The sequence below is a fragment of the Microvirga pakistanensis genome, from assembly GCF_004458765.1.
In the GTDB taxonomy this organism is placed as follows: domain Bacteria; phylum Pseudomonadota; class Alphaproteobacteria; order Rhizobiales; family Beijerinckiaceae; genus Microvirga; species Microvirga pakistanensis.
Map to the genome: position 1 here is coordinate 1 of NZ_SPJX01000364.1, position 56845 is coordinate 56845.

Sequence of the window (56845 nt, forward strand, 5' to 3'; positions counted from 1 at the left end):
GGTGCCCACGCTCAGGGGCATGCGCACCGCCTCGGGCACCTCCAGAAGCCGGAACAGCTCGTAGAGGATCGGCACCGCCACGGCCCCGCCGCCAACCCCGAACACCCCCGCCAGAAGTCCCGTCACCGCCCCGGCCGCCAACAGCGCAGCCATAAGCCAAACAAGATCAATAACCGCGATACCGTACATGCAGAGGAGCCTCTGTGGAGGGTGTAGGTTTCTAAGGACTCGTCTTCCCCATGGGGCATGGATGGAAGGGGCGGCTCGCAGCCCTTCCTCCTTGGTGCCTTTCCCCGCCTTTGGGGGAGAGACTTTCGCATGATCAACCGATCGCGGCCTTCTTGAGGTTTTCGTCGATCGTGTCGAGGAAGCCTGCGGTAGTGATACGCCAGCGGTTGCCCGCCGTGGTCTTCGCGCCGCAGCGCAGAGGAACGCGCTGCGGCGGCGTCATGGATTCTTCGGACGCCTCGTGGCGTCCTACGGAGCAGAGTTGCGCAGCCTAGACGACCACGACTTCCAGCTTGCCGACGCCCTCGACATAGCCTTCGAGAACGTCACCACGCACGACCGCGCCAACTCCCGCAGGCGTGCCGGTCATGATGATGTCGCCCGGCTGCAGGGTGAAGAGACCGGACAGGTACGAGATCATCTCCGGCACCTTCCAAATGAGCTGGTTGAGATCGCCCTTTTGGCGGATTTCCCCATTCACCTTCAGTGTGACCGCGCCCGCGCTCGGGTGACCGATTTCGCTTGCGGGCACCAGCGGGCCGCAGGGAGCCGAGGCCTCGAACGCTTTGCCGACTTCCCACGGACGCCCCAGCTTCTTGGCCTCGCCCTGGAGATCGCGCCGTGTCATGTCGAGACCGACGCCATAGCCGAAGACGTGATCGAGCGCCGCTTCCACCGGAATGTTGTCGCCGCCTTTGCCGAGCGCCACGACCATCTCGATTTCATGATGCACATCCGAGGTCTGGCTCGGATAGGGAAACTTGCCGCCGGTGACGATGTTGTCGGGGTTCTTCTGGAAGAAGAACGGCGGCTCCTTGGACGGATCGTGTCCCATCTCGATCGCGTGCTCCGCATAATTGCGGCCCACGCAGTAGATGCGGTGAACGGGGAACAGCTTGTCGCTGCCCTGAACGGGCAGGCTGACAACCGGCGCTGGCGGAACGACGTAGCCGGTCATGGCGAGGGGTGCATTCATCATCTTACTCCTGCGTAATAGTCGACTTTTTTCTCAACGGCCTCGACGGCTGCCGACATCAGCATCGCCGCAGCGAAGAGGATGATCGTCAGCGCCCAGAAGTTCTCCATGTCGAAGCTGCGTGAATAGAGCTCAAACAGTTCGCCATAACCAATGATCGCCACCAGAAGCTGGCCGATCACAACACCCTTTACGCCGCGCACCAAGCCAAGGCGAATCCCCGCGAGAATCTCCGGCAGTGCGGCGAGGAGAACGATTTTTCCGTAAAGAGCGAAGGGAGAAGCGCCATAGCAGCGCCCCATCTCGATCAGCGAGTTCGGCACGTGCTGAATGCCGGCTCGCGTATCCAACACGATGATCCACACCGCGAACAGGAAGACCGTGACGATGACCGTGGTCTCGCCCATCCCGAACAGGATCATCAGCACCGGCACCAGCGCCGAGAGCGGCGCGCTGACGAAGATGTTGACCCAGATGCTGAAGAGTTCGTCCACGGCCTTGAAGCGGCCCATCAGCACGCCGAGGGTGATACCGACCGTGATGGCCAGCGCCATGCCCACGGCGAAGCTGTGCAGCGTGACCAGGGCAGCGGATTGCCATGTCTCGGTCTGCACCATGGTGACGCCTGCCATCAGCACGCTGGAGAGCGGCGGCACCAGGAACATCAGACCGGACTGGCCGACGATCTCCCAGATCAAACACCAGACCAGGAGAGATGCCATCATCGGCACGCGATAACCGTAGAGAGTCATGGCCCTACCCCTCAATCGACGTAATGCTTGAGGCCCTGCCAGATCTCCTCGACAGTATCGAGATAGCCCTGGTCACGGCGGATGGCGTCGGGTGATGCCGTCCGGTCGATCTTGGGCTCGATGATCTGCGCAACGCGGCTCGGCCGGCGGGAGAGAAGGACGATCCTGTCCGAAACGTAGACGGCCTCCTCGATGCTGTGGGTGACGAAGATGAAGGTCTTGCGCTCCTTCTCCACGAGCTGCAGCAGATCCTCCTGGAACTTGCGACGGTTCTGCTCGTCCACGGCCGAGAATGGCTCGTCGAGCAGGAGAACCTCCGCATTGACCGCGAAGGCGCGGGCAAGGCCCACGCGTTGGCGCATGCCGCCGGACAGTTCGTGGGGATATTTGTCCTCGAACCCGGTGAGGCCGACTTCCGCGATGTAATGGCGGGCGATGGACTGGCGTTCGGCCTTCCCCATGCCCTTCAATTCAAGCCCGAATGCGACGTTGCGCATCACGGTGGCCCATGGCATGAGCGCGAAGTCCTGGAACACGAAGGCGCGCTCCGGGCCAGGGCCGGTCACGGCCTTGCCGTTGACCCGCACGTCGCCGGAGGTCGGCTCGACGAGCCCCGCGATGATCTTGAGCAGGGTCGTCTTGCCGCAACCCGAAGGCCCGAGGAGCGTCGTCAGCTTGCCGCGCGGGAAGTCGAGGTCGATCAGGCGCAGCGCTTCGATGTCGCCGTAGTACTTGCAGATGCTTCGGACCTCGACGGCGCTGTCGCCCTCGGTGCGAGGCACGGCGTGAACGGGAGCGGTGGATTCAGTCATCTCAGCCTCTTTTCTTTTCCGGACGCAGGACTCGGACCTCGAAGGCCTCCAAGGCCGCGAGCGTCAGCGTCGATACCAGGATGATGGACACGACGGCGGCATACATTTCGGCGTAATTGGCGACCGAACGATGGTACGTGATGAGGTCCCCGATCCCAGTCGGCGTGATCAGGAGTTCCGCCAGGATGACGCCAATGAATCCGGCCGCGAGACCGAGACGAAGGCCCGCGAAGATAACCGGGCTCGCATCCGGGATGATGACCTTCGTGATCTGCTGAAGCCTTGTGCCCTGGAACGAGCGGCACATCGCGACCAGAGAGGGATTGGCATTCCGGATCGCCTTGTAGCCGTTCAGCACAATGACCGGCAGAGCCAGCATGATGACCGCAAGGGTCTTCGCCATCAGGCCGATGCCGTACACGAAGGTGATGAGCGGAATGAGGGCCGCCATGGGAGCCGACTGAAGGACGATGAACAATGGCGCGACGAGCCACTCGGCCTTGCGGGACAAGCCCATGACGATGCCCAGCCCCACCCCAACGATGCCGGAAATCGCCACTCCGATCACGAGAGGCTGGAGAGTGGATCCGTAGGCGGCAATGAGACTGCCGTCGAGAAGCAGAGAGGAGAAGGCGTAAAGCGTCTCGAGGAAGGTCGGGAAAGCGTAGCTGATCGGTATTCGCCCTGCGATTTCCCATATGAGGAAGAAGAGCCCCAGGGAGAGCACCCGCACGGCGATCGGGTGGCTTGTGAACAGGCGACCGAGGCCCAGGCCCCGGCCCGCCGGGGAATGGACGGCCCGCACGGGGCCGTTCACAGGCGACGTCAGTTGCGAGTTCACTCGGGAATTCGCCTGAGAGGAAGCCATCATGCCGGCACCTCACATGGTGCCGATCTTGGCCAGAACACGATCCAGCGGACGCGTATCCCAGAAGTCCTCCACTTTCAGGCTTGCGGGTTCACCCGTGATCTGGCCCGACAGCGTGTAGAAGGCGAAGTCGTCCTTCGCGGCTGCTGCGCCGCCGCCGTTGAGCGGGAACGCCTTGCCCTTCGCGAGCTCTTCGAAATAGGGTTTAATTTCGTTGACCTGCGAGGCCGGTAAGTCAGGGAGCAGCTTGTACTTGGCGCGCCACTCGGAAACGATACCCGGATTGGCCGTCACTTCGCGCCAGGTAGTGAGGATCGCCTCTACGATCTTGTCGACATCCGCTGCATTCTTCTCGAGGAAGTTCGTGTTGGCGAACAAGGCCTCATCCGTTGCGTTCACGCCCTCGAGCGGCAGAATGACGAACTTTCCGGGAGCCTGGGCTTCGAGCAGGCGGCGGCCGGATGCATCGACGATCGTGGCCTTCACGTTGCCCTGGAGCAGAGCGCCCGTGCGAACCTCCGCGCCCGGGATGTAGCTGATCTTGGAGAACTTGATCCCCTGACGCTGCTCCATGAGCTTCATGATGGCCTCGGTGCCGGAACCGCGCGAGTGAACCGCGACCTCCTGCCCGTCCAGATCCTTCCAGGTCTTGTAGAACTCGCCGTTGACGGCCGGGTAGAAACGCAGCGTCGACAGCTGCATGAACATCCGGATGGGAGCCTTGACTTTCTGAACCAGGGCATAAGGACCACCGACGCCGATATCGGCTTGACCGCCCACCACGGCCTGCGCGGCAATATCCTCAGACTTCAGATAGGTGACTTCGATATCGACGCCCTTCTCCTTCGCCCGCTCGAAAGCGGTCAGGAGATGGAGCGATTCGACGCTGGCGATATCGCCGAATGCGACACGAACCTTTGCGGCCTCCGCCGCACTCGACACCATCAGCGCCGCACCAATGGCGACCGCTGCGGCGCCTGCCTTTAAGCACACCAAGCCCTTGAACATGTTTCTCTCCCGATGTTTCAGGCGGTTGGCCCGCTCTTGTCTCCAGCCGCACCATTTGCGACCAATGCCATATTGGTTGCAATTGGCCGCAGGCCTGTCAAGAACTTTTGCAATTGACTGCGTTACAGTTTTAGATAATAGCTCCGACCAATCGGAAATTGGTTGAGCCGATATGATGCACATGATGAACGATGCCGGATCCAACCGGAGCATTGTGACGCAGTTGCGGGCGTTCCTTGCACAGGCGGAACTGCCCGAGGACGGGCGCCTGCCGCCGGAGCGGGACTTGGCCGCGGCGCTCGGCGTCACCCGGACGGAACTGAGGAAAGCGCTTGGAACGCTCGAATCCGAGGGCCAGATCTGGCGCCATGTCGGCAAAGGGACCTTCATGGGCAATCGTCCGACCGACACGCTCTCGGATATCGCCACTCTGGCCAGACGGACCAATCCGGCTGAATTGATGCGGGCACGACTGATCATCGAGCCCGAGATCGCAAGGGCGGCCGCCCTGACGGCGACACCCATGCATCTCACTGAGCTGAGGACGTGTCAGGCGCGCACGCGTGAAGCGGCGACATGGCGACAATACGAGAATTGGGATACCCGGCTGCACCGCACCATCGCGGAGGCCACGCAGAACACCCCCCTCCTCGGCATGTTCGACATGCTGAACGCTCTGCGCCGGGCCGTCACATGGGGCCGCCTTCGCTCCAACCCGGTCAAGCCCAACGCCGATCACCACAGCTTCGCCGAGCACGAAGCGATCATTGATGCCATCGAGAACCGTGACATGAACGGTGCTGCGGCGGCCATGCGCGCTCACCTGCAAAGCGTCGAGCGCAATCTTCTGGCCCGTCAGCTGGACATCGGCGATTGATCGCAGGAGATAGCGGACGGCTGTTTGAAGGAGAGGCGCAGCCGCTGGAACTTGGCGTCGGCGATGCAGGCGATTTCACGAACGGGAAATTCCCCTATCGGTCACGCTTCACCCTCGATCACCTGTCCTGAACACCGTTCTCGAAAAAGCGGCTCATGCCCACATCTGAGTCGATCCAAAGCCCCTTGCCAGCGCAGGAACGAGGTATTCTCGAAGCCGTTGACTTCCACGTTCACTGAGCGGACCGAGGTCATCCATGGCAAAACTCAGGCGCTTATCGACCGTCCTTGCAGGATGCATTCTGTCCAGCGGACTGGTGGGAGCTGTTTCCGCCCAGCCGCGGATGGAGCGCGATTGGGACGGCGGCCGAGAATGGCAGGAGCGGGATTGGAATCCAGACCGCGGGAGGGACTGGAGAGAGCGCGATCGCTGGGACCGCGACCGGCGCTGGCGCGACCGAGACCGTGATTGCTATTACGAGACCCGCCGCTACACGAACCGTTTCGGCGAAAGAGTCATAAGGCGCTATCGCATTTGCGAGGACTGAATCCGAGAGATCGGCGGTGCACGACGCACCACCGATCTTCTTGCGTTATTGCGGCGTCGCCGGTGCGGTGGGTGCCGGCGTCGGCGAACTCGTGGTGGCACGTGGCTGCGACTGCACGCGGTCGAATATCCGTAAAGCCGCGTCTACGCAGGCTTGCGTGGATTCCTCCTCGCCACAGACAATCCGAAGCTGCGTATCGCCGCTTCGGAGAAAGAAGCGCGCTCCGCGCCCGGACCGATCGTCGTCACCGTGCATCCCGCGACCGCGATGATAGCCTCTGCCATCATCGTCACGATCCCTGTCTCTGTCCCAGCGGCCGTGACTTTCGTGCCATCGTCCGCGCCTATCATCGTCATCGTCGTCATCCCGCGACGGACTCTGGCTCCACGCCGACGTTCCAATGAGAGCCAATCCAGCCGCCAGAATAAGTGCTTTCCGCATGGGAGCCTCCGTAAGAGCGACACTCCAGGAATGCGCGCAAACATTCCTATGCGCGTCAATGGTTCAAGGTAGGGGCGCTCGGGTGAACCGAAGGGCGGAGCGGAGGTTCCACAGGCGACCTGGATTCGCGCTCCACGGGCCGTCCGCCCCCTGGACCCCGGCCGAGCCGAAGCCACCCGGAGCTCCTTTGCGGACAAGGGAGATCCATCGAGTTCCTGCAAGGTTCCGCCGGCAATGCGCCGCGTCCTCTAAGACGCGAAAGAACCATCTCGAACCAATTCCGTTCCCCTTGAAGCGTCGCGTGACGCTCTCGTTCCAAGGAGGAACACATGCTCAAGTTGCAGTTTGCAGCGGGTCTTGCCGCTGCCGCCCTGATCTCTGGCTCCGCCCTCGCTCAGACGGCGGCTCCCACCCAGCCCGCCGGATCCGGGCAAGTGATGACCCAGATGCCGCGCGACCTTATGCGCGGCTCTCAACTGATGGGCATCGATGTCTATGGGACCGACAATCAGAAGATCGGAGACATCGACGAGGTTCTCGTGGACCACCAGGGCAAGATCCATGGCATCGTGGTCGGGGTCGGCGGGTTCCTGGGCATTGGCCAGAAGGACGTCGCGATCCCCTTCGAGCAGGTGCAATGGATGTCGAATCAGGAGGTCCAAGCCTCCGCCAACACCAACCAGGGCGGCTCAGGCACGAACACGGCAGGCGGCGTGACGGTGCCGAGTACGGCCACCGGCGGGGCAGGACAGCCGGCCACGACAGGCAGCACGGCTGCTGGCGGCACCGGATCGACGATGGGGGGGACTGCTCCGGCAGGCGGCACGGGAGCCACTGGGACAGCAAATGACCCCAACACTCCGGCCCGCGCCATGGTGAGGATGACCAAGGCCGACCTGCAGAACGCGCCCGAGTTCCGCTACAGCAACGATGCTAACCGAGCAGGCGCCGCTGGCAATACCAATCCTCCCCCGCAGAACGTCAACCCTCCCGGCAACACGCCGCCGAACTCACCGCAACAATAGGATGGGACCGGCTCCAGGCAGAACGATCCCTCACCGGGGCCGAGCCCGCCGATGGAAGCGGCGCTGATGGAGAGCACCCTCGAGTGCTCTCCCCTTCGCCGGAGCCGTGGCTGCCGGAACCGCAGCTTTACTCCGCGGGATCGTCGCGACGCTCCAGTTGCGCCTGGGCGAAGGCGGTCAGGGGCTTCGCGTCCGGGTTGAGAATGGCTGTGATCCAGCCGTCCGGGAAAGTGCGCAGTTCCTGATTGTGAGCCCGCACGGCCGCGATAAGATCGCTGCGGGCGACAACGATCCTGTCCTCGAGACGCTGGAACTCCGACAACTGCTCCGCAAAGCGCGTGTCGCCGGTCAGTTCAGGATAACGCTCGACTGTCCCGTACAGCTTGCCCAAAGCGGCCGAGAGGCGCCGCTGAGCCTTCACGTACTGACGGAAGCGTTGTGGATCGGCGATGAAGCCGTCCGCATTCAGGATTGTCGCCACATCGTCGCGGGCAGCCAGGATCTCATTGAGCACTTCGCGCTCGGCAGGGGCAGCCCGTCGCACGGCCTCGACCAGCTGCGGCACCTGGTCGGCGCGCTGTCGGTAATGGCTCTGCACCGCACTCCAGGCCTGCTGGGCCCGTTCTCTCAAGACAGGCACATCGTCATGGTCACAGGCCGTCAGCATCAACGTCAGACTGGCGGCAAGACTCCATCGTCCGAGGCATGTCAGCAACGTCGTCTCCTACCATGCCGGCGTCATCACTCATGAAGGCTTGGCACCTTCCGATTCCGGCCTTCGCTCTTCTCCAGGGAGATTAGCCGGTTCGGCGGTGCGTCGCTCGACTCGCGCCGCGCTCTGCACCGGTCGCCCTGCAACCCAGGGAGGCCCCTGCCCTGCGCATTCTCGTGTCAATGCCCGGTGCGGGAACATGTTTCCTCGGGAACATATTTCCTCTTGGGAAACGAAGAGCCCCGTAGCACGCGCGGCGCGGTGATGCTCTGACGGTCGGCGGCAGGGCTTAAGCTCGCCGGATTCTTCCGGGATTTCCGCTATTGCGCTTCCAGCACCTGAACCGCAGCTTCCGCCAGACGCCGGTGAGCCTGCGTGGTCGGATGAACGCTGTCCCAGAACAGATGCCCCTCGCACCGCCGATGCTGATGACAGGGCGTGGTGATGTCGGCAAAGCCTCCCGCCGCCGGATCGGCGCTCACCCGCTCCGCGAGCCTCCAGACGTCAAGCCGGTAGAGCCGCAGGCCCGTCTGTCCACCGAATTCCGAAAGAGCCTGATCGAGACCTCTGTTGAATTGCTCGGCTAGCCTGTTCGCTGCTTCAACGGCCGTTTGGCCTTGAGCTCGCAAGGCAGGCGTGATGCCGATTGCCGGCAGATTGGGCACGAGAATGTCGGTCGCGCCCCGACGAGCCAAGTCCGCCACGATGCTCCTCGCGGAAGCAATGGCGGCATCCACCTTCGAGACGGACTGTGGCTGACCGACCATGGCCAGCAGGTCGTTGCCTCCCCCGAAAACGATGTGAAGGATCCGGCCCCTCGGGCTGGACCGCCGAAGGTAAGCGTCCGCCTGCGCGCGCAGGCTCGTGCTGCCGGAACGGGGATCGAGACGGGCTCCGCCGACAGCATAGTTTGTCCCGCCTGCGCGGCTCGGCTCCAGCGTCAGCTGCATATCCGCCGCCAGATACTCGACCCAGACGGGCCCGTTCGAGGCGCGTCCTGCATTGCCGTTGTCCGACAAGCTGTCGCCCATGACCACGATGGCGTCGAAAAGCGGAGCAGATCGGGCGGATGAGTTCATGAAGGCACAGATTGCAATGACCGCAAGTGCATGGAGAGTGTTCAGCATGGGATCGCCCTGTTTGAGATCTTCGGCGTCACATGCGCCGCACGTCCCCGATCCGGAATCGGCTGTTGGGGATCGCGGGCGTTCTGGACAGGTCGATGCGGAGATCCTGCTGCGGCACCTGATAGCTCATCTTCCGTGTCAGCAGGCGCATCGCTGTTTTCATCAGCCCGATCGTAATCCATTCGCCTGCGCATCGATGATTGGCCATGTGACTGCCCCCGCCCTGTGGGATGAAACTATATGGACTCCCGTCCCAGTAGCGGAACCGCTCTGGCTGAAAACGCTGCGGCTCCTGCCAGATACGAGAGTCGTGATTGGTGCCATACAAATTCAGGATCACCCACTCATCCCGCTCAAAGCGACGGCCCCTCCATTCGAACTCCCGCAGAACCCGTCCCGCCACAACCGGAAAGAACGGATAATAGCGGCGCACCTCCTGCACGAAGAACTGTAGGTATTCACCGTCACCCGTCGGGATCCGCTCTCGACAATGGGGATGATCATGCAGGGCCAAAGCCCCGAACGTGATGTACCGGGCGATGGCAACGGTGGGCCGCAGCAGATTGATCAGCTCCACCGCTGCCGTCGGGGTATCCAACTGCTTCCCATCCGGTCCGCGGCGCCAAGCGATGGTGTGAACCGCTGATTGCTCTGATGCCCTGACCTCGCCCGAGCGAAGCCTCTCGACCGCACCGCGCGCCCACCGTTCAGTCCGCCGGCGCAGGGCCATGCCACGCCAGTTCCGCAGCCCCACCGCTCCCGCTCCTTCGATCATGGCCGCGAATTCCCGTGTCCGCATCGAAGCCTCGCCCTCGCCCAGCGGAACCCCGGCCCACGTACAGACGGCATGGCAAAGGATTCCCTCCACCTCCTGGTGAAGCACGATCTCCTTCATATCCTGCCATCGTGAAATGCGGGATCGCCACTCCTCCGCCACCAGATCCGACAAATGCCCGATGGAAGCTGGTGACATCAGGGACATGAGCATCTGCTTGCGGGACCGGTGCGCCTCTCCGTCCAGAACTTGAGCAGCGCCTTGATCCTGCAGCAGCCAGAGCGTTGGTTCGGGCAATGCCCGTTTGCGGGTGAAACGGCCCGGCGCGTAGAACTCCCTGGCGGCCTCCTCTCCCATCATGCAGATGGCTTTGGCGAGCATGATCCGTGTCTCAAAGATGTCGGACTGGTAGCACTCACACCGTGTCGATATGAAGGTATAACCCTCCCTCAGCAGCGCCCGCGTGCTATCCAGGTTCTTGTCGCGTGGGATTGCAGACATCAAAAATCCTTGGAGAGGCGTGTCATTGTCGCCCGGGCGTCATGAGCAAGGCGCTCCTCGGATCAGGAGGATGGCTTCGCCGAACCTGCGTGGCCCGCAGCCGGCTCGGCACCTCTCCTATCGAACGTCATGCCCTGGAAAACGATCGCTTGTGAGAACCAGCTCGTTGAGTTGAAGCGTCTCCATGCCGAGACGATGGGCCCACTCCTCCAAAGCGGACGCGTAGAGATGGGTGAGGAACCGCGTCGGACCTTCCGCCGCGCTTCTCAGTCTGGCGAGTTCTGAAACGGCCTCCTTCAACAGGTCGGAATTTCGGTCGGTGATCATGGCCACTCCCCTTCCTTCTCAGGAAACTGGGTCTGGCGGCGGTGTTGGCAAGAGGATTGGCGTCACCACCTCCCTGCTGGGATGTTTCACGCTGCGGGAGAGTCGAGCACATTCTCCCACGCCATGAGAATCGAATCTTATGACACCTCTATCGCAATCGAGGCGGCTTTGGCCTCGCACGGCATGCTCCTGTACCGCTCATGGACGCCAAGCCACCTGGACGAGCGGGATAATATTGATGGCAAGGAGGATTCGGGAACCAAGTTGCCGAGGATGAGATTTGAGATCACGGGTGGCCAAGCCCCTCCACCCGTCCCATCATTGGTACAGTGACCGAACGGAGACTACCGATGTCTGTTTTCAAGCGTGAGCTGGCCTTCGAGGCTGAACGTCCGACGGAGAACGCTGGAGATTGGTGGCATCTGGTCCTCGATACCGCAGCTCCGGGGTTATATGTGGAACACTCCTGGATACGCACCAGCGCGCACCTGAACAGCGAGATCGAGCGCGGTGCGGAGCGCTTCGGAATCAACGACTTTCTGACCCTTGCCGAGGGGCAAGCCGCCCAGCCGATGCTCATGAGCGCTCTCAAAGAGATGTTCAGGGACACGCAGCAGATCGGGGACAGGCGGCCTGAGGCCACCATCTCAGCGGGCTGAAGCCGTGCCGCCCATTCCGCATGTCGGATGGTGCTGGTCTTGCGCGCCGATGCTTCGACGCAGTTCGGCAAGATGACGAACATAGGGCTCTCGACGCTGCATATGGCGTCGTTGAACCGTGCTCAGAATCATAGGCCTGAGGTCGGGGTTCGCCGATGATTGGACGCGAGCCAATTCGAGTTCGAATTCCGCATCGATATTCTTGAGCGTGCCCGAAAGCACCCCGATGAGCGTCCTGATGCGATCTTCGGTCGGGTTATCATTTGGCAGCATGAATTTCGCCCCACTCAGTGACAGGCCTTCGCCTTGATTTTTCGAGGTTCCGGAATCTCTGGCAGTCAAAGGCTCTCGCCCGGAACATGTCTGCCGAGGGGTTCCGACGACCGTCAACTCAGCAACCCCGGCCTTGTTCCAGGGGGCGCACGAGTCGCACGGGGTCGGAGCCCCGCTTCGCTCAACGGGAGCTCGAATGGTCGGGGCGAGATCAAGAGAGATCGCGCATCCTGACAGATTGAGCTTCCCTCCCCTCACCCGGTGCTTCGGACCACTGGATGGGATTCCGATAGAGAAGCCTCGCCGTTGCGCTCACCATGCCTACGAAGGTGGTCAACATGACAAGTTCACCCATCCACGCCTCCTATGACCGGCATAGCCTGAGCCCGATGCAAGCGCTTCTCATTAACCTGTGGAAGACCGAGCCACGAGCGGCGGTGATCATAAGGAGTATTTCGGAACTTCGTGGGGTTTTCGAAGGTAACTCGCCTTGCCACTTCTGCGCCCGCATTGCTATGCCAGACTGGCAGCAAGCAATTGAGCCTTGGCCGCACCGACATCGAGCTTGGCTCTTCCGCACGCCGGAACTTCGTCATTCCCCCTTGGATCCGGAGTTGAAGATTGAGACGCGTGGCAGGAGACTGGATTTGGCGCCCGATACCGCTCCTCGTCAACTTCCTGGCGGCGGCGTTCGTACTGCGCCTGATCTCGTTCGTGTACTCCGTCTACAACTACGATGAGAGCCTTTACATTCTCATGGGTTCCGAACTGGGGAAGGGACACCTGCCCTATACGACGATCTGCGATCTCAAGCCGTTCGGACTTTTCGGCCTGTTCTCCCTTTTCACGGCCCTTCCTTTCGACGGCATCATCGTCTCAAGGATTGCCGCGTGTCTCGCTGTCGGGGCGACTGCCTACCTTTTGTCGGGTGTCGCCGGACTGCTGTTCGACGATGAATCCCGTTCCATCGGAGTCACGAGCGGCCTGACCTATATCGTCTTCACCCTGGCGACAGGTGGCGTGGCCGCTCAAGGGGAGCTCTTTCTCAACCTCTTCGCCGTTCTTGCGCTCTTCCTCCTGCTCCGAGCCCTGAGGGATCCCGTCGGTTTCAGAGCTTCAACGCTCATCGGCATAGGGCTTTGTGTCGGTATCGGGATTCAAATCAAGCAATCCATCCTTTTCGACATCCTTGCTCTTTTCGCCTGCTTCTTCATTCTGACCACGCCACGCGCCGCCGATCTCCCGACGCGTGTGCGAGCAAGTGCCCTCGGGCTCGTAGTCGTCGGTATTGTCGCCATCCTGCCGACGCTCGCGGTCATGCTGACCTACGGGCTTGCTGGCGAATGGGACGCCTGGGTTGCCGGCAACATCACGGCTCACCGGGTGTTCTACGGCCTTGAGCGTCGTTTCGAATTCGAGCCGGCTTTCCGCGCCATGTGGGAACAGGCTCCCCTTTGGATTGCAGCAGCCCTGGCCCTCGCGTTCTCGAGGCGCTTGGCCTGCGGCAACCATGAGGTTCGTGCATGTGTCTTCCTGGGCCTTTGGTTCGGCTCGATCATTGTTTGCCAGGTATTCCTTCGGATCGCCTCGGATCATTATTTCCTACAGTTTCTCCCCTCCGCGAGTCTGATGGCCGGCTTTGTGCTCGCACGCGGCGTTCTCGATCACGTGCAGAGGCAACGGGTCCGCTACGCACTTCTTTCCGTGCTCGTTGGAACCATGCTCTTCGCCATAGCCAAAGAACCCTTGCTGCATACGATCTATGTTCTCAAGGACCGGCTGATCACGGCCGAACGCTGGGCCGGTGATACACCGCGGCAGGTCGCGGCCGACCTTGCGTCCGTGCTGCAGCCTGGCGATACGATCTACGTGGTCGGATTTCAGCCGATCATCTACTACATGACCCAGACAAGACCGGCGACCCGCTTCGCCTTCACAGGCCTACCTCACAGAGACTACCCGGGCCGAGACGGTTGCCCCTGGGTGGAGCCACGTGTCGAGATGCAGCGCATTCTCGCGGCCCGCCCGAAGATGATCGTGGTCGAGGACGGCATCTTCTTCCGAGAATTGGCCCCGGAGGTGAAGTCCCTTCTCATGCATAGCCTTGCCACGGACTATCGCCTGCGCAAGCGCTATGAGCAGCATTACATGCACCATCTCTACCCGTTCGAGCGGTTCGTCATGAACGGCGGCGCTCCCGTCGAGGTCTATGAACTCGTCGCGGGTGACCCGGCCAAGTTGGCCGAGCCGAACATGCGGAACGCGCCATAGGTCGCCCGAAGCCTGCTATGCGGCATCCTCAACGACGGCATCGAGGGACATTCCCTCCGCCTGGAGCCGCCACATACGGTCAAAGAGACCGTTCTGCCGGCGAAGATCCGCAGCCGTTCCGTCCTCGACGACCCGCCCGTTCATCATGACGACGATTCTGTCGAACGCGGTAAGGGTGGAAAGCCGGTGCGCCACTGCAATGACGGTTCGATCGCGCATGAGCCTCACCAAGGCGCGCTGAATCTCCATCTCCGACTCCGTATCGAGCGCGGAAGTCGCTTCATCCAGGATGATGATGGGCGCATCCTTGAGGAAGGCGCGCGCGATGCCGATACGCTGCCTTTGGCCACCGGACAGCTTCGTTCCGCGCTCGCCCACGATCGTATCATATCCCTGAGGCAAGGCTCGAATGAAGCCATCGCAATAGGCCGCCTTGGCCGCCGCGAAAACCTCCTCGTCAGTGGCGTCCGGCTTTCCGAACCGGATGTTGTCCATCACGCTTCGATGAAACAAGGTGATTTCCTGCGGAACGACCGCGAGCGCCTCGCGTAAGCTGTCCTGCGTGATCGTCTGCAGGCCCTGACCATCGATCAGGATCTCGCCTTTCTGCACATCATAGAGGCGTTGCAGGAGATGAACCAACGTCGACTTACCGGCCCCCGAAGGACCAACGATACCGATTTTCTGCCCGGCGGGAATATGCAGGTCGATATCATGAACCGCGTCGCGGCTGCCGCCATAAGTGAAATTGACAGCTTTGAAATCCACCGCCCCGCCCTTCCGCTCCAGCTTCGCTGCTTCGCGTGTATCGCAAACCGATTGCGGTTGAGCGATCACCCGCAGAGTGTCGTCGATATAGCCGAACTGCTGCACCATATCGACCAACGACAGCGCAATCTCGCGTGACCCATGCAGGATCCGGAAGGTCAGCACGCTCACCACCACCACGTCTCCGGGTGTGATCTGGCCGATGCTCCATAGGTGCACGCACCAAGACAGCATGACCCCCGCCATCACCCACATGCATATGTCGTGAAGCACACGGGCCTTCTCCGTATACATCCAGCTTGCACGCTGCGCGGCGGCCTCGATACCGAAATCCCGAGCCAGCCGGTTCCGCTCCCGTTGCCGTGCCGAGAACGCCTTGACTGCCCACATGTTGGAGATCACATCGATGAGTTCGCCGCTCACGTTGTTGGAATGTCCCGCATAGGTTCTGTGATGATGCCGACCCCTTTCGCCAAAGAGGATCATTCCTCCGGTCACGAGCACCACGAATACGGCCAGAGCTGCCATCATCCGCACGTCCACGAGCGCGAAAACGACCAGTGCTCCGAGAAAATCGATGAGCGGAGGCATGACACGCCAGACCACTGTGTTTATCAGGGCGCCGAAGTTTCCCGCTGTGGCCGTAATGCGTTGGCCAAGAGAACCAGCGAGATTTTCAGCGAAGTAGCGCATCGGCTGACCATTGAGATAGTCAAACAGGTCGAGCCGCATGTCGACGCCGACTCCCACCGTCGTGCGGCAGCACAGCCAGCCGCTGATCCTCCAGAGGATGCTTTCCATGGCCGTGAGGGTGATGAAGAGAGTCAGCGCCATCCAAACGGCATCGTTTCCATGTCTCGGCCCTGCCATGGCATCGACGAGGAGCTTCATCACGTATTGCACACCAACCGCGCAGCCCGCCGCGCCGACGATCATGGCGGCGAGCACGGTGAATTGAAGCAGGTGAGCGCGGACATAGTGGAGTATGAATGCTCCCGGCCCTCGCAGAAATGGCGGCGGCTGGTTGTCTGCGGGAGCGGACCGGGCGACATTGGATGTGCGGCGCGGCAGTGCCGGAAAGCTGAGATCGTTCCACATTCTAGATCTATCCCGCGACCGCGAGCTTGCTCGCCTGGTGATCGGCCATGACCTCAAGGTCCCGGAAGAGCTCCTGCTGGCGGCTCAACTCGCGCGCCAGGGACACGCACACTGAGCGCTGGCCGTGCTCGTTGAGTGCGGACAAGAGCCCGACATGGCAGGTGCGTTCGTTGTCCCATCCCGGATAGTCGATGATCGGATAAAGGCAGATGCCCTGAATCGAAACGCCGATCTCCAGAGCCTCGCGAATCTCGCTGCAGACGTAGTGGAGCCACGATGCACGGCCAGATCCCTCGGCACCGGTCTCGGCGATCAGCATGGGACGGTTGTAGCGCCTGTCAACCTCGATGAGCATATCGTGCAGCGGACGGTAGGCATGATGTCCCAACGGGATCGTCGGACCGCCATGATACCACTGATTGTCCGGATAGTAGTTCACCCCGATGATATCGAGGCACTCGGGAGCGCCGCCGAGACCGGGCTCCAGTCTTCCGCAGAGCATGTCGAACACCTCGAACTGAGCGAGCCGATAGATCTCGGCGCCCCGGACATGCTGCTCATCCCCAAGACCGCCCTCAACATTGATCAAGGGCTCCGCCGTGATGAAACGGGCTTCGGGGTCGGCGGCTTTGATCCTGTCGATTGCGGCAATGAACGCCCGAACGAGCTGGCGCTTCAAGTCGGCTCCCCGGTGATGGCAGGTCGGATTGAATCGGCCCACCTCGCCACCGGCCCATGCCCAGAACGAGATCTCGTTGACCGGGCAATAGAAGGCATTGCCGTCGGTCTCGTCTCGGATCACCCGGGATGCGGCTCCAGCGAACTGGGCGAAGCGGTTGATGAACTCCGGCGACCAGATGTCCAGATCGTCTGGCCAGCCATAGTGGCAGAGATCCCAGATGATTTGCGTGCCGTTCTCTCTGGCTGCATGGAGCATGGGGAGAAGGCTCGACCAATCATACTGGCCCGGCGCTTTCTCGATCAGGTGCCACCGGAGCCCGTCTCGAGCCACGGCGATCTTGTGCTGGGAGAGCATCTTGTAATCCCCCGCGGCATTCCGATCGTGTCCCGTTGTGGCAAGAAGATCGAGACGCCTTCCGTCGGCCCTGCGGTGGCTTGAGCACTCGAAGCCGCCAAGAAAGAAACTTCGAAAGAGCAGCCGTGAGCTTTGAATGGTCATGCAGGAGTATCCTAGCTTCAGGAACCTGGAATTCAGCGCAACTCAGTATCGTACCAACGCCGTCCGGTCTGGTGGATGGACTTACGCGTGACAGGCACAATGCCCAGAGTGACGCAGGCCGAAATGGCCTCGCTCCAAAACCACAGGCGAGAAAGGATGTTCAAAATTATTCCGTGCGCATTAGTGGTAGAGAGATGATCGTAAGAGGAATGCCATGGCTATTCTTGCTGGGGGAACAGAGAATAGTGGCTAAAAGGCTCGATACTCATCCACTGTTCATTTTCGGCATTCGGGAGCAATACGCTGAATGACTTGCCCGTCCGGGAAGCAATGGGACGGCTCATCCAACGGCACCATGCAGGACGGCTCTCCATGGTCCTCGCCAGGACGCGGCCTCAGCGGGCACCTAAAGCGTCGGACGTGCATTCGAACTCACGTCCGAGGCTTTAAACTCTTGATCGTTGAGCATCTTTTCACGCAAAATCGGCTCCCACTTTCGCGTCCGATGCTCTACGCCGGGAAGGTGAACAGCTCCCGTTCACCCGGTACGCCGCGAAGCCTGTGATGGCCAAGGGAGCAGACCGGAACAGGGCTTACGGCAGCTACGGCGGACGACAGCACGACAGGGCAATCCAGCTCTGAGCAGAGGGCTTCCATCCGGCTGACTTCGTTCACCGCCGGGCCGATCACCGTGAAGTCCAGGCGGTTTGCCGCTCCAATGTTTCCGTAAAACACCTCACCGGTGTGGAGGGCGATGTCGAGGCCGAGCGGCGTCTCATCGTGGAAGGAGCGATTCACATGCTTGTTGCGAGCAAGTGCCTCACGGGCAGCGCGTATCGCCGCAGCGCAGGCTGCTTCTTTCGGCTGTTCTTCAGTGATCGGAAAGACGGCCAGGAGACCATCTCCCAGGAACTTCATGACCTCACCCCCCTGTTCGACCACCGGCTCCGCCATGGCTTCGAGGTGCCGGTTCAGCCTGGCCATGACGTGCGTGCCGGCTGCATCGGTGACGGCGGTGAAGCCTCGCAGATCGGCAAACAGCAGGGCTGCGGTCAACGTCGTGCCGGAGCCGCGTCGGATCTCGCCGCTCAGCACGCGTCTTCCGGTCGACAAGCCCACATAGGTGTCGAGCATAGCAACCGTCAGGTCGAGCAGCGTCATGCGATACGCCGCCAATGCCAGCAGCGGTAACACGGCATCGATGCGAGCGACCTCACTGGCCAGGAAGCCCTCGTCGCGGTAGGTTGAAAACGACGTGGCAATGCCGCGCAGATCCGGGGCGCTTGCATTCTCGAAACGAATGAGCCGGGCCAGATAATCCTTCCCTCCGGCTCGCCGCACTTCATCGAACACACCGAACCATTCCCCTCCCGGTTCGTTCAGATGCCAATGAAAATGTGTCCGGCCGCTGCGCAGCATGTGCCCGAAGGGGCTTTCTTCGAAGGCATGCACCTCGCGGTCATGAGAGACACCTTCGGCAACCGCGCCGATCTGTCGAGTCCAGGTGTGATTGACAACGCGGATCGTTGGATTGACGGTGGGCAGCGCGAGATAGGCCCTCGCCAGAGGGATACCCTCGGCAGTGATGTGCTCGGCAAACCCAGTGAACAGTGACGCGACGCTTCCGCCCCTGAGGCCCTGGTCCACAATCCAACGTTCCAGATCTGTCATGGCCGCATTCTAGCATTCGGCGGGGGAATGTCCGAATCGGGCCGAAGCGGACTTCAAGAGGAGACGTAGCGACGTCCGCTCTCCTAAGAGCGGACGGTCCCGACTGTCCTTCTTCATCCTTGGCGGAGAACCACCGCCGTTTCCGACCCTGTCCGCCACATGAATAGGGCCGCTGCACCCAGCGGCCCTTCGACAATCGGATTTCACCCGGTGCTGCTCACGCCGCCTTGACGCCCCTGAGGAAGTTGGCAACCTCGCGGCCGAGTTCGTTGGAGTGACGGGCCAGCTCCTGAGCCGCTCCCAGCACCTGGCTGGCTGCTGCCCCCGTCTCGCCGGCACCTTGCTGAACGTCCACGATGCTGCCGGTCACTTGTTCCGTGCCTCGTGCAGCCTCCTGCACATTGCGGGCGATCTCCGAAGTTGCCGCGCCCTGCTGCTCCATCGCGGCCGCGATGGAGGTCGAAATCTGCGACATCTCGGTGATCGTGCGGGCAATCTCCTGGATCGCCGCAACGGTCTGCTGGGTTGCGTGCTGGACCGAGCTGATCTGCTGCGAAATCTCGTCGGTCGCCTTTGCGGTCTGGGTCGCCAGATCCTTCACTTCCGATGCCACAACCGCGAAGCCCTTGCCGGCTTCGCCGGCCCGCGCGGCCTCGATGGTAGCGTTGAGGGCCAAGAGGTTCGTCTGGCCCGCGATCGTGTTGATGAGCTGCACCACGTCGCCGATGCGCTCCGCGCTGGCGGCGAGCTCCTGCACGGTGGCGCTGGTGCGTTGGGTTCCGGCGACGGCTTTCTCGGCCACCTGCGAGGATTGGCTCACCTGGGAGGCGATCTCACGGATCGAGATCGACAGCTCCTCGGTGGCGGCGGCCACCGTCTGCACGTTGGCGGAGGTCTGCTGGGCGGCCGACGAGACCGTCACGGATTGCCGGGTGGTTTGATCCGCCACATGCGCCATGGACTGGGCCGTGGCCTCCATTTCAGTGGCGGCGGAGGAGAGCCCCTGGGTCAGCGCCGACACATTGGCTTCGAAGCGTCGTGTCAGCTGATCCAACATCTCGGCACGGCGGGCTTTCTCATCGAGTTCCAAGGCAGCCTGTTCGTCGGCAGCCTTCTTGGCGACCATGGCGTCCTTGAAGACCTGAACCCTGCGCGCCATCGTGCCGATCTCGTCCTTGCGGTCGATGCCTTCGATGTTCGCGCCGAGGTTCCCCTCCGCGAGTGAACGCATGTTCTCGATGAGGCGGCCGATGGGACGGGAGATGCTGCGGCCGAGGCCGAAGGCGATGCCCAGCAGAACCAGAGCGGACACGCCGACGAAGGCGAGAAAGACGTTTCGGTAGGTCGCGTTGATAACGGCGAGGTCATCCACGTACATGCCTGCCGCCACGACCCATTGCCATTGAGGGAAGGAGACGGCGTACACCGTCTTCGGCGACGGCACGGTCTCGTTGAGCTTCGGCCAGAGGAAGTTCACGAAGCCACCGCCCTTCTTGCCCGCCTCGACCTGTTCCCGGGTCACATAGGTTCCGTTGACGTCCTTCACGTCGGAGAGGTTCTTGCCTTCCGTATTCTTGTTGGGATGCATGACAACGAAGTTGGTGTAATCGAGCACCACAAAATAGTCGTTACCATTGTAACGCATCGTGCGAAGGGTGTCGGCCGCGCGCCTCTTCGCCTCCTCCTCGGAAAACTCGCCCTTCCTGGCGCGCTCCTCGTAGCCCGCAATGAGAGTGGTGGCGGTCTGGGTCAAGCTCTTGAGCTCCGACTGCTTCCGCTCGAGCAGAAGGCTGGAGATGGTGAGCGAACCATAGATGGACAGTGCTATGAGTGCGACGATGCCTGCAGCGATGCCCGCATAAAATCGACCCGCAATGCTGGAGAAAGCCTCTGTGAGCTTTTTACGAGAGGTAGGAATTTCTTGAGACATGTCTTCTGGAATGGCCTGCCCACTTCGCCGTGGGAAGCGCACGCCCCGATAGCGTGCTGAAGTCAGGCATTTCCTGACTACTCTTTGTGGCTTGCCCGAGGCTGAAGGGCACCGCCGTGATGGCAGGGCTTCCATCGAGGGCGTCCTTTCCGGCGTTCTCACCATCCTGCCGTGCTCATGGCAGGCATGGACGGAACCGCTCTTGGAGGTGTCGCGCCGCCTCCCATGTGCGGCACCTCACAGGCATTATCTTTACGTTTGGTAAGATGTTGGGCATCAAAGGATGCTCCCCATGGCTCACCATATTACGCCCTTCATGCTTGGAGTGCTCGGGCCCCTCACCCTGATCGGCTGGCTGATTTTCCGCTGATCAGGGCTGCACCCTGTTGCCGCCAAGACGGAACAAGGATGGCCCCGCTGGCTTGCCCCTGACCAGGCAGAGTCGATGCTGCGGCGACAAGGACAGCCCCGTCACCCGCGCGCCGGTAGAACGATTCGACGGCCGGCCCCGGTTCCGCACCTGATGATATGGCGCCAGCACGGCTTTGAATGCGTCACAGCTCCTAACACGACGGTTCATACCGCCCGGCACCAAGCTCAGACACAGTAGCATTTTGCATTAATCAGATATGAAATGCAATACATCTTGCATTTGTATCCATGATTATGCAATGAGGGGGCATGCTCGATCAACTCCCGATCCAACCCAAGACGGCTGCTTCCTCCCTGCTTGGAGGGAAGCACCGTATTGTCGACCTCCGTACGGAAGCCGGAGATAGCCTTGAACGCCTGCCGCATATCCTGCGGATCATGCTGGAGAACGTCGTTCGGGCCGCGGGAGAGGATACCCAGCGCGCCAAGGCCGCCATTCTGGACTGGCTGAGGAGTGGACGCAGCGAGGAGGAGATCCCTTTCCTGCCTAGCCGCGTTCTGATGCATGACACCACCTGCGGCCCGGCCCTGGTTGACATTGCCGGGATGCGAGCCTCCCTCGCGGAAGCCGGATACGACCCGACCGGGCTCAATCCTGTCCTTCCCGTCGACGTCTCCACCGACCATTCCCTCGGCGTGGATGTGTTCGGCTCCCCCGATGNAAATGGGCCACCCGCGCCCTCACCGGATTCCGCGTCCACCCGCCCGGCACCGGGATCATGCACACACTCAACCTAGAGCGCCTGGCAACTGTCATCACCACCGCCGAGCGGGATGGCGTGTCATGGGTCATGCCCGACACCCTGATCGGCACCGACAGCCATACGCCGATGATCAACGGCATCGGCGTGCTCGGCTGGGGCGTCGGCGGACTGGAAGCCGAGAGCGTGATCTTCGGTATGCCGGTGATGATCCGCGTGCCGGACATCGTCGGTGTGCGTCTCACCGGACGTCTCAAACAGGGGGTGCTCGCGACCGATCTCGCATTGACGGTCACCGAGCGCCTCCGCCGGATCGATCTCGCGGATCGCTTCGTCGAATTCTACGGCGAAGGCGTCTCGACGCTCTCGGCAGGCGATCGCGCCGTGATCGCTAACATGACCCCAGAATTCGGCGCTAATTCCGGCTTCTTCCCCATCGACGATCAGACGCTGCGCTACTTGCGCGAAACGGGCCGCTCGGCCGAGCACGTGCGCCTGGTCGAGGACTACGCCAAGCAACAAGGGCTGTGGTTCGATCCGGAGGCCGCTCCGCGTTTCACGGACACGGTTGACATCAACCTCGATGAGGTCGAGGTCAGCCTCGCGGGTCCGCGCCGTCCGCAGGACCGTATCCCTGCAGGCCAAACGGTCGAGGCCTTGGCGCCGATGCTGGCGGGCCGTCCAGTGTCGGAGGGTCAACTCGGAAACGGCTCCGTTGCCATCGCGGCGATCACGAGCTGCACCAACACGTCCGATCCGAGGCTCCTGGTCGCCGCGGGCCTCGTCGCTCGCAAGGCGCGCCGCTTCGGCCTCAAGCCTCCTGCCTGGGTGAAGACCTCGCTGGCGCCAGGATCCCCGACCGCGGAGCGCTATCTGCGCCGCGCCGGATTGCTGGAGGATTTGGAGGCCGTCGGCTTCGGGATCGTCGGCTATGGCTGCACCACCTGCATCGGCAACTCGGGACCGCTGCCCGCGATCATCGAGCAGGCCATGGCGGAGCGCGGCATCCTGCCGGTCGCCGTGCTGTCGGGCAACCGCAACTTCCCGGGCCGCGTGCATCCGCAGCTCGAAGCAGGCTTCCTGGCCTCGCCTCCGCTCGTCGTGGCCTTCGCGCTCGCCGGCGACGTCAATCGCGATATCCTGGCCGATCCCATCGGGTACTCACCGTCCGGCGAGGAGATCAGGCTGGCCGATCTCTGGCCGACAGGCGACGAGATCGATGCGGCCCTCACCCGAGCCATCGATGCGGGCGATTACGACACCTCCTACGACGAGGCCGAGGCGAGCGAGACCTGGCAGGTGCTCGACGCTCCCGCCACGCCCCTTTTCCCCTGGAACGAGCGCTCGTCCTATATCCGCCGCCCGCCCTTCGCGGGCTTCGGCGAGGGCACGCTTCTCGGCCATTACGCAGCGCATCCGCTGCTTGTGCTGGGAGACGACATCACCACCGACCACATCTCGCCCGCCGGCCAGATTCCCCAGACGAGTGAAGCCGCCGAGTACCTTGTCGCGCGCGGCGAGAACCGTCACGACCTGAACGTCTTCGCGTCCCGCCGCGGGAACTGGGAGGCCATGGCGCGAGGCCTGTTCACCAACCAGTCGGTGCGCAACCTGCTCGACCCTCAGATCGCGCCTGGCTTCACGATCCATGCGGGATCTGGCGAGCACCTGCCGCTGTTCCGTGTCGCCGAGCGCTATGCCGCCGAGAGCGCCTCCGTGGTTGTGGTGGCAGGCGAACGCTACGGCATGGGATCGTCGCGCGATTGGGCCGCCAAGGGCGTCGCCCTCCTCGGCACCCGCGCGGTGCTCGCATCGAGCTTCGAGCGCATTCACCGTTCAAACCTGATCGGCATGGGTATCCTGCCCCTGCGGCTGCCCGCAGACCGGCACCCGAGCCGTCTGCATCTGCGCCCAGGGGATCGGATCGTCGTCGATGCCGATCCTGCCCGGATCAGCCCGCGCTGTGCCGTGCCCGTCAGGATCCTCCGCGCATCGGGGGAGAGCGAGACCTTTGCCGCCACCGCAGCCATAGAGACCGGCCTCGAGGTCGAGATCCTGCGCGGCGGCGGCATCATTCCCCTTATCCTGCGACGCGTCATCCAGGCGGAGACCACAAGCCGCCAGGCGCCCGCACCCGACTTCACCGGCGACGGTGAAACCCATCGGCGAGAGGCCTCGCCGACCATCAGACGCTGAGCGGCAACGTCCCCTTCGCGTTCAACATCTCACGCAACCCAAGGGAGGAACTCGTGAGCTCCATTACCAAGACTATCCGCGGCGTTGCCGTTGCCGCCATGACGCTCGTCGCGTCGTCGGCTTTCGCGCAGCAGGAACTCAAGATCATCGCCCCGGCGGGCCCAGGTGGCGGCTGGGATGCGGCCGCCCGCTCGGTCCAGCAGGTGCTCACGCAGACGGGGCTTGCCAAGAGCGTTCAGGTGGTCAACGTCACCGGTGCCGGCGGCACCGTGGGCCTCGCTCAGTTCGTCAACCAGGCAAAGGGCGATCCGAGCCAACTCATGGTCAACGGCATCACCATGGTGGGCGCGATCCTCACCAACAAATCTCCGGTCACGCTCGACCAGGTGACGCCGATCGCACGCCTCACCGGCGACCCGCTCGTGATCGTCGTGCCGGCCAACTCGCCCATCAAGTCGGTCAAGGAACTGGCGGATGCGGTCAAGGCCGATCCGGCCAAGGTCACCTGGGCCGGCGGTTCCGCCGGCGGCGCGGATCACATCCTCGCGGCCCTGTTCGCCAAGGCAGCCGGCTCCGATCCCGCGAGGGTCAACTACATCGCCTTCTCGGGCGGTGGCGAAGCCCTCGCGGCGATGCTCGGCGGCCGCGTGACGGCGGGCATTTCCGGCTACGGCGAGTTCGAGAGCCAGATCAAGGCCGGCAAGCTGCGGGCCCTCGCCCTTTCGTCCGGCAAGCGGCTGGCCAACGCTGATGTTGCCACGCTCAAGGAGCAGGGCATGGATGTCGAGGTCGTGAACTGGCGCGCCGTCATGGCAGGCCCCGGCATCACGGCCGAGCAGAAAAAGGCCCTGACGGACACCGTCGAGAAGGTGGTCAAGTCCAAGGAATGGGCCGAGATCCTGAAGCAAAGAGGCTGGGAGGACTTCTATCTCGCCGGCGAGCCCTTCGAGGCCTTCCTCAAGGAAGAGCAGGTCCGCGTCGGCGACGTGCTCAGGTCGGTCGGCCTGGCGAAGTCGTAATCTCAAGACCCGGGGAGCCCGTGCGGGCTCCCCGCCCATGCTCATAGGACAAGCTCTCGAACTCACGGCGAACCGAGCATGAGAGTACCGCGACCGCGACACTTCGGGTAAACGAGGATTGAGTTATCTTGAAGTTCGAGTCCGGGATCGTGGTCATGAGTTCAGCCGGTGAGCGTCCGGTCAATGGAAAGCGCGAGTTGACCGAGGGCCTCGCGGCGCAAATCCTCGAGCATATCCGGGGCGGCGGACTGCCCGCCGGCACACACCTGACAGCCCAGGAACTCGCCGAGCGGTTCAACGTTTCCCGCTTTCCCATCGGCCAGGCCTTGCAACTGCTCGCCGCCAAAGGTGTCCTCGTTCACGAACGCAACCGCGGCTACTTCGTGTCCACCGTCAAGAACGCGTCGCCGGAGAGCCTCGGCCTGACCACCAGGAACGACGTGTCCGATGTCTATTTCAGGATCGCCGAGGATCACCTCCAAAGCCGCCTGCCCGATCCTGCCTCCGAGACCTACCTCAAGGACACCTATAGGCTGACGAAAACCCAGCTGAATGCCGTCCTAGGCCGGATTGCCCAGGAGGGGTGGGCCGAGCGCCGCCCGGGCTACGGCTGGTCGTTCTCGCCGATGCTGACCACTCCTGAGAGCCTGGAGCAGACGTACCGGGTGCGCCTGGCCCTCGAACCCGCCGCACTCCTGGAGCCGACCTACCGTCTCGACCGTGACATCGCGGCCCGCTGCCGTGAGGCGGAGCTCCGGCTCCTCGGCGGCGCCATCGAGACGGACAGCGCCGATGCGCTCCACGAACGCGGCGTGCGGTTCCACGAGGCGATCATCGGCGCATCGGGCAACCCATTCTTCCTGGAAGCGGTCCGGCGCATCAACCGCGTTCGCCGCCTGCTGTCGTATCGCTCGATGGTCGACCGCAAGCGCTATCGCAAGCAATGCGAAGAGCACCTCCAGATCCTCGACCTGCTCGAGCGGGAAAGAAACGAGGACGCTTCGCAGGCGCTGCGTCGCCACCTGGAGCACACCATCGGAAACCTTCAGGAAATCAGACCGATCCTGGAGCATTGAGCGCTGCACGATGGTCAATGATTGCCGTGCGTTTCAGGAAGTGAAGATCAACGGTCCGGCGCCTGAAGCGAGACACCTGCCGGTACCTTCAATTCTCCCTCCCCGCCGTTGAGGTCCAGGAAGTGACCATCCCTGGGGATGACCAGTCCTTCTCCAATCCTCGGGAGCTTTGATAGGCCGGTGCAGGTGACGGCGCTCTTGGTGCCGTTGGCATCCTCGCGCCCGGTCAGCCGGGCTCCAATCCTGCCTGCGGAGCTGATCGTGCCGGAGATCGTCATGTGCTGGTCAGGAAAGCTCCAGGTGAAGGTCCGGCCCGTCTGCTCCCAACGCCCAGGCCACTCGCCCTCCTGGCGGTTCGTGGCGTCGAAGATGTACGGGCTGATCTCTCCCTCCTGAACCTCGCCGCCGCCGACACCTCCACCCGGATAGAAGGTGATTACGAACCGAGACCTGTCGGATGAGCGGGTGCATTGCCAGAGCGAGCCGGCGAGACTTGTACCGTCGGCTAGAGCTCCAGAGAATGCTGCCAGGAGTGCAAATCCGGTGCCGATAAGGACTCTCATGGTAACGAGCTCACGAACAGACGGGAAGAGGCTGCACAGATAACCCGCAACTCTTAAATATCTTGCGATCCTGTTCGACCCTGGGCTGTGATTGCGGCAAACGACAGCCTTTTCTGCGGCGCAGGAGGCCTGAACGATGTCGGCTCCGGGTTTCTCGAAGGATTGGAAACTCGCCCTCACCCATCTCCGGTCGGATGAACGAACTGCCCTGGGCCTTGATTGTGTCATCCAGCACAACCCACCTGCCGGCAAGGCCCAGCAAAGCCAGCACGTTTAATTCTGGATCAGGTGATTCGGCTCCAGGCCGAAACGACATTCGGATCATTTCCATGACGAACATCCAACTTCCCGACATCAGCGTCACAATGGCGTTGGTGGCCAACCTCAAGGCGAGCCTGCCGGATTTCGGCCGGATCGTCGATCAATGCGGGCATCCGGCCCACGCCCTGCGACAGCTCGGTCTCGTGCACTGGGAAAACGGACGTTTCGATACAGCCGCCCGGACGTTCGCGGCCGCTCTCTCTCTGACGCCCGACGACCCTGACCTCTGGCGCGACCTAGCGAGCGTCTCCAGCGCTTCGGATCGCGACGAGCAGGCGCTGACCGCGATCCGGATGTCCCTGGAACTCGATCCGCACAGCGCCCAGTCCTGGCAGACCCTTGCCGGTGTAGCGGACCGTCTCGACGACATCGAGACGGCCGAGGATGCCTACCGCCGCACGATCGCACTCAACCCGAAAGCCGCCGCCGCTCATCTCGGACTTGGCCTGCTGCTGTTCAGGAAGAAGCACTATGAAGAGGCCTTGGCCGCCGTGCGGGCCTCCGTTGAACTCGATCACGTCAACGGTCTGGCTCATTACGCCCTCGGCCATCTGTCCTTCATCGCGTCCGATTTCGCGGGCTGCGCGAGAGCGTTCGACGAAGCCGTCCGGCTGACATTGCCGCTCGATCCGCCAACCCGGCAGAAACGGGCCCGCGCCCTCACGTTCCAGGCCATGATCGAAGGCCGCGTTCAGGAAGCCCTTCGAGACTATCCCGAGATCGCAGGCGACGACCGGGAGGAACTCGACATCATCGCGCGTGACGCATTCTCCGTTCTCAGCGCTGCCGGTCACCTGGAAGCGGCCGCCGAGATCGGACGGATGCGGCTGGCCGAGAAGCCCGACGATCCGGTCCGGCGCTATCTGCTCGACGCCGTCCTCGGGCGGACGATGACAGCCGCTCCCACGGACTACATCGAGACCTATTTCGATCAGTTCGCACCTCAGTTCGACGGAAAGCTGCTCGAGACGCTTCAGTACAATGCCCCCCGCCAGATGGCGAAGCTCCTGGCCGAACACCGGGCCGGCTTCAGCCAGATGCTCGACTTGGGCTGCGGCACCGGGCTGGCCGCCGGAGAATTGCGGTCGTTCGGCCCGACTCTGATCGGGGTCGATCTCTCCTCGGGTATGCTGGCCGAGGCCGCGAAGCGAGGCGGGTACACCGAACTCGTCAAGTCGGAGGCTCTCGCCTATCTCGAGGTGACCCCGAACCGCTTCGATCTCATCTTCGCGGCGGATTCGCTGATCTATTTCGGCGATCTCGGACCGCTTCTGCGCGCCGCTGCCGGTGCCATGGTGCGAGGGGGGCTGTTCGCCTTGAGCATCGAGGTTGCAGCGGAGGAAGGCTTCACTCTGCAGCCCTCAGGCCGCTTCGCTCATTCGCTCGCGCATCTCAAGACCGCGGCCGCCGACTTCGACGTCCTGGAAGCGGTTGAATGCAAGATCCGGCTCGAGGCCGGGCGACCGGTGCGGGGTCTCTACATCATCCTGGAAAAACGCTGACGCGACACGGAGCCGGTGATCTGCGCGTGATGGGCAAGCATGGCGCAGATCAACCACCGAGCCCAGACGGCCGGGACAACAGGCCGGCTCGGCACCGCGAATTGCCCGAATATTGATGCATTGCGGCCCTATAGACGCATCCTGGAGCAGCACCAATCCTCGGCGAGGTTTGGGGTGAATCAACCCGACAAGGGTTGGCCAGGGAGGACCGTCATGAACGGCCACGCGCCGGGCGGAGCCATGCCGATGGCCGGAGCGGAGACGCTTCCGCTCGCGGTCAGCGCCTTCGGACTCGTCAAGTGCTTTGGCGATGTGCGTGCGGTAGACGGCGTCGATCTCGATGTTCAACGGGGCGCGATCTTTGCGATCCTGGGCCCGAACGGTGCCGGCAAGACGACTCTGATCCGCATGCTCGCGACACTCACCGTACCTGATGCGGGTCGCGCCAGCGTCATGGGCCACAATCTTATCGCCGCGCCGCATAAGGTGCGTGCAGCCATCGCGATGACAGGCCAGTTCGCCTCGCTGGACGAGGACCTGACCGGTCGCGAGAACCTTCTGCTCCTGGCACGCCTTTGGGGCTTTCGCGGCTCGAAGGCAAAGGCTCGCGCGGATGACCTCCTGGAAGCCTTTGACCTGTCCGAGGCAGCCCACAAGCAGGTGAACGCCTATTCCGGCGGCATGCGGCGAAGGCTCGACATCGCCGCGTCCCTGATCGTGACTCCGGGTCTGCTTTTTCTTGACGAACCGACCACCGGGCTCGATCCGGTCGCCCGCCAGGGCGTGTGGCGGATGATCCGCGATCTTGCGGGCGCGGGCGTCACGATCCTCCTGACGACGCAGTACCTGGACGAGGCCGACCAACTGGCCGACCGCATCGCCGTCATCGATCACGGCCGGAAGATCGCCGAGGGCACGAGCCGCGAGCTGAAGGCAGCCACCGGGTCCGGCACCCTCCATGTCGCGCTCACGGATGCCGCCAGGCTCGGGACGGCCGCACGCCTCTTGGAGGCCCGCCTCGGCGGCAAGGTTCAGTCCAGTGCGGAGGGAGCCCGTCTCTCGATCAGGGCTGCCACCCCGGAGCAGGCGAACGAGGCGCTCGCCAGCCTCCTCGCAGAAGGCATCGAACTGGCGGATTTCGCTATGGGCAGCCCCAGCCTCGACGAGGTGTTCTTCGCTCTCACAGGCGCCAGCTCCGCAACGGATGAAGGAACCAGCGGATGACCATGCCCCCCCGGCCGGAATTCCGGTTCGTCGCTTCGAACCCGTGGCGAGGCCGCCTGCCCCTTCGGCCGTGTCGAATGCCCTCGTGTTCGGCTGGCGTGCGGTTCTGAAGTTCCGCCATGTGCCTGAGCAGCTGTTCGACCTCGTCATGACGCCGATCATGTTCACGCTGCTCTTCACCTTCGTGTTCGGCGGCGCGCTCGCCGGCTCGCCGCGCGAATATCTCCAATTCTTCCTGCCAGGGATTCTGGTTCAAACAGTCACCTTCAACGCGGTCTATTCGGGCATGAACCTCTCGACCGATCTCGGCAAGGGGCTGTTCGACCGCTTCCGCTCGCTGCCGATCTGGCCACTCGCGCCCTTTGCGGGACTGATGATCGGTGACGTTCTTCGTCATCTCATCGCGGCGACGATCATCCTCGTCATCGGATTGATCCTCGGCTATCGCCCTGAGGCCGGCATCCTGGGCGTTCTCGCGGCCTTTGCGCTTCTTGTCACCATCGGTTTCGGATTCGGCTGGGTCTTCATCGTGCTGGGTCTTCTCATCCGCACGCCGACGACTGTCATGACGCTCGGGTTCTCGTTCCTGTTTCCGCTGGTGTTTGCCTCGAACATCATGGTCGATCCGGCGACGATGCCGGACTGGCTGCGGGCTTTCGTCGAGGCAAACCCGGTGTCGCTCATGACCACCGCGGTCCGAGGCCTGATGGGCGGCGGCATGTCTTTGGGCCAGATTGCGCTTGCGCTCCTCGCACCGGTGGCCCTGACGGCCCTGCTCGCTCCGGTGACGCTCCGGCTGTACCGGAGGCAGTGAGAGCCCTCCCGGCGCCAGTCAGACGCATTCCCTGGAGTTCAGCTCGCCTCGTCCCAGCTCGGCTGCGAGGCGCTCCACCTGGAGCCAGCCGCGCCAAGCCGGGAGAATGCTCCAGTCGGGGTCGCTGAGATGGGCATGCGGAAGCCGGTAGTGGAACACTGGCCGCGGACCGATCTTCTCCCTCGGGAGAGCCTGGCGCACCTGCCCCTCGTTCAGGTAGGCGAGCACCGGCAGCAGGTCGAGGGCGCGCTGGCGGGTCGGATTAGCGGCCAGATAATCGGCGGTGAAATCCTGCAGGCTCGGCCAGTAATCCGGAGCGAGCATGCGATCCTTGTAGCGTTGCGGATAATCCGGCGGGAGCGCCAGCGCGAGCCTCAGGCTGCCGTGCGCCACCTGCCGCCTGAGCTCGTCGCTCATGAGCAGGAAAGCCTTCAGGAAGGCCGCCAGTGTGCGGGCATCGAGATCCGGAGGGTCGATGTTGAAGTGCAGGCTGAGCGAGTTCAGGAGAATGGTGCCTCGGCCCCGGGCTCCCACGGACCGAAGGCTCGCAAGGGCCTCGTCCACGGCACCGATCCGGCCCGCAGGCAGAGGCGCGGTGATGAGTTCCCGCGGGACGAAGGGCGAGACGAGAGTTCCCAGGATCGCGGCGCCGCGAAGGCCGAGCCCGACATTCAGGTCCGGATGGCGAGCCGGATGAACATGGCGCAGATCCAGCTCGACCGACAGGTCGCCCAAGCGGGTGCCGCGAAGCCTGATTGCATGAGGATCCTCCGGCTCGGCGACCCCGCCCAGGTCCCGGACGAGGGCGGCAGCCGCCGCTTTGACACTGGGGCCGAGGAACTCCACCTCGACGCCCACGCGTCGCATGCCGCCATCCGGGGCGATCATTGCGGATTCGGGCAGGAGGCAGGATGGGATGATCGGCTTGTCCATTGATGGACAGATGGGAACGGCTGCGCCGTATGGCAACACGTCGCATAGCAAGCTTTACTCGCGAGGCATCGAGACGCGATCAGGCCTTGCTCCGTCGCTTCATCTCAGAAGCCCGTGACGAGACGGGAGCCGTCGTATCGCGCTCCAGCAGCGACAGAGGCAGACGGATGTGCCAGTCCTCGGGCTTCATGTCGTTCCGGATCATCTTCAGAAGAACCCCCGCCCCGGTTCTACCAAGTTCGTGCAGGGGCTGTCGAAACGTGGTCAGGGTCGGTTCGATGTAGTCGGCGAACTCGATCCCGTCGAAGCCGATCACCGACACGTCCTCGGGGACCCGGACGCCGGCAGCCCGTATGGCCTTGATGAAACCGATCGCGCTCTCGTCGCACGACGCGTAGATGGCCGTGGGTCTCCTCTTCAAACGAAGAAAGGCTTCCGCGGCAGCGACTCCGGCCTCGAACACGAAACGTCCTTCCCAACGCACGAGATCTCGCTCGCTCAAGCCCGCCGCAACGACCCCTTCGAGAAAACCCGTCAGGCGCTCCGCCGCGATGATGTTTCCGGCCGGGCCGGCGATATAGCCGAGGCTCCGGTGGCCGAGCCGCGTCAGGTAGGCGACGGCGGCCCGGGAGGCCTCCCGGTCCTGAACGACGACATTCGGAATCCCTTCTCCCTCGATGGCGGCGCACATGGCGACCATGGGAAGACCGGCCTCGGTCATGGTCCGTTTCCCGCTCGCAGGGACACGGCCATTCATGAGAATGACCCCGTCGACCTGCCGGGACAAGGCGAGGTCCACATAGCGGGCTTCACGCTCGGCGCAGTTGTCCAGATTGCCGATCACGAGCCCGTATCCCGACCGGGTCAATTCATCGTCGATTCCTCGCAGGATCTGGGCAAAGACCGGATTGGCCAGGTTCGGCACGATCACGAGAGCCGTCATGGTTCGGCGCTTGCGCAGGTTCCTGGCCACGCTGTTGGGCGTGTAGCCGCTTCGCTGCACGGCTTCCATCACGAGATCGTGCGTCTTTGTCCTGACCTTGTCTGGATTGGCCAGAACCCGGCTGACCGTGGCAGTCGAGACGCCTGCGAGATGTGCCACATCGGCGATGCGGATTCCTTTGCCAGAGCGCCAGCCCTTCCGGCTCATTGAGAATATTCCTTACAGTCAATCATGCTGCCACAGTATTCTTAACAGAAACGAGTGGCTCTTAAACTAGTGTCTTGACTTATTTAAAAAGGCCTTACAACCTACTCGTAAGATGTAATCGATTACAAAATGTCGATACAACGCTTCTGGGAGGAAGCCATGCGCCTGAAAACACGCGTTTCTGCGTATACCCTTTCTGCTGCCTTGATCTGGAGCTCCGGAGCACTCTCTCAGCAGATGAAAGCCGAGGTGCTCCATTGGTGGACGTCGGCTGGCGAGTCGGCGGCGGTCAAGGTGTTTGCCGATCAGTTCACGAAAGCCGGCGGCACCTGGGTCGACAATGCGATCGCCGGCGGAGCGAATGCCCGCACGGCGGGAATCAACCGCATGGTCGGAGGCAATCCTCCCACCATGATGCAGTTCAACACCGGCAAGCAGTTCGATGAACTGGTCAGCAATGACCTTGTGCGCGACGTGGACAAACTCGCGCAAGCCGGGAAGTGGCGCGAACTCATGCCGAAGCCGATCGTCGATGCATCGGTTCGTGAGGGCAAGTTCTTCGCCGTGCCGGTCAACATCCACGGCCAGAATTGGTTGTTCTACAACACCAAGATCTTTGCCGATGCAGGCCTTGAGCCTCCCAAGACGTTTCCCGAACTGGTCGCGAGCGGCGAAAAACTGAAAGCCCGCGGGATCATTCCCCTGGCGCTCGGCGGACAGCCCAACTGGGAGCACAACCTGTTCCGGGCCGTCCTCGTCGGCCATGGCGGCGCGGACATGTTCCGGAAACTCTACGGAGCCCGCGATCAGCAGGCGGTCAAGAGCCCCAAATTCAAAGAAACGGTTGAACTCTTCGGCAAGATGCGAGGGCTCGTCGATTCGGGCAGCCCCGGCCGCAACTGGAACGACGCCACGGCGCTCGTGATCACGAACAAGGCCGCCATGCACTTCAATGGCGACTGGGCCAAGGGCGAGTTCATCGCGGCAGGCCAGACCGCCGGCAAGGAATACGGCTGTGCCCTCGTTGGCGATGGTGGCGGCAAGCTCGTGATCGGCGGCGACGTTTTCGTGTTCCCGACCACGAAGGACAAGAACCAGCTCGCCACACAGGACAAGCTGATCGAGGTCCTGCTCGATCCCACCAGCCAGATCGAGTTCAACAAGAAGAAGGGATCGATCCCGGTACGCATGGATGTCGACGTGTCGTCCATGGATGTGTGCGCGCAGAAGTCGCACGCCGTGCTGAAGGATCCCGCCAACCAAGTCGAGGCGATGGAGCTCCTGAGCACGCCGAACTTCTCCGGCGCCATGCAGGATGCCGTCACACAGTACTGGAACAACGCGAACATGTCGGCTGACGCCTTCATCGAGAAGATTGTCGGCGCCATGCGCGACGCAAGCTGAGCGCCGCGGCTCGCCCCTAGCGCATCGTGCGGACCCGGTTTTCCGCGTCGAACGATGCGCTCTCCCAAGAGTGGAAAATCGGGTTGGAGCCCAAAAGGGCAACTCCACTTTTGGGTCCGATGCTCTAAGGGCTGGGCGAGCCGTCTCTTGCCTTGTCAGACACTCCGACAGGACGTCCCTGATGACCACCGTCTCGATCCGCGCTCCCGGTATCAGTCCCCCCGCCACGACCAAGGCTCGGCGCCGCATACGGACCCGATTGCCGGCGGCCTTCGCGCTCCTGCCGACGGCGCTTGTCGTGCTCGTCGTCTATATCGGCTGCATGCTCTGGACCGTGCGGCTGTCCTTCACGAGTTCGACATTGCTTCCCAAGCTCGATTGGGTCGGCCTCGCCCAATATAGCCGCCTGTTCGCCAATGATCGCTTCCTGACATCGGCCGAGAACATCGTCATCTTCGGAGCCCTCTTCATTTCGGGCTGCCTGATCCTTGGCTTCCTGCTCGCCGTGTTCATTGACCAGAACGTGCGTGGCGAAGGCATCTTCCGCACGTTGTTCCTCTATCCCTATGCCATGTCCTTCGTCGTGACCGGCGTCGCCTGGCAGTGGTTTCTCAATCCCGGCCTCGGCCTGCAGAAGCTCGTGCGCGACATGGGCTTCGAGAGCTTCACCTTCGACTGGCTCGTCAACCAGGACATGGCGATCTACACGATCGTCATCGCAGGCCTGTGGCATGGGTCCGGCCTTACGATGGCGATCCTGCTCGCAGGCTTGCGCGGCGTGGACGAGGATTTGTGGAAGGCCGCCAGGGTCGACGGCATTCCGACTTGGCGCGTCTATACCTCGATCGTCCTCCCCCTGCTCCGTCCGATGGTGGTCACCGCGACGGTGCTGCTGGCGACCGGCGTCGTGAAGCTCTACGAACTGGTCGTGGCCATGACCCTGGGCGGTCCCGGCATCGCGACGGAAGTGCCCGCGAAGTTCGTCATGGATCACCTGTTCGAGCGGAACAACATCGCCCTCGGAACCGCAGCCGCCACCATCATGCTGATCGCCGTCGTGTCCGTCCTCGCTCCGTGGGTCTATGCCCGCTACGTCCGTCCGCAAGGGAGGCACGCATGAGCGCCGTCGAACCGCATGGCCGCCGCCCCAGGCATCTCACGATCGGCCGCATCGGCATTTACGCCTTCCTCATCACGGCGGCTCTGTTCTTCCTGTTGCCGCTGTGGATCATGATCGTCACCTCGCTCAAGCCCATGGACGAAATCCGGCTGGGAAACATCGTCGCCCTCCCGACAGCGCCCACCTTCGAGGCCTGGACCAAGGCATGGTCGTCCGCCTGTACGGGGCTGGAATGCAACGGCATCAGCGTCGGTTTCTGGAACTCCGTGCGCATCCTCATACCGTCCGTGGTCCTGTCCATCGCGGCAGGAGCCATCAATGGCTACGCCCTCTCCTTCTGGCGCGTGAAGGGCGCCAATCTAATGTTCGGAATCCTGCTGCTCGGCGCCTTCATTCCCTATCAGGTCTTTCTCTATCCCCTCGTGCGCATCTTCTCGATGACGGGCGTCTACAACTCTCTGCTCTGCATCGTGCTGGTGCACGTGATCTTCGGGCTGCCGACAATGACGCTTCTATTCCGCAACTATTATGCGGGTTTGCCCCTCGAGCTGTTCAAGGCGGCGCGCATCGACGGCGGCGGCTTCTGGACGATCTTCTTACGGGTGATCCTGCCCATGTCGACGCCGATGATCGTGGTCGCCAGCATCCTCCAGGTCACAGGCATCTGGAACGACTTCATCTTCGGGCTCACCTTCGCGGGCCGGGAGAACCTGCCCATGACCGTGCAACTCAACAACATCGTTCACTCGACACAAGGGGAGCGCGCCTACAACGTCGACATGGCGGCCACGATGCTGGCGGCGCTGGTTCCCCTCGTCGTCTACTTCGTATCGGGACGCTGGTTCGTCCGCGGCATCGCCGCCGGCGCAGTGAAGGGATAGAACATGTCTGCAGTTTCCGTGCGTGATGTCACCGTCGCTTTCGAGGCGTTCCGCGTCTTCGACGGCCTGTCCCTTGACATCGAAGAAGGTGAGTTCATCGTTCTGCTGGGTCCCTCGGGATGCGGGAAGTCAACGCTCCTCAACGCCATCGCGGGCCTTCTCGACGTCTCTTCCGGCCAAATCTGGATCGGGGGAAGGAACGTGACATGGGAGGAGCCGAAGGATCGTGGAATCGCCATGGTGTTCCAATCCTACGCGCTCTATCCGCGGATGAGCGTGCGCCAGAACATGTCGTTCGGGCTGAAGATGGCCAAGACCCCAAAGGCCGAGATCGCACGGCGCGTCCATCAGGCGGCGGAACTTCTGCAGATCTCCCATCTCCTCGACCGCCGCCCGGATCAACTCTCGGGCGGCCAGCGCCAGCGCGTCGCCATCGGCCGGGCACTCGTGCGCGACGCCGCCGTTTTCCTCTTCGACGAGCCCCTGTCGAACCTGGATGCCAAGCTCAGGAACGAATTGCGCGTCGAGATCAAGCGGCTCCATGCGCGGCTCGGCAAGACCACGATGGTCTATGTAACCCATGATCAGATTGAGGCGATGACGCTGGCGGACCGGATCGTGGTGCTCAAGGAGCAGAAGGTCCAGCAGATCGGCAGTCCCGATGAGATCTATCGCCGGCCTGCGAACCTGTTCGTGGCGGGCTTCGTCGGCTCGCCGCAGATGAACTTCATCAAAGGCAGGATCGAAGGGAGCGGCACCGGCCCCGAATTCGTCTCGGGACAGCGTCGCCTGCCGCTCGCGGAATATCGGTTCGTGAGCAAGCCGCGTCCGGGGCAGCAGGTCGTCCTCGGCGTGCGGCCGGAGCACCTGGAGATCGCCGAAGCAGGCACGTGGCCGGGCTTCAAGATCGACATCGTCGAGCCCATGGGCGCTGACATGGTGATCTGGTGCAGCGACGGCGAAGGCTCGATCCAGGTCCGGACCCATGGAAGCAGAAGAGCGACCCCGGGTACGCCTCTCACGCTCGGCGTCGATGTCGGGCAGGTCTCCCTGTTTTCTGCCGAAACCGGCGAGCGCATCTGAACAGCAATCCATCCGCGACGACCGGAGCCCCGGTCCGCTCGCGCCGTTTTCTCGAAGCCCTGAGGACCCCATGAGCGTCACGGACACTCTCTCCATTCAACTCTATACCTTGAGGTCGCTGGAAGACATCGATCGCATTCTCGATACGGTCGCCGAAGCCGGTTATTGCTATGTCGAGACTGTCGGCTCTCATCTCGACGACGCTCGCGCCATTCGCTCGAAGCTCGACGCCAGGGGGTTGAAGGCATCGTCGAGCCATGTCAGCCTGGCGGCCCTTCGTGAAAAACCGGACGCCGTTGCCGATGCATGCCGGACGCTGGGTTTCACGCATCTCTTCATGCCGGCCGTCCCGCCGAACCAGCGCGACATGGATGCGGACGGCTGGCGCTCGCTCGGGCACGAACTCGGCCGGATGGCGCAGCGCTTTCAGGAACAGGGGATCCGGCTCGGGTACCACAACCACCATTGGGAGCTGAAGCCGACGGACGGCAACAGAACCGCCCTCGAATTGCTGTTCGAAGCCGCCGAGGGAAGCCCCCTCACCTGGCAGGTGGACGTGGCGTGGCTCGCCCGCGGCCATGCCGATCCGAAGGAATGGATCAGCCGCTACCGCAGCAGGATCACGGCGGCTCACGTGAAGGACATCGCGCCGTCCGGGCAGAACGAGGATCAGGATGGCTGGACCGATGTCGGCTCCGGCGTGCTGAACTGGCGCGACCTGTGGCGCGCCTGCCGAGACGCCGGAGCCCAATGGATGGTGGTCGAGCACGACAAGCCCGCAGACCCGGCCCGAACCGCCCGCGCCAGCTTCGCCTTCCTGCGCACCATCGAGGATTGATCACCATGGACACACTTAACGTCGGCATCGTCGGCTGCGGCAACATCTCAGGCATCTACCTGCAAAACATTCTGGCCTATCGGGGTCTCTCGCTGCGCGCCTGCGCGGATATGCGCCCCGAGGTCGCTCAAGCTCAAGCCGGCCGCCATGAGATCGAGGCCCTGTCAGTTGATGCGCTCTTAGGCCGCGACGACATCGACCTCGTCGTCAACCTCACGATTCCGAGCGCCCATTTCGGCGTGTCGCTCGCGGCGCTCAGCGCCGGCAAGCACGTCTTCTCGGAAAAGCCTCTCGCGGTCGATTTCGAACAGGGGCGCAGGCTGGTCGACGAGGCGGAGGCGCGTGGCCTTCATCTGGGCTGTGCGCCGGATACCTTCCTCGGCGCAGGCGGGCGTCTCGCGCGCCAGCTCATCGATGGCGGCGCCGTGGGACGCATTCTCTCGGGCACCGCCTTTCTGATGTCGCACGGCATGGAGCACTGGCACCCCGATCCGGAATTCTTCTTCAAGCCGGGCGGCGGACCCATCCTCGACATGGCGCCCTACTATCTCAGCACGCTCGTGAACCTGATCGGCCCCGTGAAACGTGTGGTCTCCATGTCGAGCATCGGTTTCCCCGAACGGATCGTCACGACGGAAACGTCTCCTCGGAAGGGGGAGCGGATCGCCGTGGAAACGCCTACGCATGTCATGGCGCTTCTTGAGTTCGCCTCGGGAGCCCAAGTTACCTTCTGCATGAGTTGGGACGTGTGGAAGCATGGGCATCCGGCCATCGAGCTCTATGGCACGGAAGGCTCCCTGCGCGTCCCGGATCCGAACTTCTTTGGTGGCGACGTGGAGATCACCGAGCGCGGGGGCGATTGGCAGGTCAGGAACTCGGGCGAGATGCCGCTGGGCGCTCCCAACTGGCGTTCGCCCAACTGGGCTCCCGAGGTTCCCTCCAAGGCCAATTACCGGGCCCTCGGATTGGCCGATCTCGCCAGCGCGGTTCTCCAAGGCACGCCGCACCGCTCCAGCGGCCGGCTCGGGTTGCATGTCCTCGAGATCATGCACTCCATTCTCGAAGGAGCCGCCACCGGGCAACCCAAGGCGATCACGACCACCCTGGAGCGGCCGGCTGCTCTCGCCGACGGCGACGCGGCGGGGCTCTGGAAAGGCCTTCCGCAAACGGCATCGGCCGCATGAGGAGCACACGGATGCGCGAGGCATTGATCGTCTGGGGCGGCTGGAGCGGGCATGAGCCGGAGCAATGCGCATCCATCATCGCCGGCATGCTGGAAGAGGACGGCTTCAGGGTCCATCTGGAAACCTCGACCCGGGCTTTCGCGAGGCCTGATCTCTCGCGCATGAGTCTCGTCGTCCCGATCTACACGATGTCGAAGATCGAGAAGGATGAGGTGGCCAATCTCTCCCAGGCCGTTCGCGATGGCGTCGGCCTTGCGGGATATCACGGCGGAATGGGAGACGCCTTCCGTGAGGCCGTCGAGTACCAGTTCATGTGCGGCGGCCAGTGGGTCGCCCATCCCGGCAACATCATCGACTACCGAGTCAACATCACCCGGCCCGACGACCCCATCATGAATGGGATCCAAGACTTCAATTATCGCTCCGAGCAATACTATATGCACGTCGACCCCTCCAACGAGGTGCTTGCGACGACGACGTTCTCGGGCGAGTACGCTCCATGGATCGAAGGCGTCGTGATGCCCGTCGCCTGGAAGCGCCGCCACGGCCAGGGCCGCGTGTTCTACAGCTCGCTCGGCCACGTTGCGAAGGAGTTCGATATTCCTGAGATGCGAATGATCTTGAAACGAGGCATGCTTTGGGCCGCGCGGTAGGTGCGGGGCCTGAACCGAGATGCGATTGACGGCTGCAAGTCCTGTCAGAGCCTGGAGCACATTGCTGGCGTGATGCCTCCCGCGCGAACGAGCAAATCGGCACGAACCGTGCCCTGGTCTTTCTCTTTTCAACTTCGGCGCTCTCAGCAGTGAGGTTTCCCTTGACGGCCTTGCGGCGGATCATGTCGGCCAAAAGGCAACAGCTTCGGCAACGGCCTCCGGACGAACGTCGGCCAGAAGAACGGTGATCCCTGCCTCGGCCGCCACCTGGGCGATGCCACGCCCCATGATGCCGGCCCCGACGATTCCGAGAGTGAGATCCGTCCGTGTCGCGTCGAGAGGCATGCTCAAAGACCCGTGAAATTTGGGGATCGTTTCTCCATGAAGGCCTGCATGCCTTCCTTCTGATCCGCTGTCGCGAACATGAGCTGGAAGGCATGCCGTTCCATGACGAGAGCAGCATCCAGGGGAAGATCGCCTCCTTGCAGAACCAGCTCCTTGATCTTGCGGGCCGCGAGTGGCGGTATAAAAGCAATCGAGCGGGCAAGCACCAAGGCACGATCGAGAGCTTCGTCGTCAGGCACAACCTCAGTGACCGGCCCCATGACCTCCGCATCCCGAGCCGAAACCATCTCCCCGTCAGCAGGATCTTCATCGCCTTGAACTTGCCGACCGCTCTCAGAAGACGCTGAGTTCCGCCCGCTCCCGGAATGATCCCGACCTTGATCTCAGGCTGCCCGAATTTGGCACTCGCACCGGCGATGATCATGTCGGCATGCATGGCAAGCTCGCATCCGCCTCCCAGCGCGTATCCATTCACCGCAGCGATCAGGGGCTTGGGAAAATCCTTGATGGGAGCCCAATTCCGCTCGCTCGCGAAGCATCATGCCGACGGGCTGAGAATCCGCCATGGCCTTGATGTCGGCTCCTGCGGCGAATTCCTTCTCGGTTCCGGTCAGGACAACGCAGAGGATCTCGTCATTGCCTGCAAGCTCCACGAAAATTTTGGCCAACTGCTCGCGCACCGCGCCGTTCAGCGCGTTGCGGGCCTCCGGACGATTGATGCGCACGAGGGCGACGCCTTCACCGCCGCTCTCCGGCAAGACCTCCATGATTCCCTCCGGTGACGTCCCGTTCAAGTTGTCGGCACCTTGTGCATCGCTGATCGGCCAAGGCGCGGCGCTCATTATCCCGGCGGCACGACAGCCGTCGCCTCGATTTCCAGAAGCGCCTTCTTTTCCACCAAACGCACCACCTGCACCAAGGCCATCGCCGGGTAGTGCGTTCCGAGGACGGATCGGTAGGCACGACCCAGCTCACGCAGATTGGCCAAGTAATCGTCGATATCGACGACGTACCATGTCAGCCGGACAATATGCTGTGGCTTGGCCCCCCCTTCCGCCAGAATGGCACAGATGTTCTCCAGTGTCTGGCGCGCCTGCGCGACGAAGCCATCGGGAAACTCGCCCGCCTCGCTCCAGCCCACGATCCCACCAGTGACGACGATCCGGCCTTCGGCCATCATACCGTTCGAATAGCCTTTGGGGATTGGCCAATTCTTCGGCTGCAGAACCTCGATGTCGTTACCGAGGATAGCCGTAGCCTGAGAGTTCCTAGAGACCGTCATTGGTCTTTCTCCTGGTCGTTTTCTCCAAGGCCAAATTCCCTGGCGAAACCTGCTTGCTCTGCTCACCACCCGAGCGAGATCCATCGAGCATTTTCAGAAGCTCACGCGCAATCACGACCTTCTGAACTTCCGTTGCACCCTCGTAAATGCGCAGCGCGCGGTTCTCACGGTAAAGTTCCTCGACCTTCACGCCTTTGGTGACTCCGAGACCGCCGAAGATCTGGACCGCTTTGTCGATGACAGTTTGCGCGACCTCTGTAGCGTACATTTTGGCCATTGCGGCCTCACGCGTCACGCGTGAGGCGCCCTGATCCTTCGTCCATGCGGCGCGGTAGACGAGGAGCGCCGCAGTGTCGACATTGGTCGCCATGTCGGCCAAGGCGGCTTGCGTCATCTGGAGTTCCGCCAGCGGAGCTCCGAAGAGATGTCGGGACGAGGCATGGCGCAACGCTTCGTCCATGGCGCGTCTCGCAAATCCGAGCGATGCGGCTCCGACGGTCGAGCGAAACACGTCCAGGGTTGCCATGGCGACCTTGAAGCCTTCTCCCGGGCCTCCGATCCGTTTCGTCAGCGGCACTCTGCAGCCCTCGAAACGAAGTGTCGCGAGCGGATGCGGCGCGATAACCTCGATACGCTCCTCGATGCCGAGACCGGGCGTCCCGGCATCGACCACATAGGCGGACAGTCCCCGCGCACCGGGAGCCTCGCCGGACCGCGCGAAGACGATGTAGTAATCCGCAATCCCGCCGTTGGAGATCCACGTCTTCAGGCCGTCGATCCGCACGTGGTCTGGGCCATCCGGAACGGCGGTGGTGCTCATGGCCGCAACGTCGGATCCGGCCTCTGGCTCGGACAGGGCAAAGGCCGCGATGGCCTCGCCGCGGGCCACCTTTGGCAAGTACTGTCGCTTCAACTCCTCGGAACCGAATAGGCTGATCGGGCCGGAGCCGAGACCCTGCATCGCGAAGGCAAAATCCGCAAGTCCCTCGTGGTAGGCCAGCGTTTCGCGAGACAGGCAGAGCGTCCGAACGTCGAGAACCGGAGCAAGGCCGCCATAGGCTTCCGGTATGGCAGCCCTCAGCCATCCGTCCTCACCGAGCTTGCGTACGAGGCGGCGGCACGATTCATCCACATCATCATGTTCGACGAGTCCGTGAGACTTGGTCTCGGCCCAGGCTCTCAGCGCCTCCGCATGCCGGAGGTGACGACCTTCGAAGAAGGGCCATTTCAGAAAGGTGGCGTCGATCACGTCAATCTCCCTGGAAGACCGGCTTCTCCTTAGCGGCGAACGCCCTGTAGGCACGGGCGAAGTCCTCGGTCGTCATGCACAGGGCCTGAGCGACGGCTTCCGCCTCGATCGCCTCCTCCACCGACATGGCCCATTCCATGGCGAGCATGCGCTTAGTCATCGTATTGGCGTAGGTTGGTCCCGAGCCGATCTCTCGCGCCAAGGCCTGCGCCTCGCGGAGAAGCTCGGTCTCATCGACAAGACGGCTGAAGAATCCCCACCGCTCGCCTTCTTCGGCCTTCATGAATCGCCCCGTGTAGAGAAGCTCCGAGGCCCGGCCCTGCCCAATGATGCGCGGCAGGATCGCGCAAGCGCCCATATCGCAGCCGGCCAGCCCTACCTTGTTGAACAGGAAGGCCACCTTGGCGCTTGGCGCCGCGAGCCGCAAATCGGACGCCATGGCCACGATGGCGCCTGCGCCGGCGCAGATCCCTTCGACGGCCGCGATCACAGGCTGCGGAGCAGCCCGCATGGCTTTCACCAATTCGCCCGTCATGCGCGTGAAGGCCGTCAGGCCCTTTGTATCCATCTCGACCAGAGGCCCGATGATCTCGAACACATCGCCGCCGGAGGAAAAGTTGCCGCCGGATCCCGTCACGACGATGGCCTTGACACCGTCGTCCTTCGCGCAGGCATGGAAGAAGTCGGTAAGTTCGCGATAGCTTTCGAATGTCAGCGGGTTCTTCTTTTCCGGACGGTTGAATGTGACCGTCGCGACCGGACCTTCCACCGTGAGGATGAAGTGGCGCGGTTTATACGCGGCAAGGGGCAACATGACGGGGTTGGCGAACTGCATCACTGCGTCTCTCCCATGATGGCGTTTCTGGCGGACAGTTTTGTTTTGGCGAGAAGGCGCATCAGATCCTTCTGCTCCCTCTGCGAAAGTCCGCCGAAGATCTCGGCGACCCATGCCTCGTGCTCGGCAGCGATCGCGCGGAATTCCATTCGACCGGCTGGCGTGAGCTTGACGATCTGAGCTCTCCGATCGATCGCGGAGACCCGGCGTTCGATATGCCCGGAGGCGGCGAGCCGATCGACCAAGCTAGTGAGATTGCCGTTCGACACCATCATCCGCTTCGAGAGATCAGAGAGCGTCATCCCCTCCGGGGTCTTGTCGAGCTGAGCCATCAGATCGAAACGGGGAAGCGTCACATCGAAGCGGTCCCGCAGGCGACGGCGGACTTCGCCTTCGATCAGCGTAGAGCATGTCAGCAGCCGGAGCCAGAGCCGGAGCTCGTCACGGTGATCCTCCGGCATCTCGAGAGCCTTCGTCTCGGCGTCCAGCGGGATTGTCTGGTTGTCCATTTCAAATCTCTCCACCGGCCACCACGATGGCCTGGCCCGTTACGGAGCGGGCGCCCTCGCTGCACAGCCACAGAACCGCCTCAGCCACTTCCGACGGGCTGATCAATCTTTGCTGAGGATTGTGCTTCACGAATTCGTTCAGAGCCTGTTCACGCGACCTGCCCGTCTTCGCCGTGATGCGTTGGACACTCTCCGCCACAAGATCCGTGTCGGTAAAGCCAGGGCAGACCGCGTTGACGGTCACGCCGGTCGTGGCGGTCTCCTGCGCAAGCGCCCGCACGAAGCCGACAACCGCGTGCTTCGCCGCGCAATAGGCGCTCACATAAGGATAACCCTTCAGACCTGCCGTCGAGGCCACGGCAATGATTCGTCCAAACCCCCGCTCAGTCATGGAGCCGAGCACGGCATGCGTGACATTGGTCACACCAAGCAGATTCACGTCCAGCATCTGCTGGAACATGGCCGGAGTGGATTTCATAAACGGGGCCGAGACTGCCGATCCCGCATTGGCGATCATGAGATCCACGGGTCCATGTCGCGAGACGACAGTCTGGATGGCGGCTTGAACGATGTCTGGATCGGTGACGTCGGCAACGGCAGCGCCATGAGCGTCACCCTCCGAGACGACGTGATCCAGGGCCGCCTGGTTCCGGCCGACGATTGTGACCCTAGCCCCTGCCCCCGCAAGCGCCCTTGCAATGGCGCGCCCGATGCCGCGCCCGCCGCCTGTGACAACTGCGTGGCGGCCCTGAAGAAGGTTCATATCCATATCATTCCGCGGCGAGGAACTTCCCACCGGCCTCCATCTTCAGTTCAGCTCGGGTCTTCGGCTTGGCCTTGATCTTCAGCTCCTCCATGTCCTGCCGGTCACGGACGCTGTTGCGGAAGATTTGATCCTTCCCGGCAAGATATTGCGGCGGACAGAAGATATCCTTCGCGCCATACCATGCGGCCGCCTTCATGGTGAAGAACGGGTCCACCAGGTGGGGTCGCGCCAGGGCGACCAGATCCGCCCGCCCGGCCGCCAGGATGGTATTGACCTGATCTGCCGTGGTGATGTTGCCGACGCACATGGTGGCGACCCGCGCTTCGTTGCGCACCTGATCCGAGAATGGCGTTTGAAACATGCGCCCGTAGATCGGCCGGGCCTCCCGCACGGTTTGTCCCGTGGAGATGTCGACGAGATCGACGCCATGCTCGGCAAACGCACGCGCGATTTCCACGGCGTCTTCTCCCGTAATGCCGCCCTGGGCCCAGTCTGTCGCTGAGATGCGCACGGACATGGGCTTGTGTGCGGGCCAGACCTCCCGCATGGCATCGAAGACCTCCAGTGGATAGCGCAACCGGTTTTCCAGGGAGCCCCCGTACTCGTCCGTGCGCCGGTTGGTGAGCGGAGAGATGAAGCTCGCCAGGAGGTAGCCGTGGGCGCAGTGGAGCTCAAGCATGTCGAAGCCCGCCCGGTCGCCCCGCTCCGCCGCGGCGACGAAATGCGCCCTGATGGCGTCCATGTCGGCGCGGGTCGCCTCCCGCGGTACTTGGCTGTCCGGGAAATACGGAATCGGAGAGGCGGAACAGATATCCCAGGCTCCCGTTTCGAGAGGGCGGTCGATTCCTTCCCACATGAGCTTTGTGGCGCCCTTGCGCCCTGCATGCCCCAGCTGCAGGCAGAACTTGGCGGTGGAATGGCCGTGGACGAAGTCGACGATGCGCTTCCAGGCCGCCTCCTGCTCGTCATTCCACAGGCCCGTGCAACCAAGCGTGATGCGCGACTCCGGCGAGACGCATGTCATCTCGGTAAAGATCAGTCCCGCACCGCCAGTGGCGCGCGAGCCGTAGTGAACGAGATGCCAGTCCCCGGGAACACCGTCTTCGGCCGAGTACATGTCCATCGGGGACACGACCACGCGATTTGCGAGAGTCATGTCGCGAAGCCGGAAAGGCTGAAACATCGGCACGTTCGGATTCTCGATGGACACATCGAAGCCCTCGTGTCTCACTTGCCGCGCAAAGGTGCGATCGACGGCAGCCACGAAGTCCGGGGCGCGCAGGCGCAGGTTGTCGTAGGTGATCGCCTTGGCGCGGGTCATCACTCCGAACGCGAACTGCACTGGATCGAAGTTCCAGAAGCGCGCCACATGCTCGAACCAGACGAGGGATACGTCGGCAGCGTGCTGGGTCTTCTCCACCTCCTCGCGCCGACCTGACTCGAAGAAGGACAGGGCCCGTTCGACATTCGAGTCACGGCGGAAGGCTTCGTAAAGGGCGATAGCATCTTCCATGGCGAGCTTGGTGCCCGAACCGATGGAGAAATGGGCCGATCCCTTGGCATCGCCGAGCAGCACCTTGTTGCCCATGACCCAGCGCTTGTTGCGGATCATCGGAAAGTTGCGCCAGAGAGAACGATTGGTGAGAATTCTGTGCCCCTTCAGGAACCAGCCGAAGATCTGCTCCATCAGAGCCGCGGATTCCTCTTCCGTTTTCTGACCAAGACCGGCGCGATCGAAGGTTTCGGGATCCGTCTCGAACACCCAGGTGGACCGGTTCGCCTCATACTGATAGGCATGGGCAATGAATGGGCCCCACTCCGTTTCCTGGAAGATGAAGGTGAAGGCGTCGAGCGGCCTAGTGGATCCCATCCAGGCAAACTTGTTGGGCCTCAGGTCTATCTCGGGCTGAAAGTGGTCAACATGCCTATCCCGGAAGCGGCTGTTGATGCCATCCGCCATGACGACGAGATCCGCATCGGCGAATAGGCTCTCGTCATCCACATCCACCTGGTAGCACAACCTCACGCCGAGCTCTTCCGCGCGATCCCGCAGGATAAGCAGCAGCGTACGGCGCGAGCAGCCGCAGAATCCGTTGCCGCCGATGCGGTGCTCGGCTCCCTTGAAGTGAATTGCGATGTCATCCCAATAGGCGAACTCGCGCGTGATCCGATGGTAGCTCGGCAGGTCGTACTTTTCGAAATTATCGAGGGTCGCATCGGAAAAGACGACGCCGAAGCCGAAGGTGTCATCGGCGCGGTTGCGCTCGTAGACCGTGATCTCTGCCCCAGGCTGGAGCTTCTTCATCAGGATGGCGAAATAGAGACCCGCAGGCCCTCCGCCGATAACTGCCGTTTTCATGAGATCACCTCCAGGGCAATGAGAATTGTTTTAAGCCTAAAATAATTAGAAATCAATCTTCCGGATGGCGCAACGCATGATGCGCAACGCCGGCAAATCTGCATCCGAGACGCTGGCTACGCTAAAGTCCCGCTTCCTTGGCGGTCACGCACACCATCACAGAGCCGCCCCTTGAGCCCCATCGGGGACCCGAGCCTTCCGTTCAGTTCGACGCTCTCAAGAGACCTTAGCTTCCCATGATTGCTCCGCAGCCATCAGGCGAAGCTGAAATCGCTGGAGCTTGCCCGTCTGGGTCCGCGGAAGAGCCTCGACGTACTCGATGAGGCGCGGATATTTGTAAGGCGCGATCTCTGCCTTTACGTGATCCTGCAACACCTTTGTCAAATCGGGGCCGGGCCTGAAGCCAGAGCGAAGAACCACGTAGGCTTTCACAACCGTCCCCCGCCCGTCATCGGGAGCTCCTACCACTCCGCATTCGGCCACCGCCTGATGGGTGAGGAGCGCTGCTTCGACCTCGGGTCCTGCGATGTTGTAACCGGCCGAGACGATCATGTCGTCGGAGCGCGCCTGATACCAGAAGTAACCATCCTCATCCATCAGGTAGGTGTCCCCGGTGACGTTCCAGCCATTCTGCACGTAGTTGCGCTGCCGCTCGTCGGCCAGATATCGGCACCCCGTCGGCCCACGGACGGCTAGGCGGCCGATGCTCCCTGGAGGAAGGGTGCGTCCCTCGTCGTCGATGACCTTCGCTTCATATCCGGGTACGGGTTTGCCGGTGGCTCCGGGGCGGATTTCCTCCTCGGTCGCAGCAATGAAGATGTGGAGCATCTCCGTCGCGCCGATCCCGTCCATCAGCTTGATGCCGGTTGCGTTTCTCCAGGCCTCGAACGTGTCCTTAGGCAGCGCCTCTCCCGCGGAAACGCATTTCCGCAGCGAGGAAAGATCGTAGCTCCCGAGCTTGGTCAGCATGGCGCGATACGCAGTCGGGGCCGTGAAGCAGATCGTGGCCTTGTATTGCATGATGGCGGCAGGAAGATCGTCGGGCCCTGCTTTTTCCAGCAGAACGGTCGACGCGCCTACCCTCATGGGGAATAGGACGAGACCGCCGAGCCCGAAAGTGAAGGCCAAGGGGGGAGAGCCAATGAAGCGATCAGTCGGCTCGGGCCGCAGCACGTTGAGAGAATAACCATCGCAGATCGCCAGCATGTCGCGATGGAAGTGCATGGTGCCCTTCGGCTCGCCGGTCGTGCCGGAGGTAAAGCCTATCAGGCATACATCGTCCGCCGCCGTGTCGGCCGCATCGAATTCGGGTGAGGCTGTGGCAATCAGCGCCTCAAGGCTGTCAGGCGCGCCGGAGCCCCAATACACCACATGCTGCAAGTCTGGCACCATAGCCTTCGCACGTTCCATCTCCTCGGCGAGGCGATGGTCGCACAGCGCAACGCCGATCCTGGCCTTGTTCAACGGGTAGGCAATCTCCTTGGCGCGCAGCATCGGCATTGTGGCAACGACGACGCCACCCGACTTCAGCACGGCCAGGTAGGCCGCGACCATCATGGGGTTGTTGGCAGAGCGGAGCAGAACGCGATTGCCCGGCACGAAACCCAACTGTTTTACAAGCACATTGCAGATCCGATTCACTCGCTCCTGCAGCTCCCGATAGGTGAGCGTCTCGGCAGGGCTGATGAGGCAAGGCTCATCTCCCCTGCCCTCGTCAATCCACCGGTCGAGGAAGGCCACGGCACAATTGAGCCGCTCCGGGAACTGAAATTCCGGACGGGTGAACAGGAAGGCTGGCCATTGATCCCGAGGCGGAAGGTTGTTCCGAGTGAAGGTATCGACATGTGCCGTGTACGCCATCGCTGGATTCCCCTGGTTTCGCCTGCCCGAAGATGCGCTGCGACGACTGATAGGGTCCAGGTGGCCCTATGGGCCGAATGATCCTCGGAGCATCAGTCGGAATTCGCCGATCAAGTCTCTCCTGCCTCTTACCATCGCAGAGCATTAGGCCTGGATCCGCCCTGCATTTATTTAAAGCCTAAAATATTTGTTGGCAATCCCCGGGATCGAATCTAACATTCGATATCTGCCGAAAACGAATTGTTCGGCGGGGTCCTTTTGCGGCAGTATAGCGCCGACCTTCCGTCGAGGCGTCTCAGGTCTCGCCGGGAACAATTACGCAGCACGGCAAACGTGCGCAGGGAACAGCGACTTCGGGAGACAGCAATGAAAGTGACGATCAAGACCCTTGGCTTGGCAGCAGCCGTGACGCTGGCCACCGCCCCCGCCATGGCTCAGGAGAAGCTGAAGATCGGCCTGCTCCTGACCCTTTCCGGTCCTTCGGCCGTCCTCGGCCAGCATGCACGGGACGGTTTCCAGCTCGCCATGAAGGACCTCGGCGGCAAGCTCGGAGGTCGGGACGTCGACGTGATCGTCGTGGACGACGAACTGAAGCCCGACGTGGCGGTCACGAAGGTCAAGGGCCTTCTGGAGCGCGACAAAGTGGATTTCGTCGTCGGCCCAATCTTCTCGAACGTGGCGGTTGCCACCCACAAGCCGATCGTCGATTCCAAGACGTTCTACATCAGCGTGAATGCTGGTCCCTCGAATCTCGCCGGCAAGAGCTGCAACCCCTACTTCTTCGCCACGTCCTACCAGAATGACCAGAATCACGAGGTTCTCGGCAAGGTAGCTCAGGACCGCGGCTACAAGAAGGTCTACCTGCTCGCCCCGAATTATCAGGCCGGCAAGGACGCGCTCTCCGGCTTCAAGCGCCACTACAAGGGCGAGATCATCGAGGAATCCTACGTTCCTCTCAACACTCTGGATTTCCAGTCGGAGCTTGCGAAGATCGCCTCCATGCAGCCTGATGCGATCTTCACCTTCATGCCGGGCGGCATGGGCGTGAACCTTGTCAAGCAGTACCGCGCCGCTGGCCTTGCCGACCGCATTCCATTCCTCTCCGCCTTCACGGTCGACGAGACGAACCTGCCCGCGCAGCAGGACGCTGCTGTCGGCATGCTCAGCGGCTCGAACTGGGCGCCCAACATGGATACCGCAGAGAACAAGAAGTTCGTTGCAGCCTACGAGGCTGCCTACAACGCTGTGCCGGCCTCCTATGCCATGCACGCCTACGATGCCGCTCTCCTGATCGACAGCGCCCTCAAGGCAACGGGCGGCAAGACCGAGGACAAGGATGCCCTGCGCAATGCTATCAGGAAGGCGGAGTTCAAGTCTCTGCGCGGAGACTTCAAGTTCGGAGCGAACGGCTTTCCGATCCAGGACTTCTACCTCGTGAAGGCCACTAAGCGTCCGGACGGCAAGCTCGAGACGCAAGTCTCGGAAAAGGTGTTCGACGATTATACGGACGCTTATGCCAAGGAGTGCGCAATCACGAACTAAGGCGCAAATGGAAAGGCCTGCCCGCTCCGGTCGCCGTATCGAGCAGACAGGCCCTTCCCTCTCCCGCTTCATAAGCGTGCTTCTCTTTCGTGAGTGCCCGAGCAGGCGCTCGACCGATGCAAGGCTGCTGCCAGCGATGTGCCGATGACTGCGACACTCTTTTTCATCCAGGCTCTGAATGGCCTTCAGTTCGGGCTCATTCTCTTCCTCATCGCAGCCGGTCTAACCCTCGTCTTCGGGGTGATGGACTTCATCAACCTGGCTCATGGCGTACAATACATGGTCGGTGCCTATCTGGTTGCCGCTTTCAGCGCCTGGACGGGCAGCTTCGGCTGGGGACTTCTTCTGGCGCTTCCCACTGCCCTCGCCTTTGGTCTTCTTCTCGAAGTTCTCGTCTTCCGGCACCTTTATGACAGGGATCACCTCGAGCAGGTGCTCGCGACATTTGGCATCATTCTGTTCTTGAATCAAAGCGTGAAGTTCATCTGGGGCGCGGCTCCGCTGAGCGTGCCCGTGCCTGAGGTGATGTCTGGATCGGTAGAGATCATGGATGGTCTTCTCTATCCGGTCTACCGTATGGCGATCATTGCAGCAGGACTTGTCGTTGCGGCACTCCTCTACCTCGTCGTCAGTCATACGCGTGTCGGAATGCTGGTGCGCGCGGGTGCCACGAACGCGTCGATGGTGTCGGCGCTCGGAATCAACATCCGGCGGCTGTTCATGATCGTTTTCGGTTTCGGAGCCATGCTGGCGGGCTTTGCCGGAGCCATGGTTGCGCCAATCCTCTCCGTACAACCCGGCATGGGCGACAACATCCTTATCCTTGCGTTCGTGGTGATCGTGATCGGCGGTATCGGCTCGATCCGTGGAGCCTTCCTGGCGGCGCTCCTGATCGGCCTTGTCGATACGCTCGGACGCTCATTCATGCCCAATCTCCTCCGCCTCGTCCTCGACCCATCAGCGGCAAGCCAGACCGGACGGGCGATTGCGCCGATGCTGATCTACATCTTCATGGCTGCAGTGCTGTTCTTCCGCCCCTCCGGCCTGTTCCCAGCCAAGAGATAGAGGCCGCAACGATGGCGGAATTGACACAAGCACGGGCACCTTCCATGTCATCTGCGGTTGCGCGGTTCGATCCACTTCCCGTCTTCATCTTCGCAATGTTCGCGGCGGCGCCCTTTCTGGCATCTACGTCTGGAGCAGAGGGCTATGTGCTGTCGCTCCTCACCCGCGTGATGATCTTCGGCCTTGCGGCAATGTCACTCGATCTCATTCTCGGCTATGGCGCACTCGTGAGCTTCGGCCATGCGGCCTTTTTCGGCATCGGAGCCTATACGGTGGGCATCATGGCGAGCCACGGCGTCGAGGATGCGCTCATCCAGGTTCCCGTTGCCCTTGCAGCATCGGCATTCTTTGCCGCTGTAACAGGCGCCATCTCGCTGAGGACGAAGGGCGTGTATTTCATCATGATCACCCTCGCCTTTGCGCAGATGCTCTATTTTCTTGCCTCGTCTCTCGCAGCCTATGGCGGCGATGACGGTTTGACGCTTTCAACGCGTAGCCTCGTGGCGGGCTCCGATTTTCTCGAGAATGACTTCGCGCTCTACGGCACCACCCTTGCCTGCCTTCTCGGTGCCTACATGCTGTCCAGGTCGATCGTGAAATCCCGCTTCGGACGCGTCCTTCGCGGAACGAAGGAGAACACCGTCCGCATGGAAGCCATCGGCTTCCAGCCTCTCCCGTTTCAACTCACTGCTTATGTGATCAGCGGCATGATGGCGGGGTTGGCCGGATGCCTCCTGGCTAATCAGGCGGAATTCGTCAGCCCGGCATTCATGACGTGGCAGCGCTCCGGCGAATTGATCTTCATGGTTGTCCTCGGCGGCCTCGGCTCGCTTCATGGCGCGATCATCGGCGCGGCTGTCTTTCTACTCCTGGAAGAGTTCCTTCCCGAGATTCTCCATGCGGCGAGCTTTTTCCTGAACGATGAACTCCGTTCTCGCCTCTCGGAAAACTGGCAGATGGTTTTCGGGCCGATCCTCATTCTAATCGTGCTATTTGCCCGGGGCGGCGTGTTGGGTTTCATCCGGCGAGGTTCCCATGGCTGACTCCCTCCTTGAGCTGCGCAGCCTACGGAAGACCTATGGCGCCTTGTTTGTCACCGACAACGTTGACCTCTCCGTACGACCCGGCGAATTGCATGCCGTCATCGGTCCGAACGGCGCAGGCAAGACGACTCTCATCCATCAGATCTCAGGCCTCGTGAGATCCGATTCCGGACAGGTTCTATTCGACGGCGAGGACATCACCCATCTGCCCATGCACGAGAGGGTCCGGCGTGGGCTCGCCCGCTCGTTCCAGATCACGTCGATTCTTCCTGCATTCTCCGCCCTCGAAAACGTGGCGCTCGCCGTCCAAGCACGCTCGGGATCGAGCTTTCGCTTCTTCGGCAACGCAGCACGAGAGGAAGCGCTGAACGACGCCGCCATGGAGTGCCTGAATGTCGTTGGAATCGGTTCACGCGCCCGAGTTCCGGCAGGCCTTCTTTCCCACGGCGAAAAACGGCAGCTCGAACTCGCCATCGGCCTTGCGACGCAACCGAAGCTCCTTCTTCTCGACGAGCCGCTGGCGGGAACCGGCCATGAAGAATCCCTTCGCGTGGTCGAAACCCTGCAGAGCTTGAAAGGCCGCATCACCATTGTGTTGATTGAGCACGACATGGACGCGGTTTTCTCCCTCGCCGACCGCGTCAGCGTTCTCGTCTATGGACGCGTGATCGCCACCGACAAGCCGGAGCGCATCAGGGCCAACGAGGAGGTGCGTGCCGCCTATCTCGGCGAAGAGGAGAGCCTATGATGCTGTCAGTCCGACATCTACAGGCGTCCTACGGTGCAGCTCAGGTCTTGTTCGATGTTTCCCTTGATGTTGGCGCCGGCGAAGTGGTGGCGCTGCTGGGGCGCAACGGTATGGGCAAGACCACGACCATCATGTCCATCATGGGCCTCCTGCGCCCTCGCGGCGGCGATATCCGCTTCGATGGTGCCGTGGTGACGGGACTCGCACCCTACAAGGTCGCACAGGCCGGCATTGGCCTCGTGCCCGAGGGACGGCAGATCTTTCCGACCTTGACGGTCGAGGAAAACCTCGTAGCGACCGCCGCCTCGCGGTCAGGCCCCCCACGCTGGACCCTGGACAGCGTGTACGAGCTTTTTCCGCGACTTAAGGAGCGGCGCGCCAATCTGGGCACGCAGCTTTCCGGCGGCGAGCAGCAGATGCTGGCCATTGGTCGGGCACTCATGACAAATCCCAAGCTCCTCATCCTCGATGAGGCGACTGAAGGACTCGCGCCCTTGATCCGCGCGGAAATCTGGTCATGTCTCAAGCGCCTTCGCGGCGAGCGTCAGTCGATCTTAGTGATCGACAAGAACGTGGAGGTGCTTGCCAGCTTCGCCGACCGGCATGTCATCATCGAAAAGGGCCGCTCGGTCTGGACCGGCACGAGCGCCGAACTCGGCGCCGATCCCAGCGTCAAGGAGAGGTATCTCCACGTCTGACAGTATTGGCACCGATTGTTCACGGTGCCGGCAGGCGTGAGTTGGCTCTATCGCACGAGGGAATGCATGATCTATCGTGGAATGGACCAGAGCGCACTGGACGCAGCCTACGACAATCCTCGCGCGGTCGGTCTGCCTGTGTTGCAGGAGATGCTGGCCAAGTGGACCTCTCGCGGCAAAGCTATCGCATCCGCCAGCCGCCTTACCGAAATACGCTATGGCGAAGGGGAGCGTAACCGCATCGATATCTTCGAAGCATCCCGCTCCTCAGGCTTCCAAGGCCGGGCAACGATTGCCTTCATCCACGGCGGCTATTGGAGAAGCCAGGACAAGGAAACCTATCGCTTTCTTGCGAAAGGGGCTCTCGAGCGCGGTTTGAATTTCGCAAACATCGAATACACCTTGGCGCCGCAACAGACGATCGGCGGCATCGTCCAGGAAATCAGAAGTGCAATAGGCTGCCTGAACAGGCATCTCAATCAGATCGTCCCTGACCACGCCCTGCTTCACATGTCGGGCCACTCGGCCGGAGGTCATCTCGTTGCGACGACCCTCAACGAGACGGGGGTCAACAGCGGCACCTCCATCAGCGGGATCTTCGACCTGGAACCGATTCGCCTGAGCTATCTCAACAAGGAAGTCAGGCTTACGCCCGAAGACGTGGCCCGATACAGCCCGCAGCACCACATTCCCGCGCATTCTCCTCCCCTGATCGTCGCCTATGGCAAGCAGGAGCTTCCAGAGCTCTGCCGTCACTCCGAGGAGTTGCACCTTGCATGGAGAGCCCAAAACCTCGATTCCAAACTGCTCGGCCTTCCCCGCCATAACCATTTCAGCATCCTTGAGGAACTGGCCGCTTCAGATGGTGTGATCCTGAAGGAGATCGTCTCCATGATCTCAAAAGCATTTCCAGCCCGGTAGCGCCTCCTGACGCTGGCGATACCCTGCCTGAGCCTAACAGGGGCCCAACTGTCCCGCGCTCAGGCGATCTCTGGCTGCTTGGTGCGCACATGCTTCTGTGCGGTTCAGCCCTGGACCCGGCCAGCTATCAGCGCCTGCTCGGCGGGGAACCTGTGCGGGCGGTCTGGTCGGATCCGCCCTATAACGCTCCTGTAGGCGGGCATGTCTGCGGCTTGGGCCAAGTGAAGCATCGCGAGTTCGCCACGGCCTCCGGCGAGATGAGCGAGCGCGCGTTCACCGCCTTCTTGTCTGATTATCTCGTCCTGGCGAAGGCCCACTCCCTGCCTGGCTCCCTGCACTACGTGTGCATGGATGCGCCCCATGCGCTCGTCCCGCTCACCGCAGCCCGCCAGGCGCAGCTTGCCTTCAAGACCACCTGCACCTGGGCCAAGACCAATGCCGGCATGGGCAGCCTGTACCGCCAGCAGACCGAGTTCGTGCACGTGTTCAAGAACGGCGGCGACGAGGTCGCGCGCATCAACAACATCCAGCTCGGCAAGTACGGCCGGTATCGGACGACGTCGTGGACCTACCCGGGGGCGAACACCTTCCGCAAAGGCTGCATGGAGGATCTTGGGGCACATCCGACGGCTAAGCCCTGGGCTCCGGTGGCTGATGCCATCAAGGACTGCACCCGCCCGGGCGAGAGCGTGCTCGACTGCTTCTGCGGCTCGGGCACGACGCTGATGGCCGCCGAGAAGGTGCGCCGCATCGGCTACGGCATCGAACTTGATGCCGCCTACGTCGATGTGGCCATCCGGCGCTGGCAGGCGCTCACCGGCAAGGACGCAGTCCACAGCGACACGGGTCAAACCTTCGCCGAGGTGCAGGCTTCCAGGGTTGGTGATGGAAGCCCCGCAGCCCCCGAGCCCGTCCTTGTTTCTAGCACCATGGAGGCAAGCAATGTCGGCGATAAACAGAAGCAAGGTGTCGGTTATTTTTGCTTCGCGGCTAGAGGCTATAGCCCTCGCACCTTGGGATAACGCCTCAGACGCGTTAGCATCTGAGAACTATGCTTGATAAGCGTTCAGGAGCGCTCGTCGCTTGGAACTGGCAAAAACTTGAGATCGACAACTCAGAGCAGTATGTCGTAGTGGCCTTGATACAGGCTGCCTTTACACCGGCTCCAAATTTCAAAAATTCAGCACTGTTAACAGAATTCTATCTCAGATTGTGCAGGTTGTATTGAACAAGATCAGCCAATTCTAGGCCAATCATAAATCTTTTGTTCGAACACTCACAGAACTAACGCACTACGGGTGAAAACCACCGAGAGTGCTCTATGCCACGAAGTGAGAACCGTGATCTGGAGATTACAAGAGTCCCGATAGAGAAATTCACATCGTGCTAGGCAATTGCTTCGAAGCTGCCTGATTCCGTCACATGGCTTCAAGTACTCGCTCGGGAATCAGGCATCCTGCGCGCCCCCAAAATGCAAGGCTGTTGACCACGCCCGTTCCAAACGCTTCAGGGTCTTGATAGCCGTTTGCAGATCACGTGCTTCTTTTGGATTGCGCACAACAAGGCTGTGGTAAGTCTCGTCAACTTTCCTGACGGCATCACACAGCCTTCGACCCTTCTCAGATAACCGAAGCCGCGCCGAGCGGCGATCTCGTTCCGATACGCTTCGATCTACATAGCCGGCCTCGACCAATCGTTTGAGG

At 62.1% G+C, this 56845-nt stretch carries 52 protein-coding genes and 4 pseudogenes (1 of these 56 cut by a window edge); 26 read left to right on the forward strand and 30 right to left on the reverse strand.

Annotated features, from left to right (window positions below):
* The 7 genes and pseudogenes from E4K09_RS31130 to E4K09_RS18210 form a co-directional block, all read right to left on the reverse strand.
* Positions 1 to 189, reverse strand: a pseudogene (locus E4K09_RS31130) (sulfite exporter TauE/SafE family protein); the annotation flags it as partial.
* A 133-nt stretch (positions 190 to 322) separates the two neighbouring features.
* Entirely contained in the window at positions 323 to 451 is a 129-nt protein-coding gene (locus E4K09_RS30715; RefSeq protein WP_280177477.1) for a hypothetical protein, read from the reverse strand.
* Between the two features lie 48 nt (positions 452 to 499).
* Positions 500 to 1204: a fumarylacetoacetate hydrolase family protein gene (locus E4K09_RS18190; protein ID WP_134499192.1), complete on the reverse strand. Its 705-nt coding sequence runs from the start codon at positions 1202 to 1204 to the stop codon at positions 500 to 502.
* The gene (locus E4K09_RS18195) at positions 1204 to 1956 is read right to left on the reverse strand and encodes an ABC transporter permease (RefSeq protein ID WP_134499193.1); all 753 of its coding nucleotides are present in this window, start codon (positions 1954 to 1956) and stop codon (positions 1204 to 1206) included. The genes E4K09_RS18190 and E4K09_RS18195 overlap by 1 nt, the downstream gene beginning before the upstream one ends.
* Before the next feature lie 11 nt (positions 1957 to 1967).
* Positions 1968 to 2768, reverse strand: a complete 801-nt coding sequence (locus E4K09_RS18200; protein WP_134499194.1) for an ABC transporter ATP-binding protein — start codon at positions 2766 to 2768, stop codon at positions 1968 to 1970.
* Position 2769: 1 nt separating this feature from the next.
* On the reverse strand, positions 2770 to 3525 hold the full coding sequence (locus E4K09_RS18205) for an ABC transporter permease (RefSeq protein WP_425293861.1): 756 nt from the start codon (positions 3523 to 3525) through the stop codon (positions 2770 to 2772).
* A gap of 123 nt (positions 3526 to 3648) precedes the next feature.
* Positions 3649 to 4644, reverse strand: coding sequence for an ABC transporter substrate-binding protein (locus tag E4K09_RS18210; protein ID WP_134499195.1), 996 nt, complete (start codon positions 4642 to 4644; stop codon positions 3649 to 3651).
* 175 nt (positions 4645 to 4819) lie between these two features.
* Between E4K09_RS18210 and E4K09_RS18215 the strand changes: the two genes are divergently transcribed.
* Complete coding sequence (locus E4K09_RS18215) at positions 4820 to 5521, forward strand: FadR/GntR family transcriptional regulator (RefSeq protein ID WP_193557318.1); 702 nt, start codon at positions 4820 to 4822, stop codon at positions 5519 to 5521.
* Between the two features lie 256 nt (positions 5522 to 5777).
* The gene (locus E4K09_RS18220) at positions 5778 to 6068 is read left to right on the forward strand and encodes a hypothetical protein (protein WP_134499197.1); all 291 of its coding nucleotides are present in this window, start codon (positions 5778 to 5780) and stop codon (positions 6066 to 6068) included.
* Positions 6069 to 6211: 143 nt separating this feature from the next.
* On the opposite strand, the gene E4K09_RS18225 is transcribed toward E4K09_RS18220, so the two are convergent.
* Positions 6212 to 6433, reverse strand: a complete 222-nt coding sequence (locus tag E4K09_RS18225; RefSeq protein ID WP_134499198.1) for a hypothetical protein — start codon at positions 6431 to 6433, stop codon at positions 6212 to 6214.
* 405 nt (positions 6434 to 6838) lie between these two features.
* Between E4K09_RS18225 and E4K09_RS18230 the strand changes: the two genes are divergently transcribed.
* Positions 6839 to 7534, forward strand: coding sequence for a PRC-barrel domain-containing protein (locus tag E4K09_RS18230; protein WP_134499199.1), 696 nt, complete (start codon positions 6839 to 6841; stop codon positions 7532 to 7534).
* A 127-nt stretch (positions 7535 to 7661) separates the two neighbouring features.
* Here E4K09_RS18230 and E4K09_RS18235 read toward each other — a convergent pair whose 3' ends face one another.
* The 4 genes from E4K09_RS18235 to E4K09_RS18250 all read right to left on the reverse strand — a co-directional run bounded on the left by E4K09_RS18235 (position 7662) and on the right by E4K09_RS18250 (position 10976).
* The gene (locus tag E4K09_RS18235; protein ID WP_134499200.1) at positions 7662 to 8249 is read right to left on the reverse strand and encodes a LemA family protein; all 588 of its coding nucleotides are present in this window, start codon (positions 8247 to 8249) and stop codon (positions 7662 to 7664) included.
* A 317-nt stretch (positions 8250 to 8566) separates the two neighbouring features.
* The gene (locus tag E4K09_RS18240) at positions 8567 to 9373 is read right to left on the reverse strand and encodes an SGNH/GDSL hydrolase family protein (protein WP_134499201.1); all 807 of its coding nucleotides are present in this window, start codon (positions 9371 to 9373) and stop codon (positions 8567 to 8569) included.
* 28 nt (positions 9374 to 9401) lie between these two features.
* Positions 9402 to 10529, reverse strand: a complete 1128-nt coding sequence (locus tag E4K09_RS18245; RefSeq protein ID WP_244610578.1) for a cytochrome P450 — start codon at positions 10527 to 10529, stop codon at positions 9402 to 9404.
* A 237-nt stretch (positions 10530 to 10766) separates the two neighbouring features.
* Complete coding sequence (locus tag E4K09_RS18250; RefSeq protein WP_134499203.1) at positions 10767 to 10976, reverse strand: hypothetical protein; 210 nt, start codon at positions 10974 to 10976, stop codon at positions 10767 to 10769.
* Between the two features lie 350 nt (positions 10977 to 11326).
* Between E4K09_RS18250 and E4K09_RS18255 the strand changes: the two genes are divergently transcribed.
* Positions 11327 to 11635, forward strand: coding sequence for a hypothetical protein (locus tag E4K09_RS18255; RefSeq protein ID WP_134499204.1), 309 nt, complete (start codon positions 11327 to 11329; stop codon positions 11633 to 11635).
* On the opposite strand, the gene E4K09_RS18260 is transcribed toward E4K09_RS18255, so the two are convergent.
* Positions 11624 to 11908 (reverse strand): hypothetical protein, encoded by a 285-nt coding sequence (locus tag E4K09_RS18260; RefSeq protein ID WP_134499205.1) that lies wholly within the window; start codon positions 11906 to 11908, stop codon positions 11624 to 11626. The two genes, E4K09_RS18255 and E4K09_RS18260, sit on opposite strands and share 12 nt — an antisense overlap.
* A gap of 630 nt (positions 11909 to 12538) precedes the next feature.
* Between E4K09_RS18260 and E4K09_RS18265 the strand changes: the two genes are divergently transcribed.
* Entirely contained in the window at positions 12539 to 14179 is a 1641-nt protein-coding gene (locus E4K09_RS18265) for a glycosyltransferase family 39 protein (protein WP_244610580.1), read from the forward strand.
* A gap of 15 nt (positions 14180 to 14194) precedes the next feature.
* On the opposite strand, the gene E4K09_RS18270 is transcribed toward E4K09_RS18265, so the two are convergent.
* The 4 genes from E4K09_RS18270 to E4K09_RS18285 form a co-directional block, all read right to left on the reverse strand.
* Positions 14195 to 16045: an ABC transporter ATP-binding protein gene (locus E4K09_RS18270; RefSeq protein ID WP_134499207.1), complete on the reverse strand. Its 1851-nt coding sequence runs from the start codon at positions 16043 to 16045 to the stop codon at positions 14195 to 14197.
* Between the two features lie 7 nt (positions 16046 to 16052).
* Complete coding sequence (locus tag E4K09_RS18275) at positions 16053 to 17225, reverse strand: glycoside hydrolase family 1 protein (RefSeq protein ID WP_134499208.1); 1173 nt, start codon at positions 17223 to 17225, stop codon at positions 16053 to 16055.
* A gap of 510 nt (positions 17226 to 17735) precedes the next feature.
* The gene (locus tag E4K09_RS18280; RefSeq protein ID WP_134499209.1) at positions 17736 to 18896 is read right to left on the reverse strand and encodes an adenylate/guanylate cyclase domain-containing protein; all 1161 of its coding nucleotides are present in this window, start codon (positions 18894 to 18896) and stop codon (positions 17736 to 17738) included.
* Between the two features lie 217 nt (positions 18897 to 19113).
* Positions 19114 to 20826, reverse strand: coding sequence for a methyl-accepting chemotaxis protein (locus E4K09_RS18285; RefSeq protein WP_134499210.1), 1713 nt, complete (start codon positions 20824 to 20826; stop codon positions 19114 to 19116).
* 681 nt (positions 20827 to 21507) lie between these two features.
* On the opposite strand from E4K09_RS18285, the pseudogene E4K09_RS30305 reads away from it, so the two are divergent.
* The 4 genes and pseudogenes from E4K09_RS30305 to E4K09_RS18300 all read left to right on the forward strand — a co-directional run.
* Positions 21508 to 21919, forward strand: a pseudogene (locus E4K09_RS30305) (aconitase family protein); the annotation flags it as partial.
* 1 nt (position 21920) lies between these two features.
* Positions 21921 to 24155, forward strand: a pseudogene (acnA, locus tag E4K09_RS18290) (aconitate hydratase AcnA); the annotation flags it as partial.
* A 53-nt stretch (positions 24156 to 24208) separates the two neighbouring features.
* Positions 24209 to 25174 carry a Bug family tripartite tricarboxylate transporter substrate binding protein gene (locus E4K09_RS18295; RefSeq protein WP_425293860.1) on the forward strand — a complete coding sequence of 322 codons (966 nt, stop codon included), beginning with the start codon at positions 24209 to 24211 and terminating at the stop codon, positions 25172 to 25174.
* Between the two features lie 128 nt (positions 25175 to 25302).
* On the forward strand, positions 25303 to 26250 hold the full coding sequence (locus E4K09_RS18300) for a GntR family transcriptional regulator (protein ID WP_204985754.1): 948 nt from the start codon (positions 25303 to 25305) through the stop codon (positions 26248 to 26250).
* Between the two features lie 47 nt (positions 26251 to 26297).
* Here E4K09_RS18300 and E4K09_RS18305 read toward each other — a convergent pair whose 3' ends face one another.
* Positions 26298 to 26813 (reverse strand): hypothetical protein, encoded by a 516-nt coding sequence (locus E4K09_RS18305; RefSeq protein WP_134499211.1) that lies wholly within the window; start codon positions 26811 to 26813, stop codon positions 26298 to 26300.
* A gap of 329 nt (positions 26814 to 27142) precedes the next feature.
* Between E4K09_RS18305 and E4K09_RS18310 the strand changes: the two genes are divergently transcribed.
* From E4K09_RS18310 to E4K09_RS18320, 3 genes are all read left to right on the forward strand, one after another.
* A complete protein-coding gene (locus E4K09_RS18310; RefSeq protein WP_166802391.1) occupies positions 27143 to 28636 on the forward strand; it encodes a tetratricopeptide repeat protein in 1494 nt (497 codons plus the stop codon).
* Between the two features lie 213 nt (positions 28637 to 28849).
* Positions 28850 to 29860: an ATP-binding cassette domain-containing protein gene (locus tag E4K09_RS18315; protein WP_134499213.1), complete on the forward strand. Its 1011-nt coding sequence runs from the start codon at positions 28850 to 28852 to the stop codon at positions 29858 to 29860.
* Positions 29841 to 30674: an ABC transporter permease gene (locus E4K09_RS18320; protein ID WP_134499214.1), complete on the forward strand. Its 834-nt coding sequence runs from the start codon at positions 29841 to 29843 to the stop codon at positions 30672 to 30674. Before E4K09_RS18315 ends, E4K09_RS18320 begins: the two co-directional genes overlap by 20 nt.
* A gap of 18 nt (positions 30675 to 30692) precedes the next feature.
* On the opposite strand, the gene E4K09_RS18325 is transcribed toward E4K09_RS18320, so the two are convergent.
* Together E4K09_RS18325 and E4K09_RS18330 are read right to left on the reverse strand one after the other, a co-directional pair.
* Positions 30693 to 31562 carry an amidoligase family protein gene (locus tag E4K09_RS18325; RefSeq protein WP_166802392.1) on the reverse strand — a complete coding sequence of 290 codons (870 nt, stop codon included), beginning with the start codon at positions 31560 to 31562 and terminating at the stop codon, positions 30693 to 30695.
* 124 nt (positions 31563 to 31686) lie between these two features.
* Positions 31687 to 32757: a LacI family DNA-binding transcriptional regulator gene (locus E4K09_RS18330; protein ID WP_134499216.1), complete on the reverse strand. Its 1071-nt coding sequence runs from the start codon at positions 32755 to 32757 to the stop codon at positions 31687 to 31689.
* 159 nt (positions 32758 to 32916) lie between these two features.
* Between E4K09_RS18330 and E4K09_RS18335 the strand changes: the two genes are divergently transcribed.
* The 7 genes from E4K09_RS18335 (at position 32917) to E4K09_RS18365 (ending at position 39920) form a co-directional block, all read left to right on the forward strand.
* The gene (locus E4K09_RS18335) at positions 32917 to 34161 is read left to right on the forward strand and encodes an ABC transporter substrate-binding protein (protein ID WP_134499217.1); all 1245 of its coding nucleotides are present in this window, start codon (positions 32917 to 32919) and stop codon (positions 34159 to 34161) included.
* A gap of 181 nt (positions 34162 to 34342) precedes the next feature.
* Entirely contained in the window at positions 34343 to 35281 is a 939-nt protein-coding gene (locus E4K09_RS18340; protein WP_134499218.1) for a carbohydrate ABC transporter permease, read from the forward strand.
* The gene (locus tag E4K09_RS18345; protein WP_134499219.1) at positions 35278 to 36162 is read left to right on the forward strand and encodes a carbohydrate ABC transporter permease; all 885 of its coding nucleotides are present in this window, start codon (positions 35278 to 35280) and stop codon (positions 36160 to 36162) included. Before E4K09_RS18340 ends, E4K09_RS18345 begins: the two co-directional genes overlap by 4 nt.
* Positions 36163 to 36165: 3 nt before the next feature.
* On the forward strand, positions 36166 to 37245 hold the full coding sequence (locus E4K09_RS18350) for an ABC transporter ATP-binding protein (RefSeq protein ID WP_134499220.1): 1080 nt from the start codon (positions 36166 to 36168) through the stop codon (positions 37243 to 37245).
* Positions 37246 to 37315: 70 nt separating this feature from the next.
* Positions 37316 to 38083, forward strand: a complete 768-nt coding sequence (locus E4K09_RS18355; RefSeq protein ID WP_134499221.1) for a sugar phosphate isomerase/epimerase family protein — start codon at positions 37316 to 37318, stop codon at positions 38081 to 38083.
* 5 nt (positions 38084 to 38088) lie between these two features.
* Positions 38089 to 39267 carry a Gfo/Idh/MocA family protein gene (locus E4K09_RS18360; RefSeq protein ID WP_134499222.1) on the forward strand — a complete coding sequence of 393 codons (1179 nt, stop codon included), beginning with the start codon at positions 38089 to 38091 and terminating at the stop codon, positions 39265 to 39267.
* Positions 39268 to 39278: 11 nt separating this feature from the next.
* Positions 39279 to 39920: a ThuA domain-containing protein gene (locus E4K09_RS18365; protein WP_134499223.1), complete on the forward strand. Its 642-nt coding sequence runs from the start codon at positions 39279 to 39281 to the stop codon at positions 39918 to 39920.
* A 180-nt stretch (positions 39921 to 40100) separates the two neighbouring features.
* Here the strand turns inward: E4K09_RS18365 and E4K09_RS18370 are convergent, their stop codons facing one another.
* From E4K09_RS18370 to E4K09_RS18410, 9 genes and pseudogenes are all read right to left on the reverse strand, one after another.
* Positions 40101 to 40265 carry a 3-hydroxyacyl-CoA dehydrogenase NAD-binding domain-containing protein gene (locus E4K09_RS18370; protein WP_134499224.1) on the reverse strand — a complete coding sequence of 55 codons (165 nt, stop codon included), beginning with the start codon at positions 40263 to 40265 and terminating at the stop codon, positions 40101 to 40103.
* Positions 40266 to 40267: 2 nt separating this feature from the next.
* Positions 40268 to 41032: pseudogene (locus E4K09_RS18375) on the reverse strand (enoyl-CoA hydratase-related protein).
* 74 nt (positions 41033 to 41106) lie between these two features.
* Positions 41107 to 41547 (reverse strand): RidA family protein, encoded by a 441-nt coding sequence (locus E4K09_RS18380; protein WP_134499225.1) that lies wholly within the window; start codon positions 41545 to 41547, stop codon positions 41107 to 41109.
* Complete coding sequence (locus E4K09_RS18385) at positions 41534 to 42796, reverse strand: acyl-CoA dehydrogenase family protein (protein ID WP_134499226.1); 1263 nt, start codon at positions 42794 to 42796, stop codon at positions 41534 to 41536. Before E4K09_RS18385 ends, E4K09_RS18380 begins: the two co-directional genes overlap by 14 nt.
* Position 42797: 1 nt before the next feature.
* Complete coding sequence (locus tag E4K09_RS18390; protein ID WP_134499227.1) at positions 42798 to 43634, reverse strand: enoyl-CoA hydratase family protein; 837 nt, start codon at positions 43632 to 43634, stop codon at positions 42798 to 42800.
* Complete coding sequence (locus tag E4K09_RS18395) at positions 43631 to 44140, reverse strand: MarR family winged helix-turn-helix transcriptional regulator (RefSeq protein ID WP_193557314.1); 510 nt, start codon at positions 44138 to 44140, stop codon at positions 43631 to 43633. Before E4K09_RS18395 ends, E4K09_RS18390 begins: the two co-directional genes overlap by 4 nt.
* Position 44141: 1 nt before the next feature.
* Positions 44142 to 44903: an SDR family NAD(P)-dependent oxidoreductase gene (locus E4K09_RS18400; protein WP_204985755.1), complete on the reverse strand. Its 762-nt coding sequence runs from the start codon at positions 44901 to 44903 to the stop codon at positions 44142 to 44144.
* Between the two features lie 7 nt (positions 44904 to 44910).
* The gene (locus E4K09_RS18405) at positions 44911 to 47265 is read right to left on the reverse strand and encodes a bifunctional salicylyl-CoA 5-hydroxylase/oxidoreductase (RefSeq protein WP_134499229.1); all 2355 of its coding nucleotides are present in this window, start codon (positions 47263 to 47265) and stop codon (positions 44911 to 44913) included.
* Positions 47266 to 47481: 216 nt separating this feature from the next.
* A complete protein-coding gene (locus E4K09_RS18410; RefSeq protein ID WP_134499230.1) occupies positions 47482 to 49125 on the reverse strand; it encodes a benzoate-CoA ligase family protein in 1644 nt (547 codons plus the stop codon).
* Positions 49126 to 49491: 366 nt separating this feature from the next.
* Between E4K09_RS18410 and E4K09_RS18415 the strand changes: the two genes are divergently transcribed.
* From E4K09_RS18415 to E4K09_RS18445, 7 genes are all read left to right on the forward strand, one after another.
* Positions 49492 to 50667 (forward strand): ABC transporter substrate-binding protein, encoded by a 1176-nt coding sequence (locus E4K09_RS18415; RefSeq protein WP_134499231.1) that lies wholly within the window; start codon positions 49492 to 49494, stop codon positions 50665 to 50667.
* Positions 50668 to 50811: 144 nt separating this feature from the next.
* Entirely contained in the window at positions 50812 to 51732 is a 921-nt protein-coding gene (locus tag E4K09_RS18420; protein WP_134499232.1) for a branched-chain amino acid ABC transporter permease, read from the forward strand.
* Between the two features lie 44 nt (positions 51733 to 51776).
* On the forward strand, positions 51777 to 52775 hold the full coding sequence (locus E4K09_RS18425) for a branched-chain amino acid ABC transporter permease (protein WP_244610579.1): 999 nt from the start codon (positions 51777 to 51779) through the stop codon (positions 52773 to 52775).
* Entirely contained in the window at positions 52768 to 53523 is a 756-nt protein-coding gene (locus E4K09_RS18430; protein WP_134499234.1) for an ABC transporter ATP-binding protein, read from the forward strand. The genes E4K09_RS18425 and E4K09_RS18430 overlap by 8 nt, the downstream gene beginning before the upstream one ends.
* On the forward strand, positions 53523 to 54221 hold the full coding sequence (locus tag E4K09_RS18435) for an ABC transporter ATP-binding protein (protein WP_134499235.1): 699 nt from the start codon (positions 53523 to 53525) through the stop codon (positions 54219 to 54221). Before E4K09_RS18430 ends, E4K09_RS18435 begins: the two co-directional genes overlap by 1 nt.
* Before the next feature lie 66 nt (positions 54222 to 54287).
* Positions 54288 to 55142, forward strand: coding sequence for an alpha/beta hydrolase (locus E4K09_RS18440; protein WP_134499236.1), 855 nt, complete (start codon positions 54288 to 54290; stop codon positions 55140 to 55142).
* Between the two features lie 89 nt (positions 55143 to 55231).
* Complete coding sequence (locus tag E4K09_RS18445; protein WP_134499237.1) at positions 55232 to 56164, forward strand: DNA-methyltransferase; 933 nt, start codon at positions 55232 to 55234, stop codon at positions 56162 to 56164.
* Between the two features lie 425 nt (positions 56165 to 56589).
* Here the strand turns inward: E4K09_RS18445 and E4K09_RS18450 are convergent, their stop codons facing one another.
* Positions 56590 to 56845, reverse strand: partial view of a MarR family transcriptional regulator gene (locus E4K09_RS18450; RefSeq protein WP_134499238.1) — the 3' end only. It continues 308 nt past the right edge of the window; 256 of the gene's 564 nt are visible here — the last part of the coding sequence; its start codon lies off the right edge, out of view — the gene reads right to left on this strand; it ends in the stop codon at positions 56590 to 56592.

What these genes read in the sequence shown, in the direction of transcription:
- E4K09_RS18400 (WP_204985755.1), bottom strand. Translation starts at nt 44,903, where the DNA reads ATGAACCTTCTTCAGGGCCGCCACGCAGTTGTCACAGGCGGCGGGCGC.
- E4K09_RS18255 (WP_134499204.1), top strand. Translation starts at nt 11,327, where the DNA reads ATGTCTGTTTTCAAGCGTGAGCTGGCCTTCGAGGCTGAACGTCCGACG.
- E4K09_RS18325 (WP_166802392.1), bottom strand. Translation starts at nt 31,562, where the DNA reads ATGATCGCCCCGGATGGCGGCATGCGACGCGTGGGCGTCGAGGTGGAG.
- E4K09_RS18405 (WP_134499229.1), bottom strand. Translation starts at nt 47,265, where the DNA reads ATGAAAACGGCAGTTATCGGCGGAGGGCCTGCGGGTCTCTATTTCGCC.
- E4K09_RS18420 (WP_134499232.1), top strand. Translation starts at nt 50,812, where the DNA reads ATGACTGCGACACTCTTTTTCATCCAGGCTCTGAATGGCCTTCAGTTC.
- E4K09_RS18215 (WP_193557318.1), top strand. Translation starts at nt 4,820, where the DNA reads ATGCACATGATGAACGATGCCGGATCCAACCGGAGCATTGTGACGCAG.
- E4K09_RS18240 (WP_134499201.1), bottom strand. Translation starts at nt 9,373, where the DNA reads ATGCTGAACACTCTCCATGCACTTGCGGTCATTGCAATCTGTGCCTTC.
- E4K09_RS18220 (WP_134499197.1), top strand. Translation starts at nt 5,778, where the DNA reads ATGGCAAAACTCAGGCGCTTATCGACCGTCCTTGCAGGATGCATTCTG.
- E4K09_RS18270 (WP_134499207.1), bottom strand. Translation starts at nt 16,045, where the DNA reads ATGTGGAACGATCTCAGCTTTCCGGCACTGCCGCGCCGCACATCCAAT.
- E4K09_RS18415 (WP_134499231.1), top strand. Translation starts at nt 49,492, where the DNA reads ATGAAAGTGACGATCAAGACCCTTGGCTTGGCAGCAGCCGTGACGCTG.
- E4K09_RS18335 (WP_134499217.1), top strand. Translation starts at nt 32,917, where the DNA reads ATGCGCCTGAAAACACGCGTTTCTGCGTATACCCTTTCTGCTGCCTTG.
- E4K09_RS18360 (WP_134499222.1), top strand. Translation starts at nt 38,089, where the DNA reads ATGGACACACTTAACGTCGGCATCGTCGGCTGCGGCAACATCTCAGGC.
- E4K09_RS18355 (WP_134499221.1), top strand. Translation starts at nt 37,316, where the DNA reads ATGAGCGTCACGGACACTCTCTCCATTCAACTCTATACCTTGAGGTCG.
- E4K09_RS18365 (WP_134499223.1), top strand. Translation starts at nt 39,279, where the DNA reads ATGCGCGAGGCATTGATCGTCTGGGGCGGCTGGAGCGGGCATGAGCCG.
- E4K09_RS18250 (WP_134499203.1), bottom strand. Translation starts at nt 10,976, where the DNA reads ATGATCACCGACCGAAATTCCGACCTGTTGAAGGAGGCCGTTTCAGAA.
- E4K09_RS18245 (WP_244610578.1), bottom strand. Translation starts at nt 10,529, where the DNA reads ATGCTCGCCAAAGCCATCTGCATGATGGGAGAGGAGGCCGCCAGGGAG.
- E4K09_RS18195 (WP_134499193.1), bottom strand. Translation starts at nt 1,956, where the DNA reads ATGACTCTCTACGGTTATCGCGTGCCGATGATGGCATCTCTCCTGGTC.
- E4K09_RS18310 (WP_166802391.1), top strand. Translation starts at nt 27,143, where the DNA reads ATGACGAACATCCAACTTCCCGACATCAGCGTCACAATGGCGTTGGTG.
- E4K09_RS18260 (WP_134499205.1), bottom strand. Translation starts at nt 11,908, where the DNA reads ATGCTGCCAAATGATAACCCGACCGAAGATCGCATCAGGACGCTCATC.
- E4K09_RS18190 (WP_134499192.1), bottom strand. Translation starts at nt 1,204, where the DNA reads ATGAATGCACCCCTCGCCATGACCGGCTACGTCGTTCCGCCAGCGCCG.
- E4K09_RS18445 (WP_134499237.1), top strand. Translation starts at nt 55,232, where the DNA reads ATGCTTCTGTGCGGTTCAGCCCTGGACCCGGCCAGCTATCAGCGCCTG.
- E4K09_RS18280 (WP_134499209.1), bottom strand. Translation starts at nt 18,896, where the DNA reads ATGACAGATCTGGAACGTTGGATTGTGGACCAGGGCCTCAGGGGCGGA.
- E4K09_RS18225 (WP_134499198.1), bottom strand. Translation starts at nt 6,433, where the DNA reads ATGACGACGATGACGATGATAGGCGCGGACGATGGCACGAAAGTCACG.
- E4K09_RS18330 (WP_134499216.1), bottom strand. Translation starts at nt 32,757, where the DNA reads ATGAGCCGGAAGGGCTGGCGCTCTGGCAAAGGAATCCGCATCGCCGAT.
- E4K09_RS18350 (WP_134499220.1), top strand. Translation starts at nt 36,166, where the DNA reads ATGTCTGCAGTTTCCGTGCGTGATGTCACCGTCGCTTTCGAGGCGTTC.
- E4K09_RS18410 (WP_134499230.1), bottom strand. Translation starts at nt 49,125, where the DNA reads ATGGCGTACACGGCACATGTCGATACCTTCACTCGGAACAACCTTCCG.
- E4K09_RS18345 (WP_134499219.1), top strand. Translation starts at nt 35,278, where the DNA reads ATGAGCGCCGTCGAACCGCATGGCCGCCGCCCCAGGCATCTCACGATC.
- E4K09_RS18395 (WP_193557314.1), bottom strand. Translation starts at nt 44,140, where the DNA reads ATGGACAACCAGACAATCCCGCTGGACGCCGAGACGAAGGCTCTCGAG.
- E4K09_RS18200 (WP_134499194.1), bottom strand. Translation starts at nt 2,768, where the DNA reads ATGACTGAATCCACCGCTCCCGTTCACGCCGTGCCTCGCACCGAGGGC.
- E4K09_RS18210 (WP_134499195.1), bottom strand. Translation starts at nt 4,644, where the DNA reads ATGTTCAAGGGCTTGGTGTGCTTAAAGGCAGGCGCCGCAGCGGTCGCC.
- E4K09_RS30715 (WP_280177477.1), bottom strand. Translation starts at nt 451, where the DNA reads ATGACGCCGCCGCAGCGCGTTCCTCTGCGCTGCGGCGCGAAGACCACG.
- E4K09_RS18285 (WP_134499210.1), bottom strand. Translation starts at nt 20,826, where the DNA reads ATGTCTCAAGAAATTCCTACCTCTCGTAAAAAGCTCACAGAGGCTTTC.
- E4K09_RS18315 (WP_134499213.1), top strand. Translation starts at nt 28,850, where the DNA reads ATGAACGGCCACGCGCCGGGCGGAGCCATGCCGATGGCCGGAGCGGAG.
- E4K09_RS18305 (WP_134499211.1), bottom strand. Translation starts at nt 26,813, where the DNA reads ATGAGAGTCCTTATCGGCACCGGATTTGCACTCCTGGCAGCATTCTCT.
- E4K09_RS18275 (WP_134499208.1), bottom strand. Translation starts at nt 17,225, where the DNA reads ATGACCATTCAAAGCTCACGGCTGCTCTTTCGAAGTTTCTTTCTTGGC.
- E4K09_RS18425 (WP_244610579.1), top strand. Translation starts at nt 51,777, where the DNA reads ATGTCATCTGCGGTTGCGCGGTTCGATCCACTTCCCGTCTTCATCTTC.
- E4K09_RS18370 (WP_134499224.1), bottom strand. Translation starts at nt 40,265, where the DNA reads ATGCCTCTCGACGCGACACGGACGGATCTCACTCTCGGAATCGTCGGG.
- E4K09_RS18430 (WP_134499234.1), top strand. Translation starts at nt 52,768, where the DNA reads ATGGCTGACTCCCTCCTTGAGCTGCGCAGCCTACGGAAGACCTATGGC.
- E4K09_RS18230 (WP_134499199.1), top strand. Translation starts at nt 6,839, where the DNA reads ATGCTCAAGTTGCAGTTTGCAGCGGGTCTTGCCGCTGCCGCCCTGATC.
- E4K09_RS18440 (WP_134499236.1), top strand. Translation starts at nt 54,288, where the DNA reads ATGATCTATCGTGGAATGGACCAGAGCGCACTGGACGCAGCCTACGAC.
- E4K09_RS18340 (WP_134499218.1), top strand. Translation starts at nt 34,343, where the DNA reads ATGACCACCGTCTCGATCCGCGCTCCCGGTATCAGTCCCCCCGCCACG.
- E4K09_RS18320 (WP_134499214.1), top strand. Translation starts at nt 29,841, where the DNA reads ATGAAGGAACCAGCGGATGACCATGCCCCCCCGGCCGGAATTCCGGTT.
- E4K09_RS18380 (WP_134499225.1), bottom strand. Translation starts at nt 41,547, where the DNA reads ATGACGGTCTCTAGGAACTCTCAGGCTACGGCTATCCTCGGTAACGAC.
- E4K09_RS18435 (WP_134499235.1), top strand. Translation starts at nt 53,523, where the DNA reads ATGCTGTCAGTCCGACATCTACAGGCGTCCTACGGTGCAGCTCAGGTC.